Source organism: Parasphingorhabdus sp. (genome assembly GCF_048269865.1).
Lineage (GTDB): Bacteria > Pseudomonadota > Alphaproteobacteria > Sphingomonadales > Sphingomonadaceae > Parasphingorhabdus.
The window spans coordinates 310,848-368,518 of sequence record NZ_JBLWUA010000002.1; the positions used below are offsets into that span (position 1 = coordinate 310,848).

Sequence of the window (57,671 nt, forward strand, 5' to 3'; positions counted from 1 at the left end):
CGCCCGAACCCGAGGCCGACGACACGACCGGGTAACCGCCGCAACCAGGATATCCGGTTCAACACCCGCAATATAAAAAACGGCTTTTTGATAGGCTTGGTGCGCCGCAATAGGGGCGCAATCACATTGTCCTGCGCAAATTTCTGCAGCGCCTGCATCCGCCGTACCGGCTTTATTCTGCGGGCATAGACCTGGGCCAATAACGGATCAGGATTCTCTCCCTTGGCCATCGGACCAGCCAGAATATTGGCGGTAGCGACCGCGTCCTGCACAGCAATATTGATCCCGACCCCGCCAATCGGAGACATGGCGTGCGCAGCATCGCCAATGGCCAGCAGGCCGGGTCGATGCCAGCGCGTCAGTCGGTCCAGCGCCACTTCCAGCGTTTTGACCTGATCCCAATCCGATATTTGATCAAATTCGGCGCTCAGATCGGGTACCAGGGAACGCAGATTTGCCCGAAACGCATCCAGCCCTTTCGCGCGCACAGCGGCGGCCTGGCCTTTGTTGAAGACAAAAGCGCATTGATAATAATCCCGGCGATCAATCATCACCATGAACTTCCCCGCCTGGACCGTGGCAAAGACGTCACCGCCATATCCCTCCGGCTTGTCGATCCGAAACCAGAAAACATCCATCGGCGCGCCAATATTCTGCAACGGCAGTTCGGCTTTGCCCCGCAATACTGACCTGCGGCCATCGGCAGCGACAACCAGCTTGGCATGCAATATTTGACCGTCCCGGGTTTCAACGCCGGATACGCGCTCCGCTTCGTCGTAGCAAAGATCGACGGCTTCCGTCTGCATCAGCAACTCAAATCCCGGATATTGCTTTGCCCTGGCTGCAATGAAGTCGAGTAGGTCCCATTGCGGCATCATCGCAATATAGGGTGCCGCTATGGGCAGATGGCGGAAATCGATCGCCTTCATCTGCCGCCCGGCGATGTGAATCAACGCCTGATCCACGCGGCTGTGCGGCAAATCGAGCAGATCATCCAGCATGCCCAACTGATGAAAAAGTTCCAGCGTCGATGGATGCACCGTGTCCCCCCGGAAATCGCGCAGGAAATCCGCATGTTTCTCGAGGACCGTCACGCGCAGGCCAGCCCGCGCGAGCAATAATCCGGCCATCATTCCCGCTGGACCGCCGCCGACGATCACAATGTCGCGCTGATTGTAAATCATTCACTGTCTCCGCCATCTAAGCTGCTGACAAATAGCCTCGCTTGTATATATAGATTTACCATGCATAGTCCTCTGGATAATCCGGCCTTTATAGACGCCATCGTAATATTGGGTGCTGCCGGGATTGTCATTCCGGCCTTTGCCCGTTTTCGCATCACGCCAATCATCGGCTTCATTCTGGTCGGCATCCTGCTCGGGCCATCGGGCCTGGGCTCGCTGCAGAATCAATATAACTGGCTGCAATTTGTCACGATCAATGATCGGGAGGCGATCGAACCCTTCGCCGAGTTCGGGATCATCTTACTGCTGTTCTCCATTGGTCTGGAACTTTCATTCAAGCGGCTCTGGGCGCTGCGCCGCCTTGTCTTCGGCGTTGGCGCGGCGGAGCTTCTGGCATCGGGCCTGATCATCGGGTCAGTGCTCTATCTGATCGGCCAGAATGCCGCCGGTGCGCTCGGCCTCGGGCTTGCGCTGGCGCTCTCATCAACCGCTTTGGTACTGCCGATGTCAGGCACCAAGAGCCCGGTGGGACGCGCAGCGCTTGCGATGCTTCTGTTCGAGGATGTCGCCATTGTTCCGATCATTTTTCTACTCGGCGCAATCTCGCCAGCGATAACCGCCGATGGCGGATGGAATGATCTTGGGCGCACTCTGATTTTGGGCGGCGCCGTAATTATCGGCATGCTGGTGCTCGGCAGACTGTTGTTGCCACGAATTTTCGCGCAAGCGGCCCGGACAAAAAGTCCCGAACTGTTTCTCGCCGTCAGCCTGCTCGTCATCATTCTCGCAAGTCTGGCTACCGCGGCAACGGGTCTGTCGCCGATCGTCGGCGCCCTGCTGGCCGGCCTGCTGATTGCGGAAACCGAATATCACGGTGAAGTCGAGATCATCACGCAACCGTTTAAGGGGCTGGCGCTAGGCGTCTTTCTGATCACCGTAGGGATGCAGGTCGATATCCGCGTCGTGCTTGAAAACTGGGCAAGCCTGCTCACCGCTGTTGTCGGCGTCGTTATTGTGAAAGCGGCTGTCACCGGCGGATTGCTGCGCTTTTCCGGTGCCAGTGCGGGCACGGCCACCGAGGCCGGCGTGTTGATGTCCAGCCCTTCGGAAACCACCCTGATCGTCCTGGCTGCGGCCATGCAGGCACAGCTCATCCAGCCGCAGACCGCGGCATTCTGGCAAATTGTTACCGCCATTGGCCTCACCATCACGCCCCTGCTCGCCCGTTTTGGCCATGATATCGCCCGGCGGATGGAAATGCGTAGCGGCGACGGGCTGGCCCCGCATGAACAGCCGGTTGAGGCGCAGCAAACCATCATCATCGGCTTTGGCCGTGTCGGCAAGCTGGTCGCGGATCTGCTGAAGACCCATGATCAGAAATTTCTCGCAGTGGAAACCAATATCGACACCGTCGCCAAGGCTCGACGCGATGGCTATCCGATCATGTTCGGCAATGTCGCACGAAATGAAATGCTGGATCGTTTGCGTCTGGGCCACGCCAAGGCCCTTGTGCTGACAATGGACGAGCCGGTCCTGTCAGTCCAAATCGTCAAAAAGGTCCGTGCCTGGGTGCCCGACTTGCCGATCATTACGAGGGCGCGTGACATCGACCACGCAGCCGAGCTCTATCACGCCGGCGCAACCAACGCCGTCCCTGAAGCGCTTGAAGGCTCGCTGCAATTGTCGGAAGCGGTACTGGTCGAAAATGGCGTCGCCATGGGACCGGTCATCGCCTCAATCCATGAACTGAGGGATATCTACCGCAAACAGATACAGGAAGAAGGGGATCTGGAACAGCAACCGAAGCTGAAGTCCATGACCACTTCCACTGGGCAGGCGACCGCCGACGATTTGGTCCCTGACGGGCTCAGCCCGCAAGAACAGACCGGATAGCGGCAATCGCGTCATCGGCTTTGGCACCGTCAGGACCGCCGCCCTGGGCCATGTCCGGACGCCCGCCGCCGCCCTTGCCACCAACAGCCACAACGCCAGCCCGAACCAGATCGACCGCGCTGAAACGATCGGTCAGGTCATCGGTAACGCCGACCGCAACCGTGGCCCGGCCATCATTGACCGCGACCAGCGCGCTCACGCCGCTAGCAAGCTTCTGTTTCGCCTGATCAACAAGACCGCGCAATTCCTTGGGATTGAGGCCCTGAATAACCTGACCGGCAAAAGCCACATCGCCGATGGTTTCGGTCTCCGCCGCTTTCGCGCCGCCGCCATCGCCCGCCAGAGCCAAAGCCTTCTTGGCCTCGGTCAGTTCCCGCTCCAGCTTTTTGCGCTCCTCAACCAGAACCGCAACCCGGTCGGCGGCTTCGTCCGGAGACGCCTTCAGGGTCGATGCGATGGATTTGAGCTTGCTGTCGCGATCCGCAAGCCAGAGACGTGCCGCTTCCCCAGTCAGCGCTTCGATCCGCCTGACACCGCTGGACACAGCCGATTCCGAAACGATCACCATCAGGCCGATATCACCGAGAGCATTGACGTGCGTTCCGCCGCACAGCTCGACGGAATAATCCACGTCAGCGTCCCGGCCCATCGACAAAACCCGGACTTCGTCGCCATATTTCTCGCCAAACAGCGCCAGTGCGCCAGCTGCCACCGCATCATCGGGACTCATCAGCCGTGTCGTCACTGCGCTATTGCCGCGAATTTGGGCGTTCACGTCTGCTTCTACAGCCTTCACTTCGGCATCGCTCAGCGCCGTCACATGCGAGAAGTCGAACCGCAGACGATCGGGAGCGACGAGGCTGCCCTTTTGCGTCACATGATCGCCCAGATGATGGCGCAGCGCCTTGTGCAACAAGTGAGTGGCACTGTGATTGGCCCGAAGAGCCGTGCGCCGATCGGAGTCCACCACAAGATGGACCCGGTCCCCGACCGACACTGTGCCCGACTTGATTTCGATCTCGTGTGCGTGGAGCCGCCCGAGCGGCTTTCTGGTATCGGTAACCGCAGCGGCGAAATCTTCGGAACCAGAGATCGTCCCGGCGTCGCCCATCTGCCCGCCGCTTTCGCCGTAGAAGGGCGTCTGGTTGGTCAGCAGCATCACGCTATCACCGCTCCCGGCGCTCTCGATTTCCGCGCCGTCTTTGACCAGCGCCACAACCACGCCCTCGCCTTCCTCAGACGTATAGCCGGTAAATTCGGTGCTGCCTTCGCGCTCGGCGATATCGAACCAGACGGCATCCGAAGCCTGATCTCCGGACCCCTTCCAGGCCGCACGGGCAGCAGCTTTCTGCTCCGCCATCGCCTTGTCGAAACCTTCCCGGTCAACCCCGAGCGACTGGGCCCGCAGAGCGTCTTCGGTCAGATCATAGGGAAAGCCGAATGTATCATATAATTTGAAAGCCGTTTCACCCGGCAGGACATCGCCCTCCTTCATGTCGGCGATTTCGGCATCGAGCAGTTTCAGGCCATTCGCCAAAGTCTGCCGGAAATTGACCTCTTCGCGCAACAGCGTCTCTTCGATCAGCGGCTGGGCCCGGAGCAATTCGGGAAACGCATTGCCCATTTCGCCGGTCAGGGAACCGACCATGCGATGCATCAATGGATCCTTTGCGCCCAGCAGATGGGCGTGGCGCATCGCCCGGCGCATGATCCGGCGCAGCACATAACCCCGGCCTTCGTTCGAGGGCAGCACACCATCGGCGACAAGGAAGGACGATGCCCGCAAGTGATCCGCAATGACCCGGTGGCTGGCCTGGTTCTCACCGGTCGTAACGGTGCCGGTCAGCGACCCGGATTCTGCGATCAGCGTCTTGAACAGGTCGATATCGTAATTGTCGTGCACGCCCTGCATGACCGCTGCGATCCGTTCCAGCCCCATGCCGGTATCGATGGATGGCTTCGGCAAATCGACACGCTCGCCTTCGCCGCGCTGGTCATATTGCATGAACACCAGGTTCCAGATTTCGACGAACCGGTCGCCGTCTTCATCGGGACTGCCGGGAGGACCGCCGGCGACATGCGGGCCGTGGTCGTAGAATATCTCGCTGCACGGGCCGCAAGGTCCGGTATCGCCCATCGACCAGAAATTATCGCTGGTCGCGATCCGGATGATCCGCTCGTCTGGCAGGCCGGCAATCTTCTTCCACAGATCAAAGGCTTCGTCGTCCGTGTGATAGACGGTCACCGTGAGCCGGTCCGGCGAGATGCCCCAGACCTTGGTAATCAGGTTCCAGGCATGCTCGATCGCCTGTTCCTTGAAATAGTCGCCGAATGAGAAATTCCCGAGCATTTCAAAGAAGGTGTGATGGCGGGCGGTATAACCGACATTGTCGAGATCATTATGCTTGCCGCCCGCGCGGACGCATTTCTGGCTGGACGTCGCGGTGGAATAGGAACGTGTCTCAGCCCCGGTGAAGACATTCTTGAACGGGACCATCCCCGCGTTGATAAACATCAGCGTCGGGTCGTTATAGGGTATCAGCGGTGCCGACGGCACAATCTCGTGACCGTGAGAAGCGAAATAGTCGAGAAAAGACCGTCTTATATCATTGGTTGTTTGCATGGATTGGACTTAGGGGAGCGATCTGCCGTTGACAATCCTGCATTGCATCAACCCGTATATTCCCGGCCCGTTTCAGGCATAGGCATAGGGCCCGCCTTTTTCGAGCGCGGTCTGATATTGCGGGCGGGCGTGAATACGTCCCAGCCAGGCCATCAGGTTCGGATAGCGCGCGTCCAGCCCGGCCCGCGACTGGCAGGCCTCGAGCGGGAAACTCATCATGATATCGGCCGCGGTCAGATCATCGCCGACAAAATAATCGCGATCCGCCAGTTCGGTCTCCAGCCACACCAAGAGGTCAGTGACCATCTGGCCCACCGGCTTGCGCGCCGGCAGACCGAGCAGACCCAGGCGACCGACCACCAGCAATCCGTAAAGCGGCGGCATCATCGAGCCTTCGGCGAAATGCAGATATTGGGTGTAGAGACGCGCGCCTTTCGCGTCTTTCGGTGCACCCAGTTTGCCGCCTGCCTTGTCCACCAGATATTCGACGATGGCAGCGGTCTCGATAATCACTTCACCGCCATCTTCAATCATCGGTGATTTGCCGAGCGGATGAATGACTTTCAGACTGTCGGGCGCTTTCTGCGTCTTGGAATGCCGCTCATAACGCTTGATCTCGTAGGGAAGCTGGATCTCTTCGAGCAACCAGATGATGCGCTGTGAACGGCTGTTTTCGAGATGGTGGAGGATGATGGTCATTGCTCTGCTGGCCTTCCGAGATGCTCGACATGATGTCGAACGTGGCACCGACGAAGCCTTCTAAACCGTCCGATGTCAATCTTTTCCACGATGCAGCCACTGTATCGCAATCAAAAATGGGCCGCCCTTGCAGTCGGGGGACAGAAGGACGGCCCTATGCCAGGGATCGCCTCGGGGGAGAGTGATCCGGCAAAACTTCAGATTATGTTTACGAGACGCCCGCTCCGGAATGGGGCGTGCCAGCAAGGGCGCTACCCCAGCCAGCCACACCTGCGCTTCCGCCAAGCTGGCGATTCGATCATCTATTCGTCGTCATCACCGGCTTTGCCGACCGGGCCGTTCATCATCTCTTCGGCCACTTCTTCCTGTTTGCCGCGAATCTGATTTTCCAGCTTGGCCATCATCTCGGGGTTTTCGAGGAGGAAGCGTTTCGAATTTTCCCGGCCCTGCCCGATACGGACCGAGTCATAGGAGAACCATGCGCCCGATTTCTCGACAACGCCGGCTTTCACACCAAGGTCGATAATCTCGCCAACCTTCGAAATGCCCTGGCCGTACATGATGTCAAATTCTACCTGCTTGAAGGGCGGTGCGACCTTGTTCTTGACCACTTTGACGCGAGTCGAGTTGCCGACAATATCATCGCGTTCCTTGATCTGGCCGGTGCGGCGAATGTCGAGACGGACCGATGCATAGAATTTCAGCGCATTGCCGCCCGAGGTCGTTTCCGGATTGCCGTACATCACGCCAATTTTCATGCGGATCTGGTTGATGAAAATCACCATGCATTTGGAGCGACTGATCGAGCCGGTCAGCTTGCGCAAAGCCTGACTCATCAACCGGGCCTGCAGGCCAACATGGGTATCCCCCATTTCGCCTTCAATTTCCGCCCGTGGCACCAGCGCGGCAACCGAATCGACGACCAGAATGTCGATCGCGTTGGAACGCACCAGAGTATCGGTAATCTCCAGCGCCTGCTCTCCAGTGTCTGGCTGGGAGATGATCAACTCGTCCGTATTCACGCCCAATGCCTTGGCATAGACAGGATCAAGCGCATGCTCCGCATCGACAAAGGCTGCGGTGCCGCCATTTTTCTGGGCTTCGGCAATCACATGCAGGGCGAGCGTCGTTTTGCCCGAACTTTCCGGTCCGTAAACTTCGATCACGCGTCCTTTTGGCAGTCCCCCGATGCCAAGCGCGATATCCAGCCCAAGGCTACCCGTTGAGATAGCCTCTACCTCCAGCGCCTTGCGCTGACCGAGTTTCATCGCCGAGCCCTTGCCGAAGGCGCGATCGATCTGCGCCAGTGCGGCGTCGAGCGCCTTTTGCCTGTCTGATGAGTTCAATTGATTTTCCGATTCTACGACTTTTAAATTGCCGGCCATTTGCCTGTCCCCTTCGCTAAATGTTTAAGCAGCATCAATCAATGATTGTGATGATGTACCTTATTTGTTCTCATAGAACAAGAGGGGAACATTATTTTTCTAAATTCGTTATATCGCTATGAAATTCAAAGATAAATCTCGGTTATCCTAAGGCTGCTTGGCATGTTCGGCCAGAGTCTTCGCGACGGCTTCGGCTATTTGCGCCACAGAAAATGGCTTTGGCAGGAAATTGACCTTGTCCAGATTGATCGACTTGCGCAATTGCTCCTCGGCATAGCCGGACATGAACAGGATCGGCAGGTCGGGATGGTCCTTGCGTACATGCTTCGCCATCGTCGGCCCGTCCATATTGGGCATCACCACATCCGAGACGATCACGTCGAACGGCGGCTCGTCGTCATCCTGACCGGCAAGAACGGCCAGGGCCTCCTCGCCCTCACTGGCGGTGACCACCGTGTAACCCTGACGCGACAGCGCCCGCTCGGCGACGGCCCGTACCATATCCTCGTCTTCGACCAGCAGCACATGACCGGTCCCCCACAATTCTTTCTTGGCCGTGGCTTTGACCGGAGGCGAATCCAGAGTCGCGAGTTCCGTGTCTTCTGCGGTTGGCCGATGAACGGGGAAGTAGATTGAGAAGGTAGTACCCTCGCCCGGCTTCGAATCGGCGAAAATATAGCCGCCCGACTGCTTGATGATGCCGTAAACCGTCGACAGCCCCAAGCCGGTGCCTTTGCCGACCGCTTTGGTGGTGAAAAATGGTTCAAAAATCTTGCCGATGAAACGGGGCGGAATCCCGTTGCCGGAATCCGTGAAGAACAGCGCCGTATAATCTCCGATTGGCAGAATTTCTGTTTTGAGGGACCGGACATCGGCTGCAGATATCGCCTGCGTCGAGATCGAGATTTTGCCGCCATTGGGCATCGCATCACGTGCATTGACACCCAGATTGATAATCACCTGCTCCAGCTGCCCCGGATCCGCACGAACCAGGCCGAGATTCCGGCCGTGCCGCACTTCCAGTTCGATGGTTTCATCGAGCAACCGTTTGAGCAGGTTGGACACGTCGGCGACCACGTCGGGCAGCTGCAGAACCTGCGGCCGCAGCGTCTGCTGCCGCGAGAAGGCAAGCAATTGCCGGGTCAGGCCAGCAGCGCGGTTACTGTTGTTCTTGACCTGCTGGATATCGTCATAGTCGCTGTCACCCGGCGCATGGCGCAGCAGCATCAGGTCGCAATGACCTATGATGGCGGTGAGGATATTGTTAAAGTCATGGGCGACCCCGCCAGCGAGCTGACCCACGGCCTGCATCTTCGTCGCCTGCGCCACCTGGCTTTTCAATTTCGATTCTTCGCTATTGTCGCGGATCGAGAGCAGCACGGCCGCGTCGCCGAGCCCGCGAACCCCGGCGATACCGAGCGCGACCGGCTCGTCACCGCCATTGCGCAACCGGACCGCGAGATCCCCGGTCAGCGGCGGACCGCTGGCATAGCGACGGACCGCATCGGCCACTGCGGATTTGTCATCACGGATCATCAGGTCACCGGGATAGAGCGGCTGGTCATTTTCGCCGATGCCGGCAGTTTTGGCGAAGGCCTCATTGAAAAACAAAAAGCGTCCGTCCCGGTCCGTCAACGCAAGCCCCAATGGCAACAGCGAGAGCATCGACTCCACCTGCTCCAGCGCCTTGCCGCGCTCAACCATGCCGCCATCATCATCGATCAGCAGAATCAGCGCCGATGCATTTTCCTTTTGCCGGTCCAGCGGAATGTGGAATAGCCGGACCGGCATCCCGTGCCGCCCCTCGCGTTCGAAGAAGATTGTTCCCTTGTCGTCGGAGCGCAGAAAACTGATGAAATTCCGCCCTGATATATTGGCATCGATACGACCCGTGGCGCGCAAGGCAAAGGCCTGATTGGACGCGCGAATCCGTCCCTCCCCACCGATAACGCTGGCCAAGATCCCCGCTTCCGACAAAGCGCGTCCGCCGCCGCCGCCGATCAGAGCAATCATGTCGTCCAAAACATCCGCCTGAATTTGCGGTATCATCTGCCAGAGCAAATATTCGTCGCCCTGCCCGGCGCGGACGACCTTTGCGTTATATTCAGCGACTCCCCGCTTCAACCCTTCGGCATAGCCGACACCGTCCCGCCAGGCGGCCCGTCCCGCTGATGCCAGTAGCTCGTTACCGCCCGTCTGCAACGGCAGTTCGGGCGGAACAGCGGCGCCGTTGAACCATTTGGTGAACAGTTCATTGGCACAGACCAACCGCCCAGCGCGGTCGGTAATAGCCAGGCCAATGGAAGACTGGTCGGCAACCATACGCGTAACCGCCCAGTCTTCAGGCTCGGCATGTTCCCGGTCAGTGACTATTGTCTGCGGCCGCAAGAAGAAGGCCACTCCGCCCAGGCCGACCAGCAGAGCAACAAAAGCTATGATCAGCGTCATATCCGGCACTTGCCAATAGAGCAGACCAACCGACACCAAAACCGCGACGACCAATATGACAGCCCGGGTGCGGACATCCGTCATCGCCTTGCGCGTGCTGGGATTCAGCAACCCGGATTTCGCTGGTGCCTTACTTGCCATCACCGGACCTGTTGGCGCGAATTTGGTTCACACGCTCTTTCCGTTTCCGGCCGATCCACCAGCGCCAGCCGAAGGAACTGACCAAATAGCCCAGCGCCGCGAAGAATATCGCGAAGAGCAGAAATCCGAATGCCGTCACACCGGCCTCGCGGCCCAGCCAGCTAAGCCATTGACCAAACTCGCTTTGCATATGCGTATTAATGGGCTGGCCTGCGGTCATTGCATCAATCTGCAGCACGAATTTCCCGGTCTGGTTGGCAGCAGCAATCCAGAAAGGATAGGTCAGAGGATTGGTGATAAAGGTCGTAAGAGCCGCGATCGGCACATTGGCGCGTACCGGCAAGGCGAGAAACACCGCCGCGAATATCTGGCCGACGGGAATCAGAAATGCCGCCAGCATGCCAAGCGCAACGCCGCGTGGCACGGAGCGCCGCGTGAACCGCCATAATTCGGAGCGCAAGAAACGGTGCGCAATGGGCTTCAGATATTTGTTCCGCTCCATCCCCGCTCGGGTCGGCATTCTTCTCTGGAACCAGTGTGCGGCATTCATGATAGAGCGAGCCGCAAAATCCTTTTCCTGCATATCGGGTTTTTGGTCAGCCATGTTCGCGCATCAGCCGGCCCTGCTGCCTTTTCCAGTCGCGATCCTTTTCGGTTTGCCGCTTGTCCGGCGCTTTTTTACCCTTGGCGAGCGCCAGCTCCAGCTTCGCCCGCCCCTTGCTGTTGAAATAGATCGACAGAGGCACAATTGTCATGCCCTTGCGCATCACTGCACCATGCAGCTTGTTGATCTGTCGCCGATTGAGCAGCAATTTGCGCGGCCGTGTCGGTGTGTGATTATACCGGTTGCCGTGGCTCCATTCCTGGATATTGGCGTTGATCAGCCAAACCTCGTCATCCTTCACTTCCGCATAGCTTTCCGCGATCGTGCCCGAGCCGGAGCGCAAAGATTTCACTTCCGTACCTGTCAGCATGATGCCGGCTTCGAATTTTTCATCCAGAAAATAGTCATAGCGCGCGCGCCGATTTTCGGCGACGACCTTCTGCTTGTCAAATTCCTCCGGCCGCGGTTTTGCCATCAGATCAGTCCCGCGCCTTTCAGGGCCGCGTCTACCGCATTGCGGCTTGCTTCTGACGGCGGGGTCATGGGCAAGCGCAAATCGGTCGGAAAATCCTCGAGAACCTTCGACATGGCATATTTGATTGGCCCGGGAGATGCGTCCGAGAACAGCGCCTTGTGCAGCGGATAGAGGACGTCATTCAACTCACGCGCCTTGGCATAATCGCCAGCGGCACAAGCGGCCTGAAACTCCGCGCATAATTTGGGCGCTACATTGGCGGTCACTGAAATGCAGCCAACACCGCCCGCAGCGCTAAACGCCAGCGACAGTTCGTCGACTCCGGAAAGCAGCACAAAGTCATCGGCACAGTTGAGGCGATGCGCAGTAACCCGGTCGAGGTCGCCGCTGGCATCCTTGATCGCGACGACATTGGGAAGTTTTGACAGGGCCGCCACCGTATCGGGCATCATGTCGGTCACCGTCCGCGCCGGAACATTATAGAGAACCAGCGGCAAATCGACATTGTCGGTTAGCGCCTCAAAATGGGCGATAATGCCTTCCTGATTGGGCCGGTTGTAATAAGGCGCGACCACCAGACCAGCGCTGGCTCCACATTTCTTGGAGAAATTGAGGTGCAACATCGCGTTGGTTGTGTCGTTGGACCCGCAGCCTGCGATCACCGGCACCCGGCCGGCCGCCTGCTCGACGCATATTTCGATCACCCGGTGATGCTCGGCATTTGACAAGGTCGAGGATTCGCCCGTTGTCCCGCAGGGCACGAGCGCACTGCTCCCTTGATCGATCTGCCAATCCACGAGAGCGCGAAACTGGTCTTCGGCAAACGATCCGTCGCGAAAGGGAGTCGCCAGAGCCGGTATTGAGCCCGAGAACATCTAATAATCCTTTATGTTTCCCTTGGAAATTGGCAAAGCCGCCACCAAGTCATTTTCATCATTAACGGTGATATAGTTCGCCGTTCAGCGCCTGATAAGGAGCCTAACCGTATAATGTCCAGTATGGTATCAAGATTTGTTATAGCAACGCTCCTTCTGACCCCCGCCACCTGCATGGCAGCCGATAATATCGGCGAACAAATGGGCTGGCAGACAGAGAGTGCAGGTCTGTCCGATCCCACTGGTGGCAACGCTGTTCTGGGCTTGCAACGCTGGCGTGTCTTGACGCAATCCGACAATTACTCATTCGAGGATTACGCTGGATTCCTGGTTACGTTCCCTGGCTGGCCGGAAGATACCAGAATGCGGCGCAACGCCGAGCAGGCGATCAATATCAACAGCTTTTCGCCAACCCGCGTGCTGGCATTTTTCTCGCAATTCGAGCCCATCACCAACGCCGGTGCAGCGAAATTCGCGGTTGCCCTGCAAGCCAGCGGGCAGCGGGACAAGGCCAATGAATGGGCCAGAACCGCATGGCGCGGTGGAACGCTGACCGACGAAGATGAAGCGGCACTGCTTTCCCGCTTCAGCTCCGCGTTCACGGTTGAAGATCATGATGCGCGCATGGACGCGCTCCTGTGGGCCCGTGCAACACGGGATGCCGCACGCCAGATCGGATTTACATCCAGCCAGCGACGACCGGTTTTTGAAGCCAGATTGGCCCAGTTGACCCAATCTCCGGATGCCAATGAAAGGGCCAGTGCCGTCGGCGGGATAGCGCGCGATGACGCCGGCTATCTGGCCGATCGCGCTCGCTATCTTCGCAACAGCGGCCAGAGCTATGCCGCGCGCCAGTTGCTCGCCACCCGCTTGCCGTTGCGTGTCAAACCCGCCTCCCCTGAAACATGGTTCGAGGCCATGCTGATCAACGCTGAAGCAGCAGCCAACGACCGGCAATGGACGTTGGCTTATGAAATCGCCTCGAAAATCGACGACGCCTATGCGGAGCCGACCCGGATCGCGGACCAGAATTCGCGCGTTCGCGATAAATATTCCGATCTGGCATGGATCGCCGGCACGGCCGCCCTCAACGGAATGCGGCAGCCAGCCAAGGCGGTACCGTTGTTCGACCGCTACGCGCGGTCGTATGACTCGCCCAACATCACCTCCAAGGGCTATTATTGGGCGGGCCGGGCCGCCGCAGAGGCCGGTCAGACAGAACAGGCCAATGCCTATTTTGAAAAAGCGGCTGCCTTTCCCGATTATTTCTACGGCCAGTTGTCGCTGGAACGGCTGGGCCGTCCGCTACCGGTCTTCGACCGTAAACCGGCCATCGAAATCACCGAGGAAGACCGCAAGGCTTATGACAGCGATCCTCTGGTTATCGCGACCAAGGCATCGATCCGCACCGGCCCCTGGCGCGAGCAGATCCGCTTTCACCGGGCGCTCGCCTATAACGCCAAGACGCCGAAGGACTATATGCTGCTCAGCGACCTTGCGACCCGCACCGGAGCGCGGGATCTCGGCGTGATCAAGGGCATCAGCGCACACAGCGCCGGTGTCGGACCGATCGACGATACATCTTTTCCAACCATGCAGGTTCCCTTCGGCCATGAAAGCAGCTGGACGCTGATCCACGCGATCACCCGGCAGGAAAGCCAGTTCGCCGAAGGCGCCATCAGCCACGCCGGTGCACGCGGCCTGATGCAGCTGATGCCGGGAACCGCCCGGGAGCAGTCGGGCAAGGCCAATCTGTCCTATAATCTGTCTTCGCTGACCGATGATCCGGAATATAATATCCGGCTGGGCAGCGGCTATATCCAGCGGATGATGAACTATTATGGCGGCAGCTACCCGCTCGCTATCGCTGCCTATAACGCTGGCCCCGGCAATGTGAACAAATGGCTTCGCGCCAACGGTGACCCACGCATGGGCGGCATCGACTGGGTCAAGTGGATCGAGGAGATCCCGATTTCCGAAACCCGCAACTATGTGAAGCGCGTGCTGGAAAATGCGGTGGTCTATGACACGAAAAACCCGCGCGGCCCGACGATACGCAGCGACGCGCCGCTATCCCGCTATATCGGGAAGAATGACCGGGGGTAGGTCCCAGACAGACCCCTCAGTCGCTTTCAAGGGTGCTGGCGATGCGCGTGATGCCCTCTGAAACGCCGCTTTCATATTGTCCCTCTCGAAAATAGGGCAGGATGACGGTCTGGATGATGTTGCTCGCCTTCTGATCGGTTAGAACCGTTTCCAGGCCGCATGCTACCGCTATCCGGACTTCGCGTTCGTTCGGTGCGACCAGCAAAATGACGCCGTCATTTTCACCGACGCGTCCGACGCCCCATATATTGCCCAGCGCTCTCGTGTAGTCTGCAATCGGCACTTGATGCAGATTTTCGACGGTCACAACAACCACCTGGTGCTGCGTAGCGCTTTCCAGCTGCTGCAGCTGGCGGGCAATCTTCGCCTCCACAGCGGCGGACAAGATGTTGGCATGATCGGACACCCAGCCCAGATTGGTCACCAGTTCTGAACTGTCGATCTGAGGTTTCGGAAGGTCCCAGTGGCTACAGTCTTTTCTGACGACATCTTCCGGTGTGGCAGACGTGCAGCCCGTCAGACCGACAAGGCCCAAACAAAGCGCGGCCGATAGCCCTCTAATCCTCAGCCTCATAACCAAAAGCCTTTTCCGCCAGCTTCACCAGTTTCGGATCCGCTTCCGGCAACTCCTTGGGCAAGGCCGCCTCCAGCGTCTCGGCGACATGGGTCATGGAGGCGATGCGCGCCGATTTCTTGTCATTGCCGTCGATCACCTTCCATGGCGCCCAGCGGGTGTCGGTATATTCGAACATGTCATGCATGGCATCGAGATATTCACTGCGCTTTTCCCGGTTGCGAAAGTCCTCTTCGGTAATTTTCCAGCGCTTGTGCGGCGTGTCGAGCCGCTTGGCGAGCCGCGCGTCCTGCTCATCCTGAGTGACGTGGAAGAACAGCTTGACCAGATTGGTGCCGCCGTCGATCTGCTGCGCTTCAAATTCATTGATCTCGTCATAGCCGCGCTTCCATTCCGCCGGCTCGCAAAAGCCCTCGACCCGCTCGACCAGAACCCGGCCGTACCAGCTGCGATCAAAAACACCGATTTCGCGGCTGCCCGGCAGTTTCTGCCAGAAGCGCCACAGGAAGTGCCGGTCTTTCTCTTCCTTGGTCGGCGCGCCGATCGGCCAGACATCATAATAGCGCGGTTCCCATTGCCCGGTCATCCGGCGGATTGCACCGCCCTTGCCCGCAGCGTCCCAGCCCTCGAACACCAGGATCGATCGACAGCCATGGATGATATGCTTGAAATGGACCTGCGCGAGCCGGTCCTGCAAGGCCTCCAGTGCATCGTCATAATCGCCATCAAATTTGTCGCCAGATTCATAGTCGGACAGGTTTATGGTCATTTTCGCTCCAATTGGCGCGCGCCTGTCGAACCGGAGGGCAAGCAGCGCACATCGCATCTTTCGTTTGCGAACAGGCAGAGCCAAGTTCAATCCGAAAGCGGCAGTCTATATTAGGTTTACGGCGATCGCGAATCGGTTAACCATGCCCGTCCCTCGACGGGACAGTGGACAAGGGACTGACGCTCAATGACGCAGCGGCATATCCCGCACGATCGCTCCGCTCACCGCTCGCCGATGATCAGTTCCGCAATCCGCCCCGGATCCTGCATTGGCATGAAATGGGTCAGGTCGGCCAAATAGACGTCGCTGCCTTCGGCAAATCTGTTGGCCAGCGTCGGCGGCGTCGGCGAGCTGGCAAAGTCGAACATCTCGCCCGGCGCAAGCTGTGGTGCCCGCAGCACCTTCACTGGCTGGCGGATTTTTGCAATCAGCGGCCATGGGTCGATGGTCAGGCTGGTCGCATAGACGGAAGCCTCGGTTTTCGGGGGACAGGCCAGTTCAAATCCGCCTTCCCCATCGGGCAACAGGCCATATTCGCAATAGTCGCGCAGCACTGCCGGATCCCACAGACTATAGGGGTGGCGATTCTTGAACCGGTCAAACATCGCGTCCGGCCCGTCCCAGTGGTTGCGCCTTTTGCCAACCATTTCGCTGGTCGCACTGAAATCGGAGGGCTGTTGATAGGCTTCGCGCGGCATGATCACCGGGTCGACCAATGCGAGCTTCTTGATATTATCTGGCAATTGAGCGGCGGTCTGGACCAGGCAATGGCCGCCCATGCTGTGGCCGACGGCGATATCAAACGTGACGCCAAGCGATTTTACCAATTCCGTGGTTGCCCCGGCAATCATCGCCCAGTCGCTGATCTCCGGTCTGGCACTGCGGCCATGACCAAGCTGATCGACCGCAACGACATGGGTGCCCTTCGGAAAGGCATCCACGACCTTGTCCCAGCAGCGGGCATGGAAACCGGTCGCGTGCAGCAGCAGGATCGACAGGCCTTCGCCCGCCCTGCCCCATTCGAAATAGCAGATATCGCCGTGGGAGGACGGGAAATGATGTTCTTGCGGATTGGTCATGCGTTTGTTCCGTTAGCCCTGAGCCTGTCGAAGGGTGGCTCTCGTCGATAAGCGTGGTTCGACAGGCTCACCACTAACGGATTTGAGCTTAACCTTCCTTCGGCGGCTCGACCACGCGGATATGCAGTTCGCGCAGCTGTTTCATCGCCACCGGGCTCGGCGCATTCATCATCAGGTCTTCTGCCTTCTGATTCATCGGGAACAGCACGACTTCGCGGATATTCGGCTCGTCGGCGAGCATCATCACGATCCGGTCAACGCCCGGCGCCGATCCTCCATGCGGCGGCGCGCCATATTTGAGCGCGTTGATCATGCCGGAAAATTCGGTGTCGACCTGCTCCTTGGTATAGCCGGCAATCTCGAACGCCTTGTACATGATGTCGGGCCGGTGGTTCCGGATCGCGCCCGAGGACAGCTCAATCCCGTTGCAGACAATATCATATTGCCAGGCGAGAATATCCAGCGGATCCTTGGTTTCCAGCGCCTCCAGTTCGCCCTGCGGCATCGAGAAGGGATTGTGCGAAAAGTCCATTTTCTTCAGCTCGTCGTCATATTCGAACATCGGATAATCGACGATCCAGCAGAATTTGAAGGCATTCTTGTCGATCAGGTCAAGCTGTTCCGCCGCCCGGGTCCGCGCAACACCAGCCAGGCGGGCTGCTTCGGCTTCCTTGCCTGCCGCAAAGAAGACACCATCATCAGGCCCACAGCCGAGATCGGCGAGCAGCTTCGCCGTCCCCTCTTCGCCGTGGTTCTTGGCAATCGGGCCACCGGCCGCCCCGTCCTTCATGTTGATATAGCCCAGCCCGGCAAAGCCTTCGCTGCGCGCCCAGTTGTTCATGTCATCGAAGAATTTGCGGCTGTTCTTGCCCGCACCCGGCGCGACAAAGGCGCGCACGGTGCCGCCGGTTGAAGTGATCTTGTCGAACAGACCAAAGCCGGAGCCCTTGAAATGCTCGCTGACGTCCTGGATGATGATCGGGTTGCGCAGGTCCGGCTTGTCATTGCCATATTTCAGCATCGATTCCTTGTAGGGGATGCGCGGAAATTCACCGGCTGGCGTGACCGTACGGCCATTGGCAAATTCCTCGAACACGCCGGCCAGAACCGGCTCCAGCGTCTGGAAGACATCTTCCTGGGTGACAAAGCTCATTTCGAGATCGAGCTGGTAAAATTCGCCCGGCGAACGGTCGGCGCGGGCGTCTTCGTCGCGGAAACAGGGCGCGATCTGGAAATAGCGGTCGAAACCGGCGACCATCAGCATCTGCTTGAACATCTGCGGTGCCTGCGGCAGCGCGTAGAATTTGCCGGGATGAACGCGGCTCGGCACCAGATAGTCGCGCGCACCCTCTGGTGAAGACGCAGTCAGGATCGGCGTCTGGAATTCGGTAAAGCCCTGATCGGCCATCCGCTTGCGCAGGCTGGCGATCACCTTGGAGCGCAGCATCATATTGGCGTGCACCGACTCGCGCCGCAGATCGAGGAAGCGGTAGCGCAGACGGATATCCTCGGGATATTCCTGCTCGCCAAAAACCGGCATCGGCAATTCTTCTGCCGGTCCCTGCATGCTGACCGTATCGGCGACCAGTTCGACTTCGCCGGTCGGCAGGTTTGTGTTCACGGTTTCCTCGTCGCGAGCGACGACCTTGCCGGTGACCGTAACCACTGATTCCACGCGCGCCCCGTCCAGCATCTTGAACGCCTCGCTACCGGTTTCGCTGACAATCTGGGTCAGGCCAAAATGGTCGCGGAGGTCGACAAACAGCAGATTGCCGTGATCGCGCTTGCGGTGAATCCAGCCGGACAGCCGGACGGTCTCGCCAACGTCGGAGGAACGGAGCGCGGAACAATTGTGAGTGCGATATGCGTGCATGATGGACCTTTGGAAATTGGGTGCTTTCCTCAATGGAAAGATTGGAGGCGTAACACAGGTCTGCGGGCCATTTGTCAAGGCTTGAGATTGGTGGAACGGGCTGTGCTCCGCAGTTGATGAAGAGTCGTGGATGTCAGGGATATTCCGGAATCGGCCTCTAGCTTTAGCTTTCGTGAACGACAAAAATTGGGTGCGATGCGGACCGGCAGCTTTGAATTGAATTGTTGGCCGACCCCGGACATCAATCCATCAAAGATCCAAATTCTGCGCCAAACCTAGCGATGGCGCGTCGCATACTCTCTGCAACGGGCAGTTTGGTCGATGAGGGTGTTAGCCTCCCAACCGCGTAAGCGCGCGCTGGCAGTATGATTTGAGCTTATTGTCCTTAGGATAAATCGCCGTCGGTCGAGGCGATACACCGATCCGGCGCAGGCGCCGGTTGAAACGGCAGGCATCAGCATGGTGAAAACTCCATTCACTGCGCCAGGTCAGTGAGAGTGAGACCGAAACCTGATCATGTGTTTGAACCCAATGCGGAGCAAGTAAAGGCACGTAAATCGCTTCACCCGGGACGATTGAAATCGGGTATGCGCGAGCGGCCCACTCTTGCCGCCAGGGAAGATTGCGCGGGCCACCCGCGAAATATTGCTCGAAGAACTCCTGGCTGATGATGTCCGGATCTGCCACCGGGAACAGTGTCATCGTCTTAGATCCGCGTGCCTGAAACAGGATGTTATACTCCGGATCAAAATGCAGTGAAGTTATCGCGCGCGGACTGGATATGAAGATGAACCCTTCCGGGCGCAGCATAGAGCCTGTCTCCGGCACAACCAATGGTTCAATCTCGGCCAGCACATCGCGCATTAGCGAGGCATAGTTCGGATCCTCTTCGATTGACTTGAGTAAAACCCATGATCCGCATTCATGTATCTGAGCGATCGTATCGTGCACCGAAAGGCCATTGGCAGGCGTGTCGGCGTTGCTGATCCCCAGCGGCAAATCGACGGCAGCATTATGTTCCAGCTTCTCTGGACGCATCCGCGCCGCCAGTTCCGCAAGCGCCTCGATCTCAAGCAACGGATGGCCTGCAAGGCTATGGGTAAGATGCGCAGGCAAGGCGGGATAGGATGCGGCAAACACCTTATGAGCATCATCACTAAATACCGAACCTGCCATCATCTTCCGTTGCAACATTACCATTCTTTCCCCGCAACATTTTTAGCTAATCATGGTCACAGATTGTTTAAACGCCCTGAAGAGCCGTCGTACAGCCTTCACCATACCCAGAATATCAAATCCGCCACGTACCCGCGGTCCGCCTGAGCAACGCGTACGATAATATAAGCAGAGCTGAACAACGGGCATTTTTCTTGCGGCCCGTCCCGATTTTGGTCACTCCAGACACAATTTCTTTACAGATCAACCCTTCAACCATCGCTGGTCATATGGGGTCGGTAAAAGGTTGGGGAATATCTGATACCTTAACAGACAAGGTTACCTTGGTTGAACGATAAGGATGATCGTGTTTATAACTATCGCGAGTATCAAGGTTTGCACACCAGATCACTGCTTACCGGAGAGCCACTATCATGGAAAACATGCAAAAAGACACGGAAGCGCGCATTAGCGCCGCCGCAGATCACCAAAATTCGATAGTTGGCGCAAATTATAGATCAACCGACCTAATTCCAACCGAAATTTTGAGAAAATGGCTGATCATTTTTCCCATCATCATCGTTATATTGGGCTGTTTGCGCGAATGGTTGTTGCTTGCATATGGCGTTCAAGGCACCAGTATCCTGAGTCTCAACCGCGAACAAAATATCGGGGCTTGGTACAGTACCCTGCTGATTTTCTCCTGTGCATTCTTGTTGATGGTAGCCGGTCGCCGAGCTTCGCAAGAACGCAACCCTGATGCCCGCTACTGGTATATATTGGCCATAGTTTTTGTTGCCCTATCGTTTGACGAAGCCAGCAGCGTCCACGAAATGTTGATGGATGTCCTCCAGCCAGCTCTGCAAACTAGTGGGCCGCTCCTTTACGCCTGGGTTGTTCCGGCCCTTGTTCTGGTGCCGGTGTTTGGATTCCTATACATCCCGTTTCTTCGCCGGTTGAGGAAACCGTACGGCCTTTGGTTTTTTGGCTCGGGGGCAGTGTTTGTCGCCGGAGCTCTTGGGATGGAGATGATCGGCGGAATGTTCGAAGACAATGAAGTCGCGTTCACCTTATCCTTTTTGGTCGAAGAATCCCTCGAGCTGGCGGGTATGACTTCATTTTTCCTGGCGGTTATGGGCTATCTGACTACTGAGAAAACAGATCAACTGTCTGGAACTGAAGAAACTTTGTGAAGAAGTTTCCTTTTGTGGAGACCGGCAAGTTTCTTCCTTTGTAAATTCAGCCCAAAACACGGATGCTGGGCTAAAATCTCGGTCCGATGATCACCTTTATTGTATGGCAGGTTTCGGTAACTAATATCTATGCAAGAGAAGACCGCTACTGGGGCGGAAGCGGAATGACAGCTTCAGCAGATTTTTATCCAACAACCTAGACCAGCCTCAGCTTCACCCGCTCATCATTAGCAAACGCCTGCCGGTCCGCAGCATCCGGTGTCACCTACGCCTGCGCCAATTTCCAGTCGGCAAAATCCTGCTCGTAGTCCCGCCGCAAGCGCCGCCTGTCGAGATTGTTCGTCTGGCACTGAAATTGCCTCAGGCGCTCCCGGCTCGGTTTGCGGCGATAATCTTATGCATGGTCGTTACAAACTCAGCTTGCTCATGTTCGGAGAGACAGGAAAGCGTCTCCAAATTTTCCGCCATCGCGGCCTCGATCGCGGGCTCGCGCAAATCCCGTCCCCGTTCGGTCAGCCATATCCTTTGCACCCGCCCGTCGTTCGCATCTTTCTTGCGGATAATCAGTCCGTCGCGCTCCATGCGGGCAAGCGTGTTGGCCATCGTTGCCTGTTCGATATCCAGCCGCTCGACCAGTTGCTTCTGCGTCAATCCGTCGCTTTCCCAAAGCTCCAGCAGTGCCGGAAACGTGCCGGTGGTCAATCCCAGCGGTTTAATTCTGGCCGTCAATCCCCTCGCGAAGATACGCGCCAGATGGTTTGCGAGATATCCCGCCGACTGATTTTTCATGAAATCCATGGGTCACCCATTAGCACTTGCATAGCCTGCTATGCAATTATATATAGCGTGCTATGTATAATTCGGCAGAGAAGGAGAATCGCAATGCCCAAAATCATTCATCCCGTTGCAGGCGTGGTCGCTCTGCTTACGATCCTGACCTTCTGGCTCTCTACTGCTCTGTCGGAGATATTTGCCAGCGTGTCTGTCATCACAACGGTCAAAACCATGATCCCCTGGGGATTCTTGATATTGATCCCTGCGCTGATGGCGACCGGCGGGACCGGGTTTCAGCTTGGCAAAAAAATGCGCGGTCCGGTGCTCGCAGCGAAAAAGAAACGCATGCCTTTCATCGCTGCCAACGGTATCCTGATTTTGATACCCTCGGCGCTTTACCTCTCGTCCAAGGCGCAGGCCGGAGCATTTGATGCTGGGTTTTACGCCGTTCAGGCGCTCGAATTGCTCATTGGCGCGGTCAACATCACGCTGCTCGGCCTCAATCTGCGCGACGGGCTGATAATGACCGGTCGGCTGCGTCGGAAGGCGGCATGACCGGCAACGGTCCGCAACCGAAAAGTCGCAGGATTGTAACCGCCATTGTTGCCGCCTGCCCGACTTCGCCCGTCTCTTGGCAAGACCAGCCTAGATCAGCCCCAGCTTCACCAGTTCATCATTGGCAAAAACCTGCCGGTCTGCAGCATCCGGCATCACCTGCGCCTGGGCCCATTTCCAGTCGTCAAAATCCTTTCCGTAATCCTGCTGAACCCGCCATTCGTTGAGATTGTTGGTCTTGCCCCAGTGACGGGTAAAGGCGATGCCGGCGTCATCGAGCGCCTCGACCACCTTCTTATAGCCGCGATGGCTGGATTCGACATTCGGACCGTCAAAGTCGATGACGACATTGTCTGGCCAGCGGGCCGGTGCCAGCAGGCCTTTCGCCTTGCGGACAAAGCGCAGCGTAACCACTGTACCTCCTCCGCCGCGCCGGAAACTATCGATTATTAAATCAAAGACTTCGCTAAGCTTGTTTCGATCGATTGTTACTGAACCGTTGAACAGGCTGGCGATCGGCGCATGTTCTTCCGTGGTGCAGCCCCAGGTGGCGATCGCAGGCGGATCATCGACATCCCGGTTGTCGGGATAGGCTTGCTCCATGGCGAGCTGCAATATCTCCGCCTGGAAAAAGTCGCTTTCCGCCATCGCCTTGCCGAGCAGGGTCAGCGCATCATAACCCGCCCCCATCTCGCCCGGAGGCGGTGGCGGGATACTCGGATCATAGGGCCGTTTATACAGAAACCTCAGCAGCGCCTTTTTGTCGAAAGGGTCGAAAGGATTGAGGATAAGCTGCTGAAAATATGGCTCTTCATTCAATCCAAACGCGCAGGAAAATTTGCGGAATTCGCCGCGGCACAGCCAGTCGATATGTTCGCGGCGGATCTTTGCCGCTTTCTGGATATTCTGCACCATGTAGATGGGATCGGTCTCGATCAGCAACGCGGTGACAAAACCCATCGCCCCGACATGCAGCAGCGCCGCCGCAAAAATCCGGTCATCGCGAATGATTTCGGAGCCGGTCTGTGCGATAAAATCATCGGAAAGACAGGCTTGCGTCGGCTCGATCCACAATATCCGCTCCGGCGTGACCAGTTGCACGGCCCGGACGTGATCCTGAATGCCGCCCGCCTGCCAGACACTGCCGTGCGTTCCCGTCGCGCAAGCACCGGCAAAGCTCTGGCCATTGCTGGCGCCGCCGGTACGCAAGGAACGCCCCAGTTCCTCTGCGCTCTCATAAACCTCATCGACAGTGGCCCCTGCCTGCACCAGCAGCAGCGCTTCAGCCCCGATATCACAATCGGCATGCAGATTGCCGGCCCCGATCTTGAACGTCCGGTTGAGCCGCAATGTCTCGACCAGCCAGCCGTCCTCGACGACATTGATCGGCGATGGCGACCAGCCCGCTCCGATCGGCCGCACCGGTATCTGATATTGCCTGGCTTCCCTGAGCAGTGCCAGAACGGTTTCCGCAACGCCTTTCAGATGGGCGCGGCCGTTAGGCTGCTCGCCATTTATCAGTTCGATCCGGCTCTTCAGATTGCAGGCAGCGGTCTGGTGATAGTTGTTCCAGACCTGATGACCCAGATGCAGGACATGCGCCATCACGCTTCTCCGACGTCAAAATCGCCCGCATAGCAACGATAGGCGATACTGATCTTCCGGACAAAGCCCAGGGTCACCACACAGATCAATATGGCCTGCCCGGTCATGAAAAACCGCATATCGTTGATGCCAAGCCGGTAACAGTCGTCGGCTTGCAGCGATCGCCCGCGCCGCGAAGCGAAGCCCCAGGCCAATATCGTGATTTCAATCGTTTTCCCGCCGATCGGCCGGGGGTCCGCGACCGCCAGACAGGCGTCTCCCCATTGCGCCATGATCTGCCCCAGCAACAACAACGCCAGTACCGCGATCAAAATCAGTGACCAAAATGCCATGGTTTTCCCCCAATTTTATTCTGCGACCACGAATTGTTTGCGGGACGAGCCGCCCGCTGTATAGGACAAAAATGCACATCCATAATTTGTTGACGGACAATCAGGACATCGCCGACATCTGCGCCCGTTTCGCGACGGCCGATTTTGTCACGGTTGATACCGAGTTCATGCGCGAGAATACCTATTGGCCCATTCTCTGCCTGATCCAGATCTCCGACGGCAAGGAAGCGGCGGCGATTGACCCGCTCGCGAAAGGCGTTGACCTGGATCCGCTGCTGGACCTGATGGTCAACAACGAGGACGTGCTCAAGATTTTCCACGCTGGCGGACAGGACGTGGAAATCATCCATAATCTGACCGGCAAGACCCCGCACCCGATATTCGACACCCAGATCGCGGCCATGGCAATCGGCCAGAGCGAGCAGATCGGATATGCCAATCTGGTCGACAGCTGGCTCGGTATCAAGCTGGACAAGGGCGCTCGCTTCACCGACTGGTCGCGGCGCCCGCTGAACAAGCGCCAGCTCGAATATGCCATCGCCGACGTCACCCATCTCGCAACCATCTTTCCCAAGATGCTGGACAAGTTGAAGGAAACCGGTCGCGGCCGGTGGATCAATGCAGAGATGGAGAAGCTCGCCGACCCGGAAAATTACGTCAACGATCCGGAAAAGGCCTGGCTGCGCGTCAAGTCGCAAGGCCGCAATCTCGATATGCTCGGCAGATTGAAAACGCTGGCGGCCTGGCGGGAAAGAGAAGCACAATCGAAAGATCTGCCGCGCGGACGGATCATGCGCGATGAAACGCTGGCAGACATCGCCGCTCATCCACCCAGGGACCAGGCCAAGCTGGGACAGGTGCGCGGGCTGTCGGCTGGCTGGAAGAATAACGACATCGGCGCGCGTTTGATGGACGTTCTCGATCAGGCACAGCCACTGTCACGGGATGATCTGCCGGAGAAAAATGGCCGACGCCCCAAGACCGGAAAATCCAACGCGCTGGTCACTGACCTCCTGAAATTGCTGCTCAAGATCCGCTCGGCGGAGATGAATGTCGCATCCCGCCTGCTCGCCCGGGCGGACGATCTGGACCGGATCGTCGCGGGCGAACGCGAAGATGTCCCGCTGCTCGAGGGCTGGCGCTACGAAGAATTTGGCCGCGATGCCCTCGATCTGGTGGAAGGCCGGGTGAGCTTCACGGTAAAGGACGGCAAGTTAAAAATGACGCACCAGCAACAAGGCGACACCACCGTCACGGAATAGCCGACGTCAGACGCTAAACGCTCTTCATGACGGGTTCCAGGCCCAGTATGTTCGCCAGATGGCCGTGCCTCTTGGCCACCGCATCACCGTATAGATGAACCAGTTCACTGGCGATTGTAAGCTCCAGTTTCTTCCCGGTCTTGCGGATATGGGTCTGCTCCAGCGGATTGCGGGTGCCGCCGCTCAACCGTTGCCCCAGACGCATCGCAAGCCCCCAGCTGATCGCGCGCTGCGTCGCTTCTTCGCTGGCCAGCTTCCCGCCACCGGGAAAGACATTATTGCCGCCGCCGAAACTGGTGTAGAGCGCCTGCCCCAGCATCTCTCTCTCCGGCCCGCTGATCCCGACCCAGTTGCCGTGCAGTCCGATTTCGAGACCCCGTTCGGCCCGGAAATTGGGGTTGGCTCGCCACGCCACATCGCCCAAATTGCAGGCGGCCTGGCGGATCCGGTGCCATTCCACCGGATCGTCGGAGAAAATCTCGGCAATCCATTTGCCCAGCAGCTTGCTGTTCGCGGGGAACCGGGATTGCGCAGCACCGGCATCCTCCGTTCCCAGCAACAGCGGATCCCGGGCCGCTTCCTGCTTGTTGATATTCTGGAACAGCAAGCCTTCGCGCACGCCGTAAGCGGAAACAACCATCTTGCTGCTGTTCAGATAGCGGACCAGCATCGACAGCAGCCAGGCGGCATCCTTCAATGTCGGAATGCGGGACGAGGACAGCCCCGGCACGTTTTTGAGCTTGTCCCGGTTCAATTGGGCCAGCCGGCTGACCAGCCGCTGCGCCCGCCGCGGCTCCATCTCATATTTGTGGATGACGGGCAGCGGATAATGGCTGTCAAACATATCCAGCCGCGCCAGAGATCTCCATGATCCGCCAACCAGATAAAAGGGAAGCTCCTGAGCCTGCTTGTCCCAGCCGGTCTTTTTCAGCATTTTGCGAACCTGGCGCTTAAGCTTGTCCTGTCCCTTGCTCCGCAGATCGGCCACTCTCAGCACCCCTAGCGGAAAGGAATAGCGTTCCAGCACCCGGCCATCATCAACCAGAGCAAGCTCCAGACTGCCTCCGCCGAGATCGCCGACGATTCCCTTCGCTTCCGGGATGCCGGAAATGACGCCAAGTGCCGCCAGCTCCGCTTCTTCTTCTCCCTGCAAGACCTGCACATCATAGCCGATGGACCGCGCCGCTTTCAGCAAATCCTTGCCGTTGCTGGCATCGCGCACTGCGGCGGTAGCGAAGGCCTTGATGCTGTCGACTTCCATTTCCATGCACAGCCGATGAAAGCGCTCAAGGCCGCGGATCGCCAGCATCATGGATTCCTTGGCGATCGCGCCGGTGGTCGACAATTCCCGGCCCAGACCGGCCATCACTTTTTCGTTGAACAATATCGCCGGGACCCGCACCGGGCCCTGATAGACCACCAGACGAATGGAATTGGAGCCGATATCGACGATAGCCGTTCGCTGGCTGGCGTGTTTCTTCCGCGCTTGCCCGGACCGGGTGATGATCTCCTTGTCCATCAGGAGCTCGGTCACGCCTTTTTCTTGCGGCGGCGCAAGCTGAGGCGGGGAACGGCGTTGCTCTTCTTGAGCGCCTTGCCTCGTCCCGACAAAGAGGGATTGGTCATGAAATAGCGGTGCAGATTGAACGGCTTGTCCGAGGGAACCACCCGGGTGTAGCTGCCGTCGGCATTGAGTTCCCAACTCTGCTCATCGTCGATCAGATTGGCGACCATGACCTGATCCAAGATCTGGTCATGAACCGTCGCGTTGGTTATCGGCATCATATATTCCACTCGCCGGTCAAGGTTGCGCGGCATCCAGTCGGCCGAGGAAATGTAGAGCTTTGCTTCGTCGTTCGGCAATTCTCGGCCATTGCCAAAAGCCCAGATACGGCTGTGCTCGAGAAAACGCCCGACCACCGATTTCACCCGGATATGATCGGACATGCCCGGAACGTCGGGCCTCAGACAGCAAATGCCACGGACCACCAGATCAATTTCGACGCCGGCATTGCTCGCTTGATAGAGTTTCTCGATCAGCGCCGGATCAACCAGTGAATTCATTTTTGCCCAGACCATACCCGGCTTGCCAGCGCGGACATTGTCAATTTCCTGATCGATCAATCCCATCAGGTCGCTGCGCATGTCCCGGGGCGACATGGAAATAAGTTCCAGCGCCTTCGGCTCGACATAGCCGGTGATATAGTTGAACAATTGTGCGGCATCGCGCGCGGCCCGCGGATCAGCGGTAAAGAAGCTGAGATCGGTATATATTTTGGCGGTTATCGGGTGATAATTCCCGGTGCCAAAATGACAATAGGTACGATAGCCTTCCTGCTCTTTACGCACGACCATCGAAATCTTCGCATGGGTTTTCCATTCGATAAAGCCGTAGACCACCTGCACACCTGCGCGTTCCAGAGCGCTCGCCCAGAGCAGATTCTGCTCTTCGTCAAAGCGGGCCTTCAGCTCGACGATTGCCGTCACCGATTTCCCGGCTTCGGCCGCGTCGATCAGCGCACGGATAACAGCGGACTGCTTGCCGGCTCGATACAAAGTCTGTTTGATCGCCACCACATCCGGATCGGCAGCGGCCTGCCGCAGAAATTCGATCACCACCTCGAACGATTCATACGGGTGATGCACCAATATGTCCTTGTCACGGATGGCTGCGAAACAGTCGCCGCCATGATCCCGGATACGCTCGGGGAAACGCGGGCTATAGGGCGTAAACTTGAGGTCGGGACGATCTTCTTCGACCAGGATATCAAGGTCACCGACGCCAACCAGACCATTGATCCGGCTTTCGGTAGCCCCATCATGCAGCAGATGCTCGCGGAGCATCGCAACAACCGGCTCGGCAAGATTGGGCCCCATCTCCAGCCGGATCACATCGCCGCGCCGACGGCGTTTGATTGCACTGCGGAAATAGCGAACCAGGTCTTCGGCTTCTTCTTCCACCTCGATATCGCTGTCGCGGATGATCCGGAACAGACCGCTGCTTTTCACGGTATAGCCGGGAAAGAGAATATCGGAAAACTCCTCAATCACAGTTTCGACCGACACGTAGACAGCCGATTCTCCGGGCAAACGGATGAAGCGGGGAAGGCCCGACGGGATCATCACCAGCTCCCGTATCCCCTGATGATCCGACTCCCGCACGAGATCGAAAACCACGCTCAGTCCCTTATTGGGTATGAATGGAAACGGATGGGCCGGATCAAGCGCTTGCGGTGTCAGCACCGGGAATATCTGGTCGATGAAATGCTGTCGCAGCCAGGCCTGCGAAGAATCGGAGAGCGCGGCCACATTTGAAACAAAGATATCCTCATCAGCCAGTGTCTTGGAGAGGGATGACCATACGCGTTGTTGATGCGTGACAAGAGAATCGGTGCGCGCCGCGATCGCTTCGAGCTGCTGGGTCGCCGTCAGGCCGTCGGCTGATCGTTCCTCGATCTTCTGACGATATTGGCCCACCAGTCCGGCAAAGCGAACCATGAAAAATTCATCCAGATTGCTGCCCGAAATCGACAGGAAACGCAGCCGCTCGAGCAAGGGATGAGCGCTGTTTTCGGCCTCTTCGATAACTCGCTCATTAAAGCCCAGCCAGCTTATTTCCCGGTTGAAATAGCGCTTGCCATCATCCTCGACCGATGGAGAATCGATGTCGTCCCCTGTCATGAGGTCCGCACCCAGCGATTCGACAGCAGAGTTTTCCATCGGTTACAGTTCCATCTTCTCATCACCAGCCTCAAAAAAACCGAGCGCGGATTTCGCAATCGACAGATTGATCGGTTTTTTGGACTCTATTGCGAGTGCATCCATTTTTTGCGCCAATTGGCGCACCATAGCATAGGAGCGAACCATGCGTTTTTCCAGATAGCGCAATGCGTCTTGCGATATGGTCAGGCCCCGCACCGCGAAATATTTTTGAAACAGCCCGTCAATCATCGCCTGATCCGGCGCACCAATTTCCAGGTGAAGCGAAGCCGCGAGGCGGGATTGCAGGTCGGGCAACATGACACCCCATTGCGCAACGGGCTGCTCTGACACCAACAGCAAGGGCTTATGCTCGTTATTCGCCCGATTCCAGAGATGGAATATTTCCACATCCTCATGTGCGGACACATCATCCAGACAAAGCCCGTCGCTTTCAGCGACGAACGCCGCCGCCATGGCCGTTTTGCCAGAGGCGGGCGGCCCGGTCAGAATCAACGTGTTGTGCGGCCAGTCGCGCCATTGCTGCAACTGCCGATGCACATCGGCGTTCGCCGCTGTTACGAGATAGCCGCCATGATCCGGAGAAGACTGCGGTTCAAGAGGGAGGGCTATCTGACTCACGGTCTCGCTTCACTACTGTCCGGAACGACTGATGCGCAAGGCGCCCGCTCCCTGCTGCACCTGCCAGCCCTGAGCGCGCAGCGCCTGCGCAAGCGTGGCGATATCACCCCTATAGGTCACACTCATGACAGACACGCCGCCCAGCGCAAGGCTGGATGTCGAAGCGCCGGTCACGCCCGGTATGGACCGCACAGCTGACTCGCCGCGTGAAACCGCGCCGACGTCTGGCGTATCAAACTGCAAGGATATGGTGCTTACTGCGGCTGCTGCCGGCGTTTCACTGCCTGAACCTGCGGAATCGGGGCCTGCCGGGGCGACCGGTGACACACCTTCGCCTGTTTCAAGCGGCTCTTCATCTGCAATGTCGAAGTCCTCCAGATCGAGTTCATCCAGATTGAAAGGATCTTCGATAACCAGAGACTTGTCGGTTTTCAAAATGCCGCGAGTCAGGGCGCTGGCATAGATATTATCCAGTCGCGCTATCCCCTGATCGAGCATTTTCGGAATGTCGTCGCTGCGGCCCACTTTCAGCGTAAAACTGTCGATATAACGGTTGTCGGGACCATAGCGGGCCGTAAAACGACCGGTCACGGGGCCGCCGGGATATTCGTAGGTCAGCCGCACGATCGGAATAATGACGTCCGCTGCACCGAATTGATCCAATATATTCCGCCACCAGCGCCGGCTGGGACGCTCGGCCTGCCCTGCGGTCAACACCAGCGATTCGCTGTCCGATCCATAAGGGCGGACATAGTCGATTACGCTATCGCCAGAACTGAACCGCGCCCAAGCTTTTTGCCATTCGGTGCGGTGTTCGAAGACCTGTGGCGATCCTCCGCTCCACATGATCGGCAGTACCAGCAATGGCGGCGACCGCAGCCGCCGGCCTCCGACACCCAGAATCGATCCCGCTCTGGCCCGGTCAAACATCACGCCCAGCGTGGCAATATAACGCTTGGGGCCGATCTGCTCCTGTTCAACGATGATCGCCGAGACAATCGTGTTCAGTTTTCCATCGGCCAGGCCGTCCGTTTCGGTGCCATGGGTGCGCTTGTAGAGCATCTTCCAGGCCTTGCGCTGGGCCTCTTCCCAGCCCTTTTTGCGGGCATCAGCCGCATTATCGCCGCGGATATCGACCTCAACGCCGGTCACCTCGAAGTCGCCGGTACTCGCCAGCGGCGCAACCCCGCGCTCGGTGCCTTCCAGCTGGGCATAGACCACCGTCCCCGCGAACATGGTCACGACGGTTACGATGGCAGCGATCTTGATCCTGAAGTCAGTCAAAAAACTCATTTGCGCCCTTTTGACGATTATGGCGTGGAAATCCAGCCGCGACTTGTCTAATCGCACAAGTTATGAGTGAAAAGCAAAATGAGCCGGATTCCTACACCTATGCGAAAGCCGGTGTTTCCATTGCCGCGGGCAATGCCCTGATCAAGGCGATTGCGCCCATGGCAAAAGCCACGGCGCGAGCCGGTGCCAATGCGGAACTCGGCGGTTTCGGGGGTTTTTTCGACCTGAAGGCCGCTGGCTATGAAGATCCCCTGCTGGTCGCAGCCAATGATGGTGTGGGGACCAAGCTCAAGCTCGCAATCGATCATGATCGCCATGATACGGTCGGAATCGATCTGGTCGCTATGTGCGTCAACGATCTGATCGTGCAAGGCGCGGAACCGCTGTTCTTTCTCGACTATTTTGCCACCGGAAAGCTGGAAAACGGCATCGCCGAACGCGTCGTGGCCGGGATCGCCGATGGCTGCAAAATGGCCGGCTGTGCGCTGATCGGCGGTGAAACCGCGGAAATGCCGGGCATGTACGCCGAAGGCGATTATGATCTTGCCGGTTTCTGCGTCGGCGCGGTTGAGCGCGAAAAAGCGGTCACCGGAGCCACGATTGAGCCCGGCGATGTCCTGCTCGGCCTCGAATCCTCGGGCGTGCATTCCAACGGCTTTTCGTTGGTCCGTCGTCTGGCGGAGGACAAGGGATGGAAAATGAACCGCCCTGCGCTGTTCAACCCTGACATATTGCTGATCGAAGCCCTGATCGCGCCGACCCGGATCTATGTGAAGGCGCTGCTGCCGCTGATGCAGACCGGCCGGATCAAGGCCCTCGCCCATATTACCGGCGGCGGGCTGCTGGAAAATATCCCGCGCGTGCTACCCGACGGCTTGCACGCCCATGTCGATGCCGCCAGCTGGGACCAGCCGCGGCTGATGGCGTTCCTGCAGGCCCAGGGCAATATCGAGCCCGAGGAAATGGCCCGAACCTTCAATTGCGGCATCGGCATGGTATTGGCGGTCGCGCCAGCCGAAGTCGACGCGATTACAGCGGACCTGCAAGCGGCTGGGGAAACGGTCCACCGGATCGGCGATGTGCGCACCGGCAGCAAAGGCTGCTCGGTAACCGGATCCCGTGGCATCTGGTCAGCAACCGACGACTGGACCGCCACCCACAATGGCTGAAAAGGCCAAAATTGCAGTATTAATTTCTGGTCGCGGCTCAAACATGGCCGCGCTCCTCTATGCCGCCAAATCGTCTGACTGTCCGTATGAGATTGTACTGGTAGCCTCCAACGATCCCGAAGCGCCGGGCCTGACCCTGGCGCAGGCCGAAGGCGTCCCGACCTTTTCTCATCCGCACAAGGGTCTGGCGCGTGCGGCGCATGACGAAATCATGCACGAGGCGATTGCAGATTCCGGCGCCGAATATGTTGTGCTCGCCGGTTATATGCGGATTTTAAGCGATGGATTCGTCCGCAAATGGGCCGACCATATGCTCAACATCCACCCCAGTCTGCTGCCGAAATATAAGGGGCTCGACACCTACCAGCGCGCCATTGATGCAGGAGACCGGATCGCAGGCTGTAGCGTCCACCTGGTGACCGCCGAGCTGGATGACGGACCGGTGCTGGCGCAAACCGAAGTGGCGATCCTGCCCGATGACGATGCCGACCGCCTGGCCAGCCGGATATTGATCGCCGAGCATCAGCTCTATCCAGCCGCCGTTGCCAAATATGTCACCCGCGAGGCCGATCCTGAATGGATCTTGACGCAGATACGCAAACGGGCGCTGGCGCTGCCGGAAACCCATGAGCGGCCCAGCTTCGGCGCACCCGGCTGGCGCGTCGGCAGCGAAAAGACCGGAAAATATTTCGCCTATTTTGCGCGGAGCCATCATGGCGAGGCCAATATCGCCCTGCTCGTCAAAACAACCGGACTGGACGAACAAGCCGCGCTGTTGGAAGCCGACCCCGACCTGTATTACGCACCCAAATTCTATGGAAAATCAGGCTGGATCGCGATCCGGCTGGATCAGGGAAAAACAGACTGGGACCATATTGCAGAACAGCTTTACAAAAGCTGGTCCCTGGTGGCGCCCAAACGCCTCACCAAGATGATCAGAATTGCGAATGAATTTTAGGAAAAGAGTGCACCACGGACTGAATATCTTGGACAACAAGGAGGAGGGAGAAATGTTGCCCAAAAAAGAAGTCTGCGACCCCAAATGGGAGAATAATCTTCAGCCCGTGATGCTGATAAATAAATAGCCGCGCGCCGGTTGAAAATCGATACGGCACTTGGGCCGTACCAACGGCAATGCTACATTCCGGCTTCGACCGCCAATCGGACCATATCGGCGGCACTCGGCACATCAAGCCGTTTCATCAGGATGGAACGATGCATTTTAACGGTCCGTTCGCTGAGCCCCAATTCATGGGCAATCTGCTTGTTCAGCAGACCCTTGGCGATATATTGCAGCACTTCGCGCTGCCGCTTCGACAGATCCTTCACGATCGCCACGGCCCGCATCCGGCGCGGTTTGGCGAGGCTGGGAGCAGCCGCGTCGATTTCAACTTGTGAACCAAGAAAATATTCCAGCTCCCCCTCTTCATCAAACAGCGGGGCAACCAGCACGGCGTTCTGAAACGGCGTACCATCTTTCTTGTAGTTCAATATCTCAACCAAAACCGATTTCCGTTGCCGCACACCGCGCCGAATTTCTTCGGTCAGCCAGGGCTCGGTCGCCTCGCCCGACAAAAAGCGGCAGTTTCGACCGATGATGAAGTCCCGATCATAGCCCGTCAGCTCCTGAAAAGCATCATTCACGGCAACAATAGGATTATCGGTCAGCCTCGGGTTACTGATAACCGATGCAATAGGACTTTTGTCTATCAGAGCCATGACAGACGCTTTTGGCAAATCCGCTTTCGAGATCGCCACCTGGTCTTGTTTGCTCGGATTATTATCGCGATCCATGGACATTAACCTACGCGATTTTAGCGGGTCAAGGCAAGCAGTAGCGCGCCTTGGTGGCGGTTCATTCCAAATTCCGATCTTGCACGCCATTTTGCGGTTGATCAGCGTCATCGCCGACCGGCGTGGAAGCAAACTCCTCTCCATCGTTTGCTGCCGAATTGAGCTGTGTTCCCCCGACGAACGATTCGGTTTGAATTTCTATCAATCGATAGATTGAAAAGCTATATTGCTCTCAATCAAGGCACCCAGTGATGCAAACCCGCCTCCATCATCCCGAACTTTGGGCCCGGGTCGAACAGCAGGCCGTCGATACGCCAGCAATTTACGGAGACTTTGATTTTTCTGCGACGCCGGAACGCTTTACCACCGATCCGTCAGGCGATGGCACGACCGGATTCGAAGAGATGATCCCCAAACTGATGGCGGATGATGAACTGATCGAGATGATGGCCGCCTATACCTATATGGGTGATCCGGTCGCCGACGCCTATGCGTCCCGGATGAAGGATTTCGGGTTCCGGGCACTGATCGACATGTTGCAAACCGCTTGCGACAAGGATTTGTCCGCGGTGCCCGATGCGCCGCCCGAACTGGTCGCCTTTATCGAAGCACTGGAAGCGCGGCCCGAGTGGGTCGATATGGATCTGGTACGCGAGGGTGCCAGGGTCGAACGCAACCAATATGCGCATCTCGTGCCCTTTGCGATCCGCGGCGCGTTTCTGGCAACCTTCATGAACCGCTATTCGGCGCTGCCGATGGCGCTGACCGGTGCCTTGTCCGACAAACTGGCGGCCCGGCGTGTGCACGAGACCGCAACTTTCTTCACCCTGACCGTTATTCCCGGCGCGCTGGAACGCCACGGCGCTGCGTTCAAGGCAGCGGCGATGGTCCGGCTGATGCATTCGATGGTCCGCTATAATGTGATGCAGCGCGACGGCATCTGGGACAAAAAGATCTATGGTATTCCCATCCCGCAGGTCGACCAGATGCCGGCCGGCCAGATCGGTTCGTTTCTGATCGCGTTCCAGGCAATGCGCGAAGGCCGCGAGGAATTTACGGCCGAAGAGCGGGCCCGGATCGAGATTGCCCGCTACCGCTGCTTCCTGCTGGGCTTGCCGGAGCCGCTGCTCGGCGAGACGCCGCGCACGATCACTAGGCTGATGCTGGCCCGCCAGGCGACCCTGCGCAGCGCCTTCGATGACGAGACCTGCGGGGCGCTGGTGCGAGGGACCATGAATACACAATTGTCGCATGACCGGTCACCATCGGGCCGGATCGACCGAGAACTGGAGCGTGGCTTTTCCAAGGCCTTCTTCATCCGCCAGTTCCTGCAGGGCGATACCAGGCGGGCCGCGGCCATGGGGATTCATTACACGCTGCGCGACAGGGTCCTCGCGCTTGGCGCTGCTGGCCGCATCTATTCCCGGCTTGGTCTGTACAAGCTGCTCGCCGAGATACCCGTCGTCCGGGGCGCAGCGGACCGCCGGCTGGTCGGCAAGCTCAACCGGCTGCTCAAACGCTACGGCCATGCTGAATTTGTCTCCGATGGTGCCAGCTACCGGGCAAATCATGGCTGAAGCCGCCACCCTGCCAACCTCCCCGCGTTCTCAAGGCTATGCCAAGAGCGATGAAACCAGCGCTGCAATCCTAGGAGCGGCACTGACCGCCTTTGGCGCACACGGCTTTGCAGGCGCGACGACGCGCGGAATCGCAGCCGAGGCCGGAGCAACCCTGCCCTCGATCGCCTATCATTTCGGCAGCAAGCAAGGACTCTATCTGGCCTGTGCCGAAGATATCGTGGCGCAATATGAGCAGAGTGCTGCGGCACTGGTCGCGGCGGGAGAGATCGCGATCGATGCACGCGGCGATCCGGATCGCTGTCGCTCCGATCTGAAGCGCGTGCTGCAGATGGTGCTGCGGATCTTCGCGGAGACCGAAAGCGCCCAGTCGCGCGCCGATTTCGTCGCCCGCGAGATGCGCGAACGCGGTCCCGCCTTCCATATTCTCTACCAGCGGCTCTGGCAGCCTGGCGTCGCCGTGGCCGCCGACCTATTGGCTGGCGCAAAGGGCAAGCATGAAGCCGCAGAAAGTGATCGCACCGAGGCACTGATGCTGATTTCCAGCCTGCTCGCCTTCAACACCGGCCGCGATGTCTCACTTGAGATTCTGGGCCGCAACGCGCTCGACGCCGAAGCGCTGGCTTTGCTCGATGGCACTATTGATCGCTTTGTCGATGCGCTGACGCGCGATTGAACGGGCTGCCGGTCCGTTCAGCCGGCCTCGCTGACAGCCTTGCCTTCCCGCAGCTTTTTGAGCCGCCGGGTAACTGCAAGCGGACTGCTGGTGCCACGGGCCAGCAAATAATAGAAGGCCGGAATGATGATTAGGGTCAATAAAGTCGAGATCCCGACGCCCCAGACGATCACAATACCAATGGCTTCCCGGCTGGCGGCCCCTGCCCCGGTTGCCAGCATCAGCGGCAAAGCGCCCGCGACCGTCGCGATCGAGGTCATCAACACCGGCCTGAAGCGGCGCCTGGCCGATTCCAGAATGGCTTTTTCAAATTCCATGCCTTCATCGCGCAGCTGATTGGCAAACTCGACGATCAATATTCCATTTTTCGCGGCAAGCCCTACCAGCATCACCAGTCCTATCTGGCTGTACAGGTTCAGCGTGCCTCCCATGACCGTAAGCCCGAGCAAGCCTCCGCTGATCGCCAGCGGCACGCCCAGAATGATGACCAGCGGACTGACAAAACTCTCGAACTGGGCGGCAAGCACCAGATATACCAGAATGATGGTGAAGCCGAGTACCAGCCATATCGATCCGCCGGTTTGCCGCAGGGCGCGGCTTTGCCCTTCATAGCCGATCGCGACAACCTCGGGCAGCGTCGCCGCTTCATTGTCCAGAAACGTCAGGGCTTCCCCGAGAGAATAGCCTTCGCCAACCGTACCCTCCAGCGTGATTGCCCGCAATTTGTTGAACCGGTTCATCTCACCCGCTTCGGCCCGCGTGGTTAGCGTGACAAGACCCGATAGCGGCACAAGATTATTGTCCCGCGCGCGGACATAGACATTGGCAAGATCCTCGGCGGTGACCCGGTCTTCCGGTTCCGCTTGCAGGATCACGTCATATTCCTCACCGCGATCAACATAGGTGCCGGCATTGCGCGACCCCATCATTGTCTCCAGCGTCCGGCCGACTTCCTGCACCGATACGCCCAGATCGGCCGCCCTCAGCGTATCGACGTTGACCACCAGCTGCGGGCGCGTTTCCTTGTAGTCCGATTCCAGAGTGGCGATGCCAGGATAGCCCTCCGCCGCCACGAACAGCGCGTCCCGCGCACGCGTCAGTTCTTCATAGGTGTCGCCGGCAATGACAAATCGAATGGCCTCGCCGCCGCGACCGCCAATCGTCGAGCCGCCGGAAACGAAGGCTCTGGCTGACGGATAGTCCTTGAACACCCCGTTCAACGCCGACACCGTTTCCGCAGTGGTCATATCACGTTCGTCCCATGGCTTGAGGAACATGATCATCCGGCCTGAGGAAAAATCGCCCGACGGACCGAACGATCCGGGCGCGCGAAACAGCACGCGCCGGAGCGGTCCGTCCTCTTCGGTAAAGGGCAGCGCCAGCTCCTCCAGATCAAACATGACCTTCACCAAACGGTCCCAGCCCGCACCCTCCGAAATTGATGCGCTGCCAAACATGAATCCGGTATCTTCCGGCGGAGCGACTTCCGTCTTCAGCGTTTCCAATGCAAAAACGGCGAATAAAGCAGACAACCCGAAAGCGGCACCGCCAAGCACGAACGGACGGCGGACCCAGCGGGACAACAGGCTTTGATAGCCTGCGCTGGTTTCCCGGAATTTGCCGTCAACAAACCGGCTTAATTTCGTTTCTGCGCCGCGTTTTTTGAGGATTTTGGAGCACATCACCGGAATCAGGGTGAGTGCGGTAAAGGTGGAAATCATGACCGCCACAATCATCGTGATCGCCAGCTCACGGAACAGCAGGCCCGTTTCGCCGGGCAGAAACATCACTGGCACAAACACGGCTACGACAACCGCCGTGGTTGCAAGCACGGCAAAGCCGACCTGCCTGGCCCCTTCAAACGCGGCTACGAGACGGGTCTCGCCGCTTTCGATCCGGGAATAGATATTCTCCAGCACGACAATCGCATCATCGACCACCAGACCGATGGCCATGACCAAGGCCAGCAGCGTCAACAGATTGATCGACAGGCCGAGCAGCCAGAGCACAAAAAAGGTGCCGATAATGGAGATCGGAACGGTCACCGCAGGAATGATGGTGGCGCGGACCGAGCCCAGAAACAGGTAGATGACAGCAATCACCAACAGCGCAGCAAAAGCCAGCGTCTCCCAGACATTCTCGATCGCCTTGGCAATGAAAACGCTGCTGTCATAGCTCACTGCCAGTTGCACGCCGGGCGGCAGAAGCGGCGTGATTTCTTGGATCCGGTCCTTGATGTCATTCGCCACCTGCAGCTCATTGGCGCCGGATTGCCGAATGATACCCATGCCCACCCCAGGCAAACCATTGGAGCGAAAATGCGCATAGACATTTTCCGGCCCCTGTTCGACCCGGGCAAGGTCGCCCAGACGCAACAGCGCCCCGTCGGCCGTGCGACGGATCACCAGCGCCTTGAAATCATCCACATTGCTATAAGCCCTGGCGACGCGCACGGTGAGATTGAGGTCCGAAGATTCGACCCGGCCAGCAGGCAGCTCGACATTCTCTCTTCGCAATATTTGTTCAATATCATTCGGCGAGATCCCGGATGCCGCCATTTTTTCGCGATCAAGCCAGACCCGGATGGCCGGGCGCGATGCCCCGCTGGCTTGTACGCGGGCGACGCCATCAATCGATGAAAAGCGGTCCGACAAGACCCGGTCGGCATAGTCGGCCAGCCACAGGGAGTCCTTGCCTTCGCCTGTCAGGTTGAGCCACATGAACGGACGGGCGTCGGCGTCCACCTTGTTGATTTCCGGTGGATCCGATTCTTCAGGCAGATTGTCCAGTGCTCCGGAGACACGGTCACGCACATCGTTCGCCGCTGCATCGACGTCGCGGTCCGGCGAGAATTCAATGGTAATGTCCGAGCGCCCGTCGCGGGACGAGGAGCGGATCATTTCAATCCCTTCGACCCCGGCAACCCGATCCTCCAATATCTGGGTGATACGCGATTCCACGACATTGGCGGCAGCCCCGGGATAATTCACATCAACCGAAATAATCGGCGGCTCGATCGCCGGATATTGCCGCACCGGCAGGTCCAGAAAAGCCACGATGCCCGCCAGCACGAGGATCAAGCTAAGAACGACGGCGAACACCGGCCGCTTTACCGAGACATCGGAAAGGATCATGATCCGGCGGATCCCTTTCTGTCGCTCGCCTGCGCGCTCTTGTCCGCCGATTGTTTCTTGTCTTTCTTGTCCGGCAGCACAGCCTTCACCGGCGAGTCATCGCGGACTTTTACGGTGCCGTCAGCGACAATTTTGGTGCCAAGCGAAATGCCGCTCTTCACTTCCACCAGTCCCTTCGAACGCAGCCCGATCTCGATAGCCGTGCGCCTCGCGATGCCCTCTTTATCGACCACGAAAACGAAATTCTGGTCACCCTGCGCGACCAGGGCTGTTTCCGGGACGGCTAGCCCGGTTCGGGTTTCCGAAACGATGCGCACGCTCATCAGCATGCCCGGTCTCAGCTTGCGGCCATCGTTCGGCAATTTTGCCCGCACCGTCACACTGCGCGACAGCGGATCGACCAGCGGACTGATATTATCAATCGTGCCAAAGAAACTCTGGTTGGGATAAGCGCCCGTTGTGGCTTCGATCACCTGCCCCGGCTCCAGCGCGCTGAGAAAATTCTCCGGCACGGTAAAATCCAGCTTGATCGCCGAAATATCGCTGATCGTGGCAATCGGACTGCCCGATGACACGACGGTCCCCGGAGACACGGTCCGCAGGCTCAGCACCCCGTCAAACGGGGCACGAATGACGCGGTCGGAAATCCGGGATCGTATCGCATTGGCATCGGCCCGCGCTGCATCGCGCACAGCCGTCTGCTGATCGACGGACGAATTGGTCGCGAACCCCCTTCGCTGAAGCTCGGTCAAACGGTCCAGTTGCTTGTCGGCTTCGCGCGCTCTTGCGACGACCGAGCTGAGATCAGCCGATTCCTCGCCGCTCGACAAACGGGCGATAACCGCACCCCGCCGGACCACCGCGCCGTCCGCATAAGCGATGCGCTCAATGCGTTCGGTGACAGGTGAGGTGATGACCGTCTGTTCGTTGGCAAAAGCGGTGCCGACCGCTTCAATCTCGCTGACGAATTCCGCTTGCGTGACCGTTCCACCGACCACGACCGGCGGTCCGCCCCTGCCCTCCTGGCGGTCGCCGCCGCCACAGGCACACAGGGCCAGCAACAATCCGAAAGCCCAGAAATTGCGAAGCGTCATCCCGGATACCCCTAATCCATTGCATATACGGCTTGACCTATGTCGGCCGAGCTCGCAACCACCAATAGAAACCAGCTATCGTTTACAGCTTCGCAATCGACAGTGGGATACGTACCAAAGAACCATGAGCTCGACAGTCAAAAACGCATTCCGGGCCCATCGGTCGACAACCAGATGCAAAAGATCAGCAAAAGATCAAACGCTCCCGATCGAGAGTCAGGGAACCACGCCCTCCATCACCGACTTCGCATTGTCGACGCGAATGGCGGCACCGTTGATGAACTTGCTTTCGTCCGACGCCAAAAACAGCACGGTATTGGCGATATCGTCCGGTTCACCCAGCGCACTCGGCGCGGGGCCTTCACTGGCCGGACGCAGGTCGTCCCGGCCCATGACCTTGGGACCGATGCCCTGCACCATCGGCGTCAATATGCCAGCCGGATGCACGCTGTTGCAGCGAATATTATACTGGTTATTGGCACAATGCACCGCGACGCTGCGGGTCAGGCTTTCGATCGCGCCCTTGGCCATCGCATAGGCGACGACAATCGGCTCCCCGACGATCGAGGCAATCGAGCACATGTTGACAATCGCACCACCACCTGAAGCCTTCATCGCGGGCACCGCATATTTGCAGCCATAAAAAGCGCCATCAGCGCTGACAGCCATGACAAATCGATATTCCTCGGCGGTCTGCGTTTCGATCGTACCGGGCTCGACCACGCCAGCGTTGTTAACCAGGATATCGAGCTTGCCGTGGCGCGAGACAACATCGGCGATCAGATCTTCCCAGCCCTGTTCGTCCTGGACATCCTGCACATGAAATTCCGCCGCATCACCAATTTCCGAGGCCACCCGTTTCCCGTTCTCGGCATCCATATCGGTCAGGATGACCTTGGCACCCTCCCGCGCGAACATCCGCGCATCGGCTTCGCCCAGCCCCTTGGCCGCGCCTGTTATTATTGCCACTTTGCCTTGCAGTCTGCCCATGCTCTATCTCCTCCGTAACCTGTGCCTTGAAAGCTAGGACCAGTGTCAAATAATAACGACTGGCAAAATGAGGAGACGACCGGAATGTACACTTTGGAGCAACTGTCGGCCCGCGAGGAAATACGGGATGTCCTGCACCGCTATTGCAAGGGCATCGATCGCCGCGACTGGCCGCTGGTCCGTTCCTGCTTTGCCGATGACCATGTCCACAAACATGGCGATTATGAAGGCCCGCCGGACGAATTTATCGGCTTTGCCAGCCAGGTTCTGGAGAATATTCCGGGCTCTCACCATTCTATCTCCAACGTCCATATCACGCTCTCGGAAGACGGCCAAAGCGCCACCACCGAAGCCAATTTCGTCGCCTACCATTATATCGAGCCCGGCAACCCGGACTTCCCCTCCTGCGAAACCAACGGCAAGGCCACCGACTGGATCGTTGCCGGCCGCTATTGCGACACGCTGGAACGCCGCGACGGCAGCTGGATCATCGTCCGCCGCGTAGCGGTTCATGACTGGGAACGCTCGGAAGAGGCCTCGAGTTCAGCAGTGACAGTGGGGCATCACGTCGGGGGGTAGTTAGCTATATCGCTTGGCTTCGCAGTCATGGCCGGCCCGGTGCAGCAACAGAACCGGCCAAAGCAGTCACGGCGACTTTTGAATCGATTTCGCAACTGCTGCGCCGATGCTGCGACGTTCGGCTGGTGGACCCCGGAACCGTCTAGAATTCGATAGTCGCCGAGGCCTTGACGGTGCGAGGCGTGCCCAGCGCGAGATCCGGACGGAACGTGTCGAAAGCGGATGCCCAATAGGCGGTGTTCGCGACATTATCGACGCTGAGCCGCACCGTGAGCGGATTGTCGCCAGCCAGCGCGACATAGCGCGCCCCGATATCGAACCGGGTCCAGGAATCGAGATACAGGCTGTTGGCAATATCGGCAGGCTGTTTGCCCGTATGAACGACGCGACCCGTGAGGGTCAGCGCCGGCGCGAAGGGCACATCCCATTCGACGTTGGCGTTGAGCAGGAATTCCGGCACGCCGACAGCATTTTTGCCCTCGTTGACGCCGTTCTCCGTATCGCGCAGCTTGGCATCGATCACCGAACCGCCCGCAATCAGCCGCAGGCCCTCGCTGACCTCACCGGCGACGGTAAACTCGATCCCGCGGTTGCGCTGGATCCCGTATGGTCCGAACTCCAGCATCGTTGCATCATCGGGGTCGAGGCGCAGGATCGCCGTTTCCTTGTCGATCTGGAACAGGGCCAGCGTGAGGTCTACCGGCCCGAGGGACAGCTTCCCGCCAACCTCATATTGCTCGGACACAAAGGGCGAAAGGGTTTCCCCGGCATTGCTCACCGGCAGCGGCGCGCCGCCACCCGGATTGGCACCGCTGGCGGGAGCGCTTGCGCCCTGCACCAAAGATTCGATACGGTTGGCGTAAAGCGACAATCCCTCGACCGGCTTGACAACCAGACCGAACACCGGCGTCCAGGCGTCTTCCTTATATTCGCTCTGCAGCGCTCCCCCAAAATAGGAATAGGATTTCGAACGGATCTCCTGCAGCCGCACGCCAGCAGTAAACAGGACCCTGTCGTCCCAGAAGCCGATGGTGTCGGAGAAAAAGGCGCTGCGAAGACGGGTGCGCGAGATCGGGAACGGATCGTCAAGATCGCCACCGGCGAAGGATACGGTGGTAGAGCGCGGCAGCGCGACCGGATCGTAAAGATTGTTCAGCCCCGGCGAGTTTGTGTAGAATTCATAGGCGTTGCGGTTCACCAGCCAGTTGATCGAGCCACCGACATTGATCTCGTTGGACAGGCCGCCGGTGTCGAAGCGGGCGCGCAGGCCAGCCGTCGCGGCCTCGTTATTATCGGTCCGCGGAATGTAGGAGCTGCTGACCGAAATATCGCCGGTGGTCGCATCAAGCAGTGTCGGCGTGCTGTAGATGCCCGTCTCCGACCCGTCGCGCGCGCCGAAAGCAGCATAGACCATCAAGTCCTCGGCAATATCATATTCGGCGCCGAACTGGCCGAAGACATCGCGCAACATCGTATATTGCCAGGGCTGGCCGAAATTGGTGCTGGCATCGGGTTCCTCGGGGATGACGCCAAGGCCCGAAACGCTCAGTTTCGGGCGGAAATGCGCCACCTTGACCCGCTGGTAGGCGAGGTCGAGCGAAAGCCGCAGCGGCCCGGAATCATAGTCAATCGCACCGCCCAGCACATAGGTGCTGCGGAATTCGTCATCGACCGAAACGTCCCCCCCGCGTGCGGCGCCGTTGATGCGGATGCCCCACTCACCCTCTGCGCCCAGCCGGCGAGCGACGTCAAAGCTGCCGCCGATATGTTCGGACGCCGTATAGCCCAGCGTCGCGCGAGTGATTTCATTGTCGGTGGCGCGCTTCGGAATGAGATTGACGCTACCGCCAATGCCCGAACCACCGGGCGCCGCGCCGTTCAGGAAGGCGCTGGATCCGTTGAGGACCTCGACCGATTCATACAGTTCCGGCGCGGCCAGCTGGCGCGGCATGATACCGTAGAGCCCGTCATAGCCGACATCATCGCCGGCCAGAGTGAACCCGCGAATGTTAAACAATTCTCCGGCGATGCCGAAGCCGGTGGTGGTCCGGATCGTCGGATCATTTTCAAGCACCTGGCCCAGCGTCTGCGGCTGCTGGTTGAGGATCAGCGCCGCATTGTAGCTGCGCACGCTGAACGGCAAGTCTTCCGCTGCCTTGTCGCCCAGCACGCCGGCGCTGCCGCCCTGGCGGACGCCGGTCTGGTTCTCGCGCTGGGCAGTGACGATGATCATGTCCTTGTCCGCCTGCGACTCCTGCGCCTGGGCCGGAACCGCCAGCGCAGTCGCGGTGAAACCCGCGGCGACAAGAAGCGCCGAGCGCGCACGTTTGTGAGTCATTGTAATTTCCTTTCAAATCCGAATTCTGATGATCAATAACGCCGGGTCCGCATCGCCCAGGCGAGCGCGGCCACGGGCGCGGCCAGCGCCAGCCAGGACAGGCCATCCCGCCAGCCGTCTCCGGTCAGGGCGCTCACCAGCCCGATTATGCCGATCAGGAAGATCGCCGCCGGCCATCCAAAGATTGCCCGCAGCGGCAGGCTATGTTTGTTGTGCCTGCTCATTCCGCCGGGACCGCCAGCCGTTCGATCTTGCGCAGATGCGCCCGCGACGAGGATTCCTTCTTCACCAGCCAGAGATAGAGGCCAGTGGCGAGCACCACGATGGTGAACAGCGTCAGCGCCGCCCACAGAAGCTTGAGCGGCAGACCGCCATAATCGCCGAAATGCAGCGGTCGCGACAGCGACAGCGCCTGATAATACCAGGGCATCGGCCGGGCATCGGTAAATTCACCGCTCTCGGCATCGATCAGCGCCGGGGTCAGCAACCGCTCGGTCAGCGGCGTGTCGCCCTGAAAAAAGACCGCATAATGGTGCTTCGAGCTGAAGCTTCCTCCGGGAAAGGCGATGAACTGCGGGTTGTTGCCCGGCAGCGCCGCCCGGGCCCGCGCCATGGCGCGGTCGAGCGATCCGTAACGCGCGGGCGGCAGCGCCTCTCGCCCGGCATATTCGCTGGTCATCTCCGCCAGTTCGTTCGCTTGCCAGATATCCTCAATCGGCTTGGACAGCGCATTGATCACGCCGGTCAGCCCGACCACCAGCATCCAGGCCAGCGCGACAATGCCCAAGAGGTTGTGATAGTCGAGCCACTTGAGCCGAGGGCTGCGCGATACCCGCAAGGTCCCGAAATCGAGCTTGCGCATGAACGGCGCATACAGCACCACCCCGGACACCAGCGCCGCGATGAACAAGATCCCGATCACCGCGAGGAACAACATGCCCGGCAGGCCGAGAAACATATCGGTGTGCAATTGCAACAGGAAGTGCATCACGCCGCCGTCGCTCTCTGCGACCATGCCGATCTGCTGCCCGGTCGAGCGGTCGAAGAACTGGATGGTCATGTCGGCGGCGGGCGAATCGGGACGCGGCGCGGTGGTGATGGTCATTGACGGCTGATCATTGTCGAAGGCCATGAACACCGGCACTTCGGCGGGACGGTTCGCCAGCGCGCGGCGCATCATCTCGTCCAGCGGCAGCAGACCCTCCGCCGTGCCGGAGGAGCCGACGCTGGGCAGACCCAATTGCGGCGCTTCTTCCGTCAGCTGGTCGATTTCGTCGTGGAATATCAGCGGCAGACCGGTGAGGCAGAGCATCAACAGGAAAGCGGTGCAGACGAGGCTGCTCCACTTGTGCACCAGAAACCAGAGCCGGATCGCTCTTCGCGTCAAATCCAAAATCCTTTGTGAGACTTTCTCGAGTCATTATTGATAATCATTATCAATTGCAATATGTAATATTGAAAGTCATGGTTGCGCTGTCGGGAAAGCAAAGCCGACAAGGCCTGCACGAGCCCTACCGCTAGCTGTTTGACTATCAGCGAGCTCAACCCTATTTTAGGGCCTGCAATTAAAAGGACTTTCTCATGAATAACTCTGTTTTGGATCGCCTGCCCCCATTCCAAACAACCGAGTTATTCTATGTCTGCCCTTCTTACATTCGACCATCTTTCCGCCGCCGCACCTGACGGTCGCCTTTTATTCTCCGACTTGACATTATCCATCGGGCGCGAGCTCGTCGGGATCGTCGGGCGTAATGGTTCAGGCAAATCAACCCTTCTCTCTATAGCAAATAGCGAGCGGGCCCCTCGCTCCGGCACGATAAACCGGTCTTCGCGGATCGCGATGCTGAGGCAAATCCAGCTTCAGAAGGGCAGCGTCGCTGACGCTCTCGGGGTCGCCGATGATCTGGCTCGCCTTCGCCGACTGGAAAATGGTGAAGGCAGTATGGAAGATGCCGGGCTCGCGGACTGGACTCTCGAACAGCGGATTGAAGAGGCGTTCCATCGGGTCCAATTGCTATCGGTCGATACAAGCCGAAGCGTGGCTTCGCTCAGTGGCGGCGAACGGACCAGACTGGGCCTTGCCGCCATGCTTCTGGAGGAGCCCCATCTGCTCCTCATGGACGAGCCGACCAACAATCTCGACGCAGAAGGAAGGGACATAATCGTTAACCTGCTGGAGGATTGGTCCGGTGGTGCCGTGATCGCCAGTCACGACCGCGAGCTGCTTGAGCGAATGGACCGGATCGTCCAGCTTTCTCCCGTCGGGATATTCTCCGTCAAAGGTGGTTGGAGCGCGTTTGTCGCGGAGCGCGATGCCATACGTGAAAGGTTGGAATCCGAACTGGAACGCGCCGAGCGTGATCTCAGGCAGCAAGGCCTGGCCGTGCAAGATCAGAAGGAAAAAAAGGCGCGCCGCGACAAAGCGGGACGCGCGCTGCGCGCAAAAGGCAGCGAACCGAAAATATTCCTGCACAGGCAGGCGGAGAGAGCCGAGCACAGCGGCGCTCGGGACACCCATGTTGCCGACCGTTTAATCGAGAATGCGGGCAAGGCCGTCGACGAGGCGCGGCGACAGGTCGAGGTTGTAACGCCGCTGACTATCAATCTGGAACAACCCGATCTTCCTGCCAACCGCACCCTTCTCAAATTCGAAGACGTGACATTTGAACACGGCGGCAGCCGGTTGTTTGGTCCTCTCTCCTTTTCTGTTACAGGCCCGCAGCGGGTGGTAGTGAGCGGGCCCAACGGCAGCGGCAAGACCAGTCTGCTGCGGGTGGCGATGGGCCTTTTGGAACCCAGTAGCGGTTGCGTGACGCGCGTCGACAAGGCGCTCGCAATGCTCGATCAGCATGTGGATATTCTCGACCCTCGCCTCGATCTTGTTGCCAATATGCAGGCGCACCATCGGGAGATGACGCAAGGGCAAGCGCATGAAGTGCTCGCCCGCTTTGCATTTCGCAACCGGGATGCTTTGCGCCCTGCGTCAACCCTAAGCGGCGGCGAAAGACTGCGGGCGGGGCTGGCAATGATTACGGGAGGCGTTTCCACGCCACAAATGCTGATCCTTGACGAACCGACGAACCATCTGGATGCGGAGGCAATTGAAATGCTGGAGCAGTCGCTCTCATCCTACAACGGTGCGCTTATGCTGGTGAGCCACGACCGGAAATATCTCGACCATATTGGCTATGATCAAGAAATTGATATTGCAGCTGTTTGATAGCGGATCGACTGCTTTGAACATACTTGAGACCAACTGACGGCAAGACCGCTACTATTCGATGGTTTATCCTACCCAATAAAAAACGCCCGGTCGCAACATCTGCAACCGGGCGTCCGTAAATCGTGAAGAAGTGTGTGGCCTAGCCAACAATTTCATCGTCATCGAAGAAATAAGCGATTTCGATCGCCGCATTTTCTTCGCTGTCGGAACCGTGGACCGTGTTGGCTTCCAGGCTTTCGGCCAGTTCCTTGCGGATCGTGCCCGGAGCGGCGTCGGCCGGATTGGTTGCACCCATGATATCGCGGTTCTTCTGCATGGCATTTTCGCCTTCGAGAACCTGCACGACGCAGGGGCCGCTGATCATGAAGTCGACCAGTTCACCAAAGAAAGGGCGTTCTTTGTGAACCGCGTAAAAGCCTTCGGCCTGTTCTTTGGTCATATGAATACGCTTGGAAGCGACGACACGCAGGCCTGCTTCTTCCAGCATCTTGGTGACGGCACCAGTGATATTGCGGCGAGTCGCGTCGGGTTTAATGATCGAAAATGTCCGGGTCACGGCCATGATATTGCTCCATAAATTCGAGGATATTCTGAGATTGCGCCGCCCTTAGCCGGTGCACTGCAGCATGGCAAGTTTTCGATTCGTTGCTAGCCGTTTCCTCCGGCGATAATTGTCGCCGTCACGCCGCCATCGGGCGATGTGGTCGCGGAAACGCTGACGCCCTCGCCGTCAGCCCCGTCGCCGCCGATCATTTGCATATCGCCGGACTTGATCTCCGTTTCGACCTCGATCCCCTTGGATTTCAACTGCTTGCGATAAAACGACATGACTTCATCGACGCTGTCTCCGGTCTTCAACACCACCATGGCACCGGACTTGCCATCGCCCACGCCGCTCATACTGGTCTGGATTGTGGCCCCCGGATAGATCTTGATACCCATCGGAAGGTCCTTGACCGCCTTGTCGCCACTGGCGATCCGCACCTCTCCCCCGTCGGACTGGATGACCGTTTCGCTATTGCCGTCATCACCGGTGACTGAATAGCTGCCCTGATTGCCCTCGCCATCATCAAAGGTGCCCGACGCAATTTCATCGTCGCTTCCGCCGCAGGCAGCGATCAAAAAGGTGACGGGGAGGATCAGATATTTATGCATGGGACAGGCTCCGGATTTTAGCGCGCGACCGCTCGCTATGTACCGGATATTGCTGCAATTCGCAAATCAGGGTCCCTCGACCCAGCGACCGCCATCCTGTTTCCAGTAACGCGGAGTGACAACTTCATTGGCTGCCAGTCGCCGCCATGTGGCCCGCGCATGATCGATCTGGTCAGCGGTAAACAGAAAGAAGGCGCGTTCGAAATTGAGCGCTTCGTCCTGCCACTGTCCATCCGCCAACAGGATATAGGACGCGTCATTTGCCGGTTCGCAGCAATCGGATATCAGGATCGGCTGGGCCGAATCCCGCCCGGAACCGGCAAAATCATGGGCCAGGAAGCTGGTCCGGTCCGCGCTCCACAACGCTTCGCTCAGCGCCGCCCGACGGTCTTCTTCGGCAGCAAGCAGCACCAGCTTTTTTCCAACATCCAGCGATTTGCTCGCCAACATCGGCACCAGCTTTTCCGCCGGATCCCGAGTCAGATGATAAAAATCAACCCGCACCACGGAAACTTCCCAACTTTCGAATCCGCCACGTCATCATTGGCAAAGCCCGTCAACTTTCGAGATTGTCGACGACATATTGGTTCAGCAATCGCACGCCATAGCCAGTCGCGCCTTTGTCCCAGACGGGGCTCGGCTTGTCGGCCCAGACCATGCCAGCGATATCGAGATGCGCCCATTTCACGCCGTCCTGGACAAACCGCTTGAGAAATTGCGCTGCTGTAATCGACCCAGCGCCGCGTGGTCCGACATTCTTCATGTCCGCGATCGGCGAATTGATCAGCTTGTCATAAGCGGCACCAACGGGAAGCCGCCATAGCGGATCTCCTGAATCCTTGCCCGCTTCGAGCAGATCTTCTGCGAGGTCGTCATCATTGCTGAAACAGCCAGCATGTTCGTTACCAAGGGCGATGATCATAGCGCCGGTCAAAGTCGCCAAATCAATCAGGACGTCCGGTTTGAACGTTTCCTGGGTCCAGTGCATTGCATCGCAAAGCACGAGCCGTCCTTCGGCATCGGTGTTGATCACTTCGATCGTCTGACCGTTCATGCTGGTGACCACGTCGCCTGGACGTTGCGCCTTTCCGTCGGGCATATTCTCAACCAGCCCGCAAACACCGACGACATGCGCCTTGGCCTTGCGGCCAGCAAGGGCTTTCATGGTTCCAGCAACGGCACCCGCGCCGCCCATATCCCATTTCATCTCTTCCATTCCGGCACCGGGCTTCAATGAGATACCACCGGTATCAAACGTGACACCTTTCCCGACCAACGCCAGAGGCGTTTTCTGCTCGCCGTTGGTCCCATCCCAGCGCATTGCCAGCAACCGGGGCGGCCGTTCAGATCCTTGCGAAACACCAAGCAGAGCGCCCATACCAAGCTTTTCCATCTCGTCCCAGCCAAGGACGGTGAATTCTACGCCCAGTTCCTTCAACTCCTCACAGCGTTCGACAAAGCTCTCGGGATAGATAGCGTTCGCCGGCTCTGCGACAAGCTCGCGAGTCAAGGCCACGCCATCAGCGACAGCTGACAGATCGGTCCAAGCTTTGGAGTTCGCCAGCTCTGCATCCAGCACCGTAATGTTTTCCAGAGTGACTTTCTGCTTTTCAGGCGTCTTCGTACGATATTTATCGTGGCGCCAGCTGCGCAATTTTGCGCCGAACAGGAATCGCGCGCGGATTTCCTGATCAAGACTGGACGGATCGAAGGCTGCATGTTTGGCACCAGATGCCAGAATTTTCGCGACCGCAGAACCTCCTGCAGATTCCGCGTCTTTGGCCTTGCCTTTGCCCAGGCCTGTTAACACTACCCGCAATATTTTATCGCTTTCGGTCACGAAAATTTCGAAGACTTCGCCCAATTTGCCGTCAAACCTCGCGGCTTTTGCGCCTGCCTTGACGGTGTCTCCCTGCGCCAGATCGAGCTGCAGATCATCCAATCCATTTTTGGGAACCGCAAATATGATCGTATCAGCATCCGCAGGCCGCTCGTTCGCAAAGTTGAAATTCATCTGAAACTGTCCTTGTTCTTGTGCTTGAAGGAGTGAAAAGCTTCCAGCGGCTCACTCTTCGATCCGACTCAATCTAGTGGCGGATCGATTTTTGTCCAATTGTGCGGCGTTGCTGCACCGTCTTGGTTTTGCGGTCAAGCATCTGTTCATCAGAATCTGTCAAAGAAAATTTGCAGACTGAGCAAACTGGTGCAATAGGCGATCGGAAGGTGGGCAGTGCAATATTCGATGCTGTCTGAAATGGGACTAAAAGCAGGTTGAGCCAGTCGATGAAATCTTCACTCGCCCTTTTTACCCTTTCTCTGGCTGCGTTCGCACCAAGCTCAGCGATGGCGCAATTACAAGGCAACGCTGCCGCTTCGCCCGATCAGCAAGATGACGAAATCGAGTTTAGTGCTGACACGATCAATTATGATTTCGAAAACGACTTCGTCACCGCAACGGGAAACGTCGTCCTCAATCGCGACGGATATAAATTGCGGGCCGATGAGGTTCTGTGGAACCGCAAAACCGGCGCAGTCGTAGCAGAGGGTAATATCCGGTCCGTCAGTCCGGATGGCGACATCGCCTATGGCGATCGCATTGAACTAACCGATAGCCTTCGCGACGGTGCCATCGACAATCTGCTGTTGGTCCTCGAGGATGGCAGCCGACTGGCGGCGCGGCGCAGTGAACGCTTCGCAGACGGCTCGCTGGAACTTCACAATGCAGCCTACACCGCCTGTGCCGTGACCACAGAAGCCGGGTGCCCTAAGAATCCGAGCTGGCAAATCAAAGCGGTTAAGGTCATGTACGATCCGGTCAAAAAGCGCGTAAAATATCAGGGCGCTCGCATCGAGATTTTTGGGCTGCCTGTTATTCCATTGCCTGGGCTCTCACACCCGATCAGCGATGAAAACCGCAGCGGCTTGCTGGTACCCGATGTCAAATTTGATACCGTGAACGGCATTGGTGTTACAGTCCCCTATTATTTTAGCCTCGCGCCCAATCAGGATGCCACCATTACAACACAGGTTTTTACCGACGTTGCCCCGCTGGTCAGTGGTACATTTCGCAATCTTGACGAGAAAGGGGCATTCCAGCTCACCGGTTATGCCACTTATGGATCCCGCATTCCCACGGGTGCCTTGCAGACCCTGCCCAACGCTCAGAAAGATTTCCGCGGTTATTTTGCGACGAGCGGTCGGTTTAGACTGGATGACAAATGGACGGTCTCCCAGTCGGCCCGGATCGTATCGGATCGCACTTTTCTAAGACGCTACGATATTAGCGACGATGACAGCCTCCGCTCCACGATTGACTTCGAGCGGATGAGCAATAGCAGCTATTTTTCGCTAGCCGGTTGGGCATTCCAGACTTTGCGCGTGAACGATCCGCAAAACCGCGTTCCGGTTGCACTGCCGGTGATGGATTATCGCAAGCGGTTCGACGATCCGATTTTGGGTGGCCGCCTTCAAGTTCAAGCTAACAGCTTGGCCATTGCGCGAAGTGAGGGGCAAGACACGCAGCGCGCCTTTGGTTCGGCCCGTTGGGACATGCGGAAGCTAACCGATTGGGGTCAAGAAATCACGTTGACGGGTCTTGTCAGGGGCGATGTTTATCATAGTGATGACAATGCTCTCAATGAAACCGCTATCTATCGGGGTCAAAGCGGCTGGCAAGCCCGTGCGATTGCCTCTGCGGCGATTGACGTTAAGTGGCCTCTGATAGGCGAAGCTTTTGGCGGTACGCAGACGATCACTCCGCGCTTTCAGATCGTAGCGACACCGGGCTTGGCAAACCTGTCTGTACCGAACGAAGATTCCCGTGCGGTTGATTTGGAAGACAGCAACCTTTTCGCTCTCAACCGGTTTCCCGGATATGATCGCTACGAAGACAATGTTCGGGCGACCTATGGGATGGAATGGGAAATCAATCGTCCAAACCTTCAAGTGAATATGATCGTCGGACAAAGCTATCGGCTGGAAAATAACAACAATATCGTGCCGGAAGGAACCGGGTTGTCTGATCGTTTTTCCGATATCGTTGGCCGTACCAATGTTCGATTCAAAGATATTGTAAAGTTCACTCACCGTTACCGGCTGGACAAGGATAATCTGGGAATACGGCGCAACGAGATTGACGCCACGATCGGGTCCAAGGGAACCTATGCGCAAATCGGCTATCTGCGCCTGAATCGCAATATCGGTCCACAGCTAGAGGATCTAAGGGACCGCGAAGAGGTTCGGGTCGGCGGGCGCTACCAGATCGATGGATATTGGTCCGTGTTTGGCTCCGCTATTATTGACCTGACTGATCGTAGCGAGGATCCCATTTCAGTCGCCGACGGCTATGAACCGGTACGGCACCGCCTTGGCGTAGCCTATGATGACGGTTGTCTCTCCATGGGCGTAACCTGGCGCTATGATTACGAAGATACTGGCGACGCGCGCCGTGGCAGTACTTTTCTGTTCCGGCTGGCCTTGCGCAATCTCGGCGTGTAAAGGTCTCCCAAACCGGTTGGCCCGCTCATATTGGGTTCAGCAGATATTTGCTATTTGTTGCGTCAAATTTACTCTTTGTAGTTGAGAAGAAACAAAAAATGAATTTATTGAGCTTAAGAACCCAAGGCTTCAAGGCCAAGGCAACCTTGGCCGTAGCGCTTGCCGTTGCCGCCGCTTCGCCATCCGTCAGCCAAACCGTCGCGGACACCGCGCTGCCGCAAACCGGGCTGAATATTCCCGACGAATTGACAATATTTGGCAAAAATGATCCCAATGTTCGCCGCGCCACGGCAATCGTCAATGGTGATATCATTACCGGAACCGATGTAAGTCAGCGGCTCGCTCTGATCGTCGCGGCCAATGGCGGCGAAGTGGACGATGAAGAAAGAAAGCGACTACGGCTTCAGGTCCTGCGCAATCTGATCGACGAAACTCTGCAAATCCAAGAAGCAGAGGCCAATGAAATCGTTATTAGCGATGAAGAAGTTGATGCCACTTTTCGCCAGGTAGCCCAGCAGAATTTCAAGCAGGATCTGGACGCGTTTGATCAATATCTGCGTACGCAGGGGTCGTCGACCGACACGCTAAAACGCCAGATCAAAGGTGAATTGGCTTGGAGCCGTCTGCTTCGCCGGAACATCCAGCCCTTTATCAATGTCGGCGACGAAGAAGTGAACGCCATCATCGAACGCCTGAACGCCTCTAAAGGGACGAGCGAATTTCGTATCGGCGAGATATATATGTCAGCCTCTCAGGAGACGGCTCCACAAGTTGCTGAGAATATGCGTAAGATACTCGAGCAGATCCGTGCTGGTGGCTCGTTTGTAGCTTATGCCCGGCAGTTTTCGGAAGCTTCTACAGCCGCGACCGGCGGTGATCTTGGTTGGGTTCGTCCTGCTCAATTGCCGCAATCGCTGGCGGATGCAGCGGAGCAGATGCAAGTGGGGCAGGTTGTCGGGCCGATTGAAGTCCCCGGCGGCTTCTCCATCCTTTATCTCATCGATTCCCGTCAGGTACTTACTGCCGACCCCCGTAATGCGCTGCTCAGCCTGAAACAGCTCGCGATAAGCTTTCCGGCTGGTATCACCGAAGCACAAGCGTCGGCACAAGCCGAGCAATTTGCGAAGGCCACACAGAGCATCAAAGGCTGTGGCGCTGCCAATGAAGTCGCTGCGCGGCTGGGAGCAAGCGTAGTCGACAACGATCAGGTCAAGCTGCGGGACCTTCCTGCGCCGTTGCAGGGGGCGATCGGCGAACTGCAGATCGGACAGGCGAGCGTGCCTTTTGGTTCGATCGAAGATGGCGTGCGGGTCCTGATCCTGTGTGGACGAGATGATCCACAAACCGCTTCTGCACCTTCTTTCGACGCCATCATGTCGCGTCTGGAGAATGACCGTATCAACAAGCGCGCGCAAATCTATCTGCGCGATCTGCGACGCGACGCCATTATTGAATATAATTAATGGCCGACTGGATCGCAAAACCCTTTGCCATTTCCTGTGGAGACCCGGCCGGTGTTGGCCCAGAGATTATCGGCAAAAGCTGGCTGCAACGGGTTGAGGCGGGGCTAAAGCCGTTTTTTGCGATAGGCAATTTCGCCGACTTTGAAAAGCTTTCGGGCGTACCCGTACAGAAGGTCGACCAGCCCAAGGATGTCATCACTTGCTTCCGCGACGCACTCCCCGTGCTGCATATACACGAGGCTGCGGCTGCGGTTCCCGGGGAGGCGACCTTGGACAGTGCGCAATGTTCGCTGCACGCTCTTGAAATCGCCTGCGGCCTTGCGCGTTCCGGGGATGCGGGGGCAGTTGTGACAGCGCCTGTGTCCAAGACGCAGCTTTACAAAATCGGCTTTCGTTATCCTGGCCAAACAGAATTTGTTTCCGAGCGATGTGGCATAGCGCGAGAAAATGCGGTGATGATGTTGGCCGGACCGACATTGCGGGTTGTGCCGATGACAACGCATATTGCGCTGAAGGATGTGCCTGAGCATTTGACCGAGCGGCTGGTTATGGCCTGTGCGCGGGCGGCCGAGAAAGCGATGACGCGCAATTTTGGCATTGAAAAACCGCGTATCGCGATTGCTGGACTCAATCCGCATGCAGGCGAAAGCGGCAATCTCGGCCAGGAAGAGAAGCGGATCATGCAACCCGCGATCGATCAGCTGCGGGATCAGGGTATGGACATCACCGACCCGCTGCCAGCGGATACAATGTTCCATGAGGAGTCGAGGATCAATTTTGATGTCGCTCTGTGCCCCTATCATGATCAGGCACTGATCCCTTTGAAGACCCTGCATTTTTTTGATGGCGTCAATATCACATTGGGCCTCCCGATAGTCCGCACTTCTCCCGACCATGGAACGGCCTTCAATATCGCCGGCCAGGGGATCGCCGATCCGCGTTCGATGATTGCTGCGATTCAAATGGCGGCTACCGCTGTGACCAATCGCCAGATTCACGACCATTGAGAGCGCCGGTTCCCCTGACCCCGTTGCGGGAGGTGATCAAGAAGCACGGCCTCTCCGCCAACAAGGCGCTCGGCCAGAATTTTCTGTTCGATATGCAGTTGCTGGACCGGATCGCCGCAGTTCCTGGCGATCTTGAAGGCCAGAAGGTTTTCGAGGTGGGTCCCGGACCGGGCGGCCTGACGCGTGCACTGTTGCAGGCCGGAGCACAAGTGACGGCGGTAGAACGCGACGGTCGCTGTCTGCCGGCACTGGCGGAACTCGGCGAGTATTTTCCGGAACGCTTGACCGTCATTGACGACGATGCGCTGAAGATCGATCTTTCCAGTCTGTTCGATACGCCGTTCCATATCCTGTCCAACCTACCCTATAATGTGGGCTCAGCGTTGCTCATCAAATGGCTGTCCGAACCACAGTGGCCACCGCAATGGCAGTCGCTCACCCTGATGTTCCAGCGCGAGGTCGCCGACCGGATCGTCGCGCGCGAAGGAACCGAAGCCTACGGGCGGCTGTCGATTCTGGCGCAATGGCGCTGCGACGCGCGCCTGGCGATGACGGTGCACCGATCGGCTTTCACACCACCCCCGAAGGTGATGTCGGCGATTGTTCATCTCGTCCCCAAGGCCCAGCCGGAAGGTGTCGATCCGAAGGCCCTCGCCGATCTCACCCAGGCCGCTTTCGGCCAGCGCCGCAAGATGCTCCGGCAGAGCCTGAAAGGCATGGCCGGAGCACTGGACGCCTTGGGAAGCCTAGCTATCGATAGTTCCAGACGCCCAGAAACGGTGAGCGTAGACGAATTTGTCGCGATCGCCCGCCTGCTTAGTTCCTCGTCCTAACCTTTCGCCTTAAGCTTCCGCCGATAGGCGTGCAGCAGAGGTTCGGTATAGCCGCTCGGTTGCTCGACACCCTTGAACACCAGATCACGAGCCGCCTGAAACGCGAGACTGTCATCCGGATTTGGCGCCATCGGCCGGTACAGCGGGTCACCGGCATTCTGTCCGTCAACCTTGGCCGCCATGCGCAGCAGAGCCGCATCGACCTGCTCCGCCGAACAGACGCCGTGCAGCATCCAGTTGGCCATATGCTGGGATGAAATGCGCAAGGTCGCGCGGTCTTCCATCAGGCCGACATCGTTGATGTCAGGGACCTTGGAACAGCCAATGCCCTGGTCGATCCAGCGGACGACATAGCCCAATATGCCCTGGGCATTGTTATCGAGTTCGTGCTCGATTTCCTCGTCGGACCAGTTGTGGCCATCGGCGAGCGGAATGGTCAGCAGCTTTTCGAGCGGCGCGACGCCCTCGCCCGCGACTTCCTTCTGCCGGTCAAACACATTGACCTGATGATAGTGGATGGCGTGCAGCGTGGCAGCCGTCGGACTTGGCACCCAGGCGGTGTTGGCACCAGTCATCGGGTGGCCGATTTTCTGTTCCATCATGTCCGCCATCATGTCGGGCGCGGCCCACATGCCCTTGCCGATCTGCGCCTTGCCGGACATGCCGCAAGCGAGGCCGATGGCGACATTGCGCTGTTCATAGGCAGTGATCCAGTCGCTTTTCTTGATATCGCCCTTGGCCAGCATCGCCCCGGCCTGCATCGAGGTGTGGATTTCGTCGCCGGTCCTATCGAGGAAACCGGTGTTGATGAACACAACGCGGTCCTTGACCGCTTGGATGCAGGCAGCAAGATTCGCCGAGGTGCGGCGTTCTTCGTCCATCACGCCGACCTTGATCGTGTTTC

General features: G+C 58.1%; 47 protein-coding genes (1 of these 47 only partly in view). 15 read left to right on the forward strand and 32 right to left on the reverse strand.

Annotated elements, in window-relative coordinates; translation table 11 throughout:
- A partial coding sequence (locus ACN0WW_RS03750) for an FAD-dependent oxidoreductase (protein ID WP_417609517.1) occupies positions 1 to 1,184 on the reverse strand: 1,184 nt, incomplete at its 3' end.
- 60 nt (positions 1,185 to 1,244) lie between these two features.
- Here ACN0WW_RS03750 and ACN0WW_RS03755 point away from each other — a divergent pair.
- Positions 1,245 to 3,077: a cation:proton antiporter gene (locus tag ACN0WW_RS03755; protein WP_417609519.1), complete on the forward strand. Its 1,833-nt coding sequence runs from the start codon at positions 1,245 to 1,247 to the stop codon at positions 3,075 to 3,077.
- Here ACN0WW_RS03755 and alaS read toward each other — a convergent pair.
- From alaS to dapA, 7 genes are all read right to left on the reverse strand, one after another.
- Positions 3,052 to 5,700: an alanine--tRNA ligase gene (gene alaS / locus ACN0WW_RS03760; protein ID WP_417609521.1), complete on the reverse strand. Its 2,649-nt coding sequence runs from the start codon at positions 5,698 to 5,700 to the stop codon at positions 3,052 to 3,054. The genes ACN0WW_RS03755 and alaS overlap by 26 nt on opposite strands.
- A gap of 72 nt (positions 5,701 to 5,772) precedes the next feature.
- The gene (locus tag ACN0WW_RS03765) at positions 5,773 to 6,399 is read right to left on the reverse strand and encodes a glutathione S-transferase family protein (protein ID WP_417609523.1); all 627 of its coding nucleotides are present in this window, start codon (positions 6,397 to 6,399) and stop codon (positions 5,773 to 5,775) included.
- A gap of 302 nt (positions 6,400 to 6,701) precedes the next feature.
- Positions 6,702 to 7,784, reverse strand: coding sequence for a recombinase RecA (gene recA / locus ACN0WW_RS03770; protein ID WP_417609525.1), 1,083 nt, complete (start codon positions 7,782 to 7,784; stop codon positions 6,702 to 6,704).
- A gap of 147 nt (positions 7,785 to 7,931) precedes the next feature.
- Entirely contained in the window at positions 7,932 to 10,316 is a 2,385-nt protein-coding gene (locus ACN0WW_RS03775; protein WP_417609760.1) for a response regulator, read from the reverse strand.
- A gap of 46 nt (positions 10,317 to 10,362) precedes the next feature.
- Positions 10,363 to 10,977 carry a DUF2062 domain-containing protein gene (locus ACN0WW_RS03780; protein ID WP_417609527.1) on the reverse strand — a complete coding sequence of 205 codons (615 nt, stop codon included), beginning with the start codon at positions 10,975 to 10,977 and terminating at the stop codon, positions 10,363 to 10,365.
- Positions 10,970 to 11,452 carry an SsrA-binding protein SmpB gene (gene smpB, locus ACN0WW_RS03785; RefSeq protein ID WP_417609529.1) on the reverse strand — a complete coding sequence of 161 codons (483 nt, stop codon included), beginning with the start codon at positions 11,450 to 11,452 and terminating at the stop codon, positions 10,970 to 10,972. The genes ACN0WW_RS03780 and smpB overlap by 8 nt, the downstream gene beginning before the upstream one ends.
- Positions 11,452 to 12,327 carry a 4-hydroxy-tetrahydrodipicolinate synthase gene (gene dapA, locus ACN0WW_RS03790; RefSeq protein WP_417609531.1) on the reverse strand — a complete coding sequence of 292 codons (876 nt, stop codon included), beginning with the start codon at positions 12,325 to 12,327 and terminating at the stop codon, positions 11,452 to 11,454. The genes smpB and dapA overlap by 1 nt, the downstream gene beginning before the upstream one ends.
- A 114-nt stretch (positions 12,328 to 12,441) precedes the next feature.
- Between dapA and ACN0WW_RS03795 the strand changes: the two genes are divergently transcribed.
- Positions 12,442 to 14,433: a transglycosylase SLT domain-containing protein gene (locus tag ACN0WW_RS03795; protein WP_417609533.1), complete on the forward strand. Its 1,992-nt coding sequence runs from the start codon at positions 12,442 to 12,444 to the stop codon at positions 14,431 to 14,433.
- A gap of 16 nt (positions 14,434 to 14,449) precedes the next feature.
- Here the strand turns inward: ACN0WW_RS03795 and ACN0WW_RS03800 are convergent, their stop codons facing one another.
- The 5 genes from ACN0WW_RS03800 to ACN0WW_RS03820 all read right to left on the reverse strand — a co-directional run bounded on the left by ACN0WW_RS03800 (position 14,450) and on the right by ACN0WW_RS03820 (position 19,922).
- Entirely contained in the window at positions 14,450 to 15,007 is a 558-nt protein-coding gene (locus tag ACN0WW_RS03800; RefSeq protein WP_417609535.1) for a TPM domain-containing protein, read from the reverse strand.
- Positions 14,991 to 15,776 (reverse strand): polyphosphate kinase 2 family protein, encoded by a 786-nt coding sequence (locus ACN0WW_RS03805; RefSeq protein WP_417609537.1) that lies wholly within the window; start codon positions 15,774 to 15,776, stop codon positions 14,991 to 14,993. The genes ACN0WW_RS03800 and ACN0WW_RS03805 overlap by 17 nt, the downstream gene beginning before the upstream one ends.
- A 221-nt stretch (positions 15,777 to 15,997) precedes the next feature.
- Complete coding sequence (locus tag ACN0WW_RS03810; RefSeq protein WP_417609539.1) at positions 15,998 to 16,855, reverse strand: alpha/beta fold hydrolase; 858 nt, start codon at positions 16,853 to 16,855, stop codon at positions 15,998 to 16,000.
- Between the two features lie 88 nt (positions 16,856 to 16,943).
- A complete protein-coding gene (gene aspS, locus ACN0WW_RS03815; protein ID WP_417609541.1) occupies positions 16,944 to 18,728 on the reverse strand; it encodes an aspartate--tRNA ligase in 1,785 nt (594 codons plus the stop codon).
- Between the two features lie 330 nt (positions 18,729 to 19,058).
- A complete protein-coding gene (locus ACN0WW_RS03820) occupies positions 19,059 to 19,922 on the reverse strand; it encodes a cupin-like domain-containing protein (RefSeq protein WP_417609543.1) in 864 nt (287 codons plus the stop codon).
- 395 nt (positions 19,923 to 20,317) lie between these two features.
- Between ACN0WW_RS03820 and ACN0WW_RS03825 the strand changes: the two genes are divergently transcribed.
- Positions 20,318 to 21,076, forward strand: a complete 759-nt coding sequence (locus tag ACN0WW_RS03825; protein ID WP_417609545.1) for a hypothetical protein — start codon at positions 20,318 to 20,320, stop codon at positions 21,074 to 21,076.
- Between the two features lie 360 nt (positions 21,077 to 21,436).
- On the opposite strand, the gene ACN0WW_RS03830 is transcribed toward ACN0WW_RS03825, so the two are convergent.
- Positions 21,437 to 21,865, reverse strand: a complete 429-nt coding sequence (locus ACN0WW_RS03830) for a MarR family winged helix-turn-helix transcriptional regulator (RefSeq protein ID WP_417609547.1) — start codon at positions 21,863 to 21,865, stop codon at positions 21,437 to 21,439.
- A gap of 93 nt (positions 21,866 to 21,958) precedes the next feature.
- Here ACN0WW_RS03830 and ACN0WW_RS03835 point away from each other — a divergent pair, with 93 nt between their 5' ends.
- On the forward strand, positions 21,959 to 22,405 hold the full coding sequence (locus tag ACN0WW_RS03835; RefSeq protein ID WP_417609549.1) for a hypothetical protein: 447 nt from the start codon (positions 21,959 to 21,961) through the stop codon (positions 22,403 to 22,405).
- A 90-nt stretch (positions 22,406 to 22,495) separates the two neighbouring features.
- Here ACN0WW_RS03835 and ACN0WW_RS03840 read toward each other — a convergent pair whose 3' ends face one another.
- Both ACN0WW_RS03840 and ACN0WW_RS03845 read right to left on the reverse strand, forming a co-directional pair.
- The gene (locus ACN0WW_RS03840; protein WP_417609551.1) at positions 22,496 to 24,010 is read right to left on the reverse strand and encodes an FAD-binding oxidoreductase; all 1,515 of its coding nucleotides are present in this window, start codon (positions 24,008 to 24,010) and stop codon (positions 22,496 to 22,498) included.
- Complete coding sequence (locus ACN0WW_RS03845; RefSeq protein ID WP_417609553.1) at positions 24,010 to 24,342, reverse strand: hypothetical protein; 333 nt, start codon at positions 24,340 to 24,342, stop codon at positions 24,010 to 24,012. The genes ACN0WW_RS03840 and ACN0WW_RS03845 overlap by 1 nt, the downstream gene beginning before the upstream one ends.
- 71 nt (positions 24,343 to 24,413) lie before the next feature.
- Here ACN0WW_RS03845 and rnd point away from each other — a divergent pair, with 71 nt between their 5' ends.
- The gene (gene rnd / locus ACN0WW_RS03850; RefSeq protein WP_417609555.1) at positions 24,414 to 25,604 is read left to right on the forward strand and encodes a ribonuclease D; all 1,191 of its coding nucleotides are present in this window, start codon (positions 24,414 to 24,416) and stop codon (positions 25,602 to 25,604) included.
- A 13-nt stretch (positions 25,605 to 25,617) separates the two neighbouring features.
- On the opposite strand, the gene ACN0WW_RS03855 is transcribed toward rnd, so the two are convergent.
- Genes ACN0WW_RS03855 through ACN0WW_RS03870 form a run of 4 tightly spaced genes read right to left on the reverse strand, consistent with a single transcriptional unit; the run spans position 25,618 to position 31,238 of the window.
- Positions 25,618 to 27,138, reverse strand: coding sequence for a Ppx/GppA family phosphatase (locus ACN0WW_RS03855; RefSeq protein ID WP_417609557.1), 1,521 nt, complete (start codon positions 27,136 to 27,138; stop codon positions 25,618 to 25,620).
- Positions 27,135 to 29,285, reverse strand: a complete 2,151-nt coding sequence (locus tag ACN0WW_RS03860; RefSeq protein ID WP_417609762.1) for an RNA degradosome polyphosphate kinase — start codon at positions 29,283 to 29,285, stop codon at positions 27,135 to 27,137. Before ACN0WW_RS03860 ends, ACN0WW_RS03855 begins: the two co-directional genes overlap by 4 nt.
- 42 nt (positions 29,286 to 29,327) lie before the next feature.
- A complete protein-coding gene (locus ACN0WW_RS03865; RefSeq protein WP_417609559.1) occupies positions 29,328 to 29,945 on the reverse strand; it encodes a chromosomal replication initiator DnaA in 618 nt (205 codons plus the stop codon).
- Between the two features lie 12 nt (positions 29,946 to 29,957).
- On the reverse strand, positions 29,958 to 31,238 hold the full coding sequence (locus tag ACN0WW_RS03870) for a heavy-metal-associated domain-containing protein (RefSeq protein WP_417609561.1): 1,281 nt from the start codon (positions 31,236 to 31,238) through the stop codon (positions 29,958 to 29,960).
- Positions 31,239 to 31,300: 62 nt separating this feature from the next.
- Here ACN0WW_RS03870 and purM point away from each other — a divergent pair, with 62 nt between their 5' ends.
- Complete coding sequence (purM, locus tag ACN0WW_RS03875; protein ID WP_417609563.1) at positions 31,301 to 32,407, forward strand: phosphoribosylformylglycinamidine cyclo-ligase; 1,107 nt, start codon at positions 31,301 to 31,303, stop codon at positions 32,405 to 32,407.
- On the forward strand, positions 32,400 to 33,365 hold the full coding sequence (gene purN, locus ACN0WW_RS03880) for a phosphoribosylglycinamide formyltransferase (RefSeq protein WP_417609565.1): 966 nt from the start codon (positions 32,400 to 32,402) through the stop codon (positions 33,363 to 33,365). Before purM ends, purN begins: the two co-directional genes overlap by 8 nt.
- 179 nt (positions 33,366 to 33,544) lie before the next feature.
- Here the strand turns inward: purN and ACN0WW_RS03885 are convergent, their stop codons facing one another.
- Positions 33,545 to 34,126 carry a LuxR C-terminal-related transcriptional regulator gene (locus ACN0WW_RS03885; protein WP_417609567.1) on the reverse strand — a complete coding sequence of 194 codons (582 nt, stop codon included), beginning with the start codon at positions 34,124 to 34,126 and terminating at the stop codon, positions 33,545 to 33,547.
- 326 nt (positions 34,127 to 34,452) lie between these two features.
- Here ACN0WW_RS03885 and ACN0WW_RS03890 point away from each other — a divergent pair, with 326 nt between their 5' ends.
- A complete protein-coding gene (locus ACN0WW_RS03890) occupies positions 34,453 to 35,778 on the forward strand; it encodes a hypothetical protein (protein ID WP_417609569.1) in 1,326 nt (441 codons plus the stop codon).
- Positions 35,771 to 36,454: a CerR family C-terminal domain-containing protein gene (locus ACN0WW_RS03895; RefSeq protein ID WP_417609571.1), complete on the forward strand. Its 684-nt coding sequence runs from the start codon at positions 35,771 to 35,773 to the stop codon at positions 36,452 to 36,454. The genes ACN0WW_RS03890 and ACN0WW_RS03895 overlap by 8 nt, the downstream gene beginning before the upstream one ends.
- 17 nt (positions 36,455 to 36,471) lie before the next feature.
- On the opposite strand, the gene ACN0WW_RS03900 is transcribed toward ACN0WW_RS03895, so the two are convergent.
- The 3 genes from ACN0WW_RS03900 to ACN0WW_RS03910 all read right to left on the reverse strand — a co-directional run bounded on the left by ACN0WW_RS03900 (position 36,472) and on the right by ACN0WW_RS03910 (position 41,672).
- Positions 36,472 to 39,588 (reverse strand): efflux RND transporter permease subunit, encoded by a 3,117-nt coding sequence (locus ACN0WW_RS03900; protein ID WP_417609573.1) that lies wholly within the window; start codon positions 39,586 to 39,588, stop codon positions 36,472 to 36,474.
- Positions 39,585 to 40,682, reverse strand: coding sequence for an efflux RND transporter periplasmic adaptor subunit (locus tag ACN0WW_RS03905; protein ID WP_417609575.1), 1,098 nt, complete (start codon positions 40,680 to 40,682; stop codon positions 39,585 to 39,587). Before ACN0WW_RS03905 ends, ACN0WW_RS03900 begins: the two co-directional genes overlap by 4 nt.
- A gap of 216 nt (positions 40,683 to 40,898) precedes the next feature.
- Positions 40,899 to 41,672: an SDR family oxidoreductase gene (locus ACN0WW_RS03910; RefSeq protein WP_417609577.1), complete on the reverse strand. Its 774-nt coding sequence runs from the start codon at positions 41,670 to 41,672 to the stop codon at positions 40,899 to 40,901.
- Positions 41,673 to 41,714: 42 nt separating this feature from the next.
- Between ACN0WW_RS03910 and ACN0WW_RS03915 the strand changes: the two genes are divergently transcribed.
- Positions 41,715 to 42,251, forward strand: coding sequence for a nuclear transport factor 2 family protein (locus ACN0WW_RS03915; protein WP_417609579.1), 537 nt, complete (start codon positions 41,715 to 41,717; stop codon positions 42,249 to 42,251).
- A gap of 142 nt (positions 42,252 to 42,393) precedes the next feature.
- On the opposite strand, the gene ACN0WW_RS03920 is transcribed toward ACN0WW_RS03915, so the two are convergent.
- The 3 genes from ACN0WW_RS03920 to ACN0WW_RS03930 are packed head-to-tail and all read right to left on the reverse strand — an operon-like array spanning position 42,394 to position 45,976.
- Positions 42,394 to 44,589 (reverse strand): TonB-dependent receptor, encoded by a 2,196-nt coding sequence (locus ACN0WW_RS03920; protein ID WP_417609581.1) that lies wholly within the window; start codon positions 44,587 to 44,589, stop codon positions 42,394 to 42,396.
- A gap of 32 nt (positions 44,590 to 44,621) precedes the next feature.
- Positions 44,622 to 44,813 carry a hypothetical protein gene (locus ACN0WW_RS03925; RefSeq protein ID WP_417609583.1) on the reverse strand — a complete coding sequence of 64 codons (192 nt, stop codon included), beginning with the start codon at positions 44,811 to 44,813 and terminating at the stop codon, positions 44,622 to 44,624.
- Complete coding sequence (locus tag ACN0WW_RS03930) at positions 44,810 to 45,976, reverse strand: PepSY-associated TM helix domain-containing protein (RefSeq protein WP_417609585.1); 1,167 nt, start codon at positions 45,974 to 45,976, stop codon at positions 44,810 to 44,812. The genes ACN0WW_RS03925 and ACN0WW_RS03930 overlap by 4 nt, the downstream gene beginning before the upstream one ends.
- Positions 45,977 to 46,225: 249 nt before the next feature.
- Between ACN0WW_RS03930 and ACN0WW_RS03935 the strand changes: the two genes are divergently transcribed.
- Positions 46,226 to 47,809, forward strand: coding sequence for an ABC-F family ATP-binding cassette domain-containing protein (locus tag ACN0WW_RS03935; protein WP_417609587.1), 1,584 nt, complete (start codon positions 46,226 to 46,228; stop codon positions 47,807 to 47,809).
- 142 nt (positions 47,810 to 47,951) lie between these two features.
- Here ACN0WW_RS03935 and ndk read toward each other — a convergent pair whose 3' ends face one another.
- From ndk to ACN0WW_RS03955, 4 genes are all read right to left on the reverse strand, one after another.
- A complete protein-coding gene (gene ndk / locus ACN0WW_RS03940) occupies positions 47,952 to 48,374 on the reverse strand; it encodes a nucleoside-diphosphate kinase (protein ID WP_417609589.1) in 423 nt (140 codons plus the stop codon).
- An 86-nt stretch (positions 48,375 to 48,460) separates the two neighbouring features.
- Positions 48,461 to 48,967 carry a hypothetical protein gene (locus ACN0WW_RS03945; RefSeq protein WP_417609591.1) on the reverse strand — a complete coding sequence of 169 codons (507 nt, stop codon included), beginning with the start codon at positions 48,965 to 48,967 and terminating at the stop codon, positions 48,461 to 48,463.
- A gap of 66 nt (positions 48,968 to 49,033) precedes the next feature.
- Positions 49,034 to 49,474: a DNA polymerase III subunit chi gene (locus ACN0WW_RS03950; protein WP_417609593.1), complete on the reverse strand. Its 441-nt coding sequence runs from the start codon at positions 49,472 to 49,474 to the stop codon at positions 49,034 to 49,036.
- A 49-nt stretch (positions 49,475 to 49,523) separates the two neighbouring features.
- Entirely contained in the window at positions 49,524 to 50,981 is a 1,458-nt protein-coding gene (locus tag ACN0WW_RS03955; protein ID WP_417609595.1) for a leucyl aminopeptidase, read from the reverse strand.
- A 269-nt stretch (positions 50,982 to 51,250) separates the two neighbouring features.
- Here ACN0WW_RS03955 and ACN0WW_RS03960 point away from each other — a divergent pair, with 269 nt between their 5' ends.
- From ACN0WW_RS03960 to rsmA, 4 genes are all read left to right on the forward strand, one after another.
- The gene (locus tag ACN0WW_RS03960; RefSeq protein WP_417609597.1) at positions 51,251 to 53,464 is read left to right on the forward strand and encodes an LPS-assembly protein LptD; all 2,214 of its coding nucleotides are present in this window, start codon (positions 51,251 to 51,253) and stop codon (positions 53,462 to 53,464) included.
- 98 nt (positions 53,465 to 53,562) lie between these two features.
- The gene (locus tag ACN0WW_RS03965; RefSeq protein ID WP_417609764.1) at positions 53,563 to 54,927 is read left to right on the forward strand and encodes a peptidylprolyl isomerase; all 1,365 of its coding nucleotides are present in this window, start codon (positions 53,563 to 53,565) and stop codon (positions 54,925 to 54,927) included.
- Positions 54,927 to 55,934: a 4-hydroxythreonine-4-phosphate dehydrogenase PdxA gene (pdxA, locus tag ACN0WW_RS03970; protein WP_417609599.1), complete on the forward strand. Its 1,008-nt coding sequence runs from the start codon at positions 54,927 to 54,929 to the stop codon at positions 55,932 to 55,934. The genes ACN0WW_RS03965 and pdxA overlap by 1 nt, the downstream gene beginning before the upstream one ends.
- A gap of 32 nt (positions 55,935 to 55,966) precedes the next feature.
- On the forward strand, positions 55,967 to 56,767 hold the full coding sequence (gene rsmA / locus ACN0WW_RS03975) for a 16S rRNA (adenine(1518)-N(6)/adenine(1519)-N(6))-dimethyltransferase RsmA (protein WP_417609601.1): 801 nt from the start codon (positions 55,967 to 55,969) through the stop codon (positions 56,765 to 56,767).
- Here rsmA and ACN0WW_RS03980 read toward each other — a convergent pair.
- Positions 56,764 to 57,671, reverse strand: partial view of a malate synthase G gene (locus ACN0WW_RS03980; RefSeq protein WP_417609603.1) — the 3' end only. 1,207 nt of this gene lie beyond the right edge of the window; 908 of the gene's 2,115 nt are visible here — the last part of the coding sequence; the start codon falls outside the window, past its right edge; it ends in the stop codon at positions 56,764 to 56,766. The two genes, rsmA and ACN0WW_RS03980, sit on opposite strands and share 4 nt — an antisense overlap.

Excerpts from the sequence above, each read along its gene's own strand:
- ACN0WW_RS03755 (WP_417609519.1), top strand. The coding sequence starts at position 1,245 with ATGCATAGTCCTCTGGATAATCCGGCCTTTATAGACGCCATCGTAATA.
- alaS (WP_417609521.1), bottom strand. The coding sequence starts at position 5,700 with ATGCAAACAACCAATGATATAAGACGGTCTTTTCTCGACTATTTCGCT.
- ACN0WW_RS03765 (WP_417609523.1), bottom strand. The coding sequence starts at position 6,399 with ATGACCATCATCCTCCACCATCTCGAAAACAGCCGTTCACAGCGCATC.
- recA (WP_417609525.1), bottom strand. The coding sequence starts at position 7,784 with ATGGCCGGCAATTTAAAAGTCGTAGAATCGGAAAATCAATTGAACTCA.
- ACN0WW_RS03775 (WP_417609760.1), bottom strand. The coding sequence starts at position 10,316 with ATGACGGATGTCCGCACCCGGGCTGTCATATTGGTCGTCGCGGTTTTG.
- ACN0WW_RS03780 (WP_417609527.1), bottom strand. The coding sequence starts at position 10,977 with ATGGCTGACCAAAAACCCGATATGCAGGAAAAGGATTTTGCGGCTCGC.
- smpB (WP_417609529.1), bottom strand. The coding sequence starts at position 11,452 with ATGGCAAAACCGCGGCCGGAGGAATTTGACAAGCAGAAGGTCGTCGCC.
- dapA (WP_417609531.1), bottom strand. The coding sequence starts at position 12,327 with ATGTTCTCGGGCTCAATACCGGCTCTGGCGACTCCCTTTCGCGACGGA.
- ACN0WW_RS03795 (WP_417609533.1), top strand. The coding sequence starts at position 12,442 with ATGTCCAGTATGGTATCAAGATTTGTTATAGCAACGCTCCTTCTGACC.
- ACN0WW_RS03800 (WP_417609535.1), bottom strand. The coding sequence starts at position 15,007 with ATGAGGCTGAGGATTAGAGGGCTATCGGCCGCGCTTTGTTTGGGCCTT.
- ACN0WW_RS03805 (WP_417609537.1), bottom strand. The coding sequence starts at position 15,776 with ATGACCATAAACCTGTCCGACTATGAATCTGGCGACAAATTTGATGGC.
- ACN0WW_RS03810 (WP_417609539.1), bottom strand. The coding sequence starts at position 16,855 with ATGACCAATCCGCAAGAACATCATTTCCCGTCCTCCCACGGCGATATC.
- aspS (WP_417609541.1), bottom strand. The coding sequence starts at position 18,728 with ATGCACGCATATCGCACTCACAATTGTTCCGCGCTCCGTTCCTCCGAC.
- ACN0WW_RS03820 (WP_417609543.1), bottom strand. The coding sequence starts at position 19,922 with ATGTTGCAACGGAAGATGATGGCAGGTTCGGTATTTAGTGATGATGCT.
- ACN0WW_RS03825 (WP_417609545.1), top strand. The coding sequence starts at position 20,318 with ATGGAAAACATGCAAAAAGACACGGAAGCGCGCATTAGCGCCGCCGCA.
- ACN0WW_RS03830 (WP_417609547.1), bottom strand. The coding sequence starts at position 21,865 with ATGAAAAATCAGTCGGCGGGATATCTCGCAAACCATCTGGCGCGTATC.
- ACN0WW_RS03835 (WP_417609549.1), top strand. The coding sequence starts at position 21,959 with ATGCCCAAAATCATTCATCCCGTTGCAGGCGTGGTCGCTCTGCTTACG.
- ACN0WW_RS03840 (WP_417609551.1), bottom strand. The coding sequence starts at position 24,010 with ATGGCGCATGTCCTGCATCTGGGTCATCAGGTCTGGAACAACTATCAC.
- ACN0WW_RS03845 (WP_417609553.1), bottom strand. The coding sequence starts at position 24,342 with ATGGCATTTTGGTCACTGATTTTGATCGCGGTACTGGCGTTGTTGTTG.
- rnd (WP_417609555.1), top strand. The coding sequence starts at position 24,414 with ATGCACATCCATAATTTGTTGACGGACAATCAGGACATCGCCGACATC.
- ACN0WW_RS03860 (WP_417609762.1), bottom strand. The coding sequence starts at position 29,285 with ATGACAGGGGACGACATCGATTCTCCATCGGTCGAGGATGATGGCAAG.
- ACN0WW_RS03870 (WP_417609561.1), bottom strand. The coding sequence starts at position 31,238 with ATGAGTTTTTTGACTGACTTCAGGATCAAGATCGCTGCCATCGTAACC.
- purM (WP_417609563.1), top strand. The coding sequence starts at position 31,301 with ATGAGTGAAAAGCAAAATGAGCCGGATTCCTACACCTATGCGAAAGCC.
- purN (WP_417609565.1), top strand. The coding sequence starts at position 32,400 with ATGGCTGAAAAGGCCAAAATTGCAGTATTAATTTCTGGTCGCGGCTCA.
- ACN0WW_RS03885 (WP_417609567.1), bottom strand. The coding sequence starts at position 34,126 with ATGGCTCTGATAGACAAAAGTCCTATTGCATCGGTTATCAGTAACCCG.
- ACN0WW_RS03890 (WP_417609569.1), top strand. The coding sequence starts at position 34,453 with ATGCAAACCCGCCTCCATCATCCCGAACTTTGGGCCCGGGTCGAACAG.
- ACN0WW_RS03895 (WP_417609571.1), top strand. The coding sequence starts at position 35,771 with ATGGCTGAAGCCGCCACCCTGCCAACCTCCCCGCGTTCTCAAGGCTAT.
- ACN0WW_RS03900 (WP_417609573.1), bottom strand. The coding sequence starts at position 39,588 with ATGATCCTTTCCGATGTCTCGGTAAAGCGGCCGGTGTTCGCCGTCGTT.
- ACN0WW_RS03905 (WP_417609575.1), bottom strand. The coding sequence starts at position 40,682 with ATGACGCTTCGCAATTTCTGGGCTTTCGGATTGTTGCTGGCCCTGTGT.
- ACN0WW_RS03910 (WP_417609577.1), bottom strand. The coding sequence starts at position 41,672 with ATGGGCAGACTGCAAGGCAAAGTGGCAATAATAACAGGCGCGGCCAAG.
- ACN0WW_RS03920 (WP_417609581.1), bottom strand. The coding sequence starts at position 44,589 with ATGACTCACAAACGTGCGCGCTCGGCGCTTCTTGTCGCCGCGGGTTTC.
- ACN0WW_RS03925 (WP_417609583.1), bottom strand. The coding sequence starts at position 44,813 with ATGAGCAGGCACAACAAACATAGCCTGCCGCTGCGGGCAATCTTTGGA.
- ACN0WW_RS03935 (WP_417609587.1), top strand. The coding sequence starts at position 46,226 with ATGTCTGCCCTTCTTACATTCGACCATCTTTCCGCCGCCGCACCTGAC.
- ndk (WP_417609589.1), bottom strand. The coding sequence starts at position 48,374 with ATGGCCGTGACCCGGACATTTTCGATCATTAAACCCGACGCGACTCGC.
- ACN0WW_RS03945 (WP_417609591.1), bottom strand. The coding sequence starts at position 48,967 with ATGCATAAATATCTGATCCTCCCCGTCACCTTTTTGATCGCTGCCTGC.
- ACN0WW_RS03955 (WP_417609595.1), bottom strand. The coding sequence starts at position 50,981 with ATGAATTTCAACTTTGCGAACGAGCGGCCTGCGGATGCTGATACGATC.
- ACN0WW_RS03960 (WP_417609597.1), top strand. The coding sequence starts at position 51,251 with ATGAAATCTTCACTCGCCCTTTTTACCCTTTCTCTGGCTGCGTTCGCA.
- ACN0WW_RS03965 (WP_417609764.1), top strand. The coding sequence starts at position 53,563 with ATGAATTTATTGAGCTTAAGAACCCAAGGCTTCAAGGCCAAGGCAACC.
- pdxA (WP_417609599.1), top strand. The coding sequence starts at position 54,927 with ATGGCCGACTGGATCGCAAAACCCTTTGCCATTTCCTGTGGAGACCCG.